The organism is Glutamicibacter creatinolyticus, from assembly GCF_006094275.1.
Taxonomy (GTDB): Bacteria; Actinomycetota; Actinomycetes; order Actinomycetales; family Micrococcaceae; genus Glutamicibacter; species Glutamicibacter creatinolyticus.
Genome location: NZ_CP034412.1, coordinates 56,962 through 113,497 on the forward strand (window position 1 = coordinate 56,962; position 56,536 = coordinate 113,497).

The 56,536-nt window shown below is 67.0% G+C and carries 49 protein-coding genes and 3 rRNA genes (2 of these 52 running past the window's edge); 32 read left to right on the top strand and 20 right to left on the bottom strand.

The features are described from left to right. A protein-coding gene (gene pgm, locus GcLGCM259_RS00265; protein ID WP_138925401.1) for a phosphoglucomutase (alpha-D-glucose-1,6-bisphosphate-dependent) crosses the window boundary here: on the bottom strand, positions 1-1,279 show its 5' portion. The gene continues 326 nt to the left of window position 1, outside the view; 1,279 of the gene's 1,605 nt are visible here — the first part of the coding sequence; its start codon is at positions 1,277-1,279; the stop codon falls past the left edge of the window. Between the two features lie 112 nt (positions 1,280-1,391). Here pgm and GcLGCM259_RS00270 point away from each other — a divergent pair, with 112 nt between their 5' ends. Continuing rightward, on the top strand, positions 1,392-1,715 hold the full coding sequence (locus tag GcLGCM259_RS00270) for a DUF4190 domain-containing protein (RefSeq protein ID WP_171021078.1): 324 nt from the start codon (positions 1,392-1,394) through the stop codon (positions 1,713-1,715). Between the two features lie 70 nt (positions 1,716-1,785). Here the strand turns inward: GcLGCM259_RS00270 and GcLGCM259_RS00275 are convergent, their stop codons facing one another. Then, a complete protein-coding gene (locus GcLGCM259_RS00275; RefSeq protein ID WP_138173145.1) occupies positions 1,786-3,243 on the bottom strand; it encodes a peptide MFS transporter in 1,458 nt (485 codons plus the stop codon). A gap of 79 nt (positions 3,244-3,322) precedes the next feature. Beyond that, positions 3,323-4,675 (bottom strand): amidase, encoded by a 1,353-nt coding sequence (locus GcLGCM259_RS00280; RefSeq protein WP_138173143.1) that lies wholly within the window; start codon positions 4,673-4,675, stop codon positions 3,323-3,325. Between the two features lie 67 nt (positions 4,676-4,742). Here GcLGCM259_RS00280 and GcLGCM259_RS00285 point away from each other — a divergent pair, with 67 nt between their 5' ends. Together GcLGCM259_RS00285 and pheA are read left to right on the top strand one after the other, a co-directional pair. After that, positions 4,743-5,069 carry a rhodanese-like domain-containing protein gene (locus GcLGCM259_RS00285; RefSeq protein WP_054821759.1) on the top strand — a complete coding sequence of 109 codons (327 nt, stop codon included), beginning with the start codon at positions 4,743-4,745 and terminating at the stop codon, positions 5,067-5,069. Continuing rightward, positions 5,066-5,989 (top strand): prephenate dehydratase, encoded by a 924-nt coding sequence (gene pheA, locus GcLGCM259_RS00290; RefSeq protein WP_138173141.1) that lies wholly within the window; start codon positions 5,066-5,068, stop codon positions 5,987-5,989. The genes GcLGCM259_RS00285 and pheA overlap by 4 nt, the downstream gene beginning before the upstream one ends. On the opposite strand, the gene GcLGCM259_RS00295 is transcribed toward pheA, so the two are convergent. Continuing rightward, positions 5,986-7,029: a diacylglycerol/lipid kinase family protein gene (locus GcLGCM259_RS00295; protein ID WP_138173139.1), complete on the bottom strand. Its 1,044-nt coding sequence runs from the start codon at positions 7,027-7,029 to the stop codon at positions 5,986-5,988. The genes pheA and GcLGCM259_RS00295 overlap by 4 nt on opposite strands. Positions 7,030-7,067: 38 nt before the next feature. On the opposite strand from GcLGCM259_RS00295, the gene serS reads away from it, so the two are divergent. After that, on the top strand, positions 7,068-8,345 hold the full coding sequence (serS, locus tag GcLGCM259_RS00300) for a serine--tRNA ligase (protein ID WP_138173137.1): 1,278 nt from the start codon (positions 7,068-7,070) through the stop codon (positions 8,343-8,345). A gap of 59 nt (positions 8,346-8,404) precedes the next feature. On the opposite strand, the gene GcLGCM259_RS00305 is transcribed toward serS, so the two are convergent. The 3 genes from GcLGCM259_RS00305 to GcLGCM259_RS00315 form a co-directional block, all read right to left on the bottom strand. Continuing rightward, on the bottom strand, positions 8,405-10,336 hold the full coding sequence (locus tag GcLGCM259_RS00305) for a heavy metal translocating P-type ATPase (RefSeq protein ID WP_138925402.1): 1,932 nt from the start codon (positions 10,334-10,336) through the stop codon (positions 8,405-8,407). A 14-nt stretch (positions 10,337-10,350) separates the two neighbouring features. Continuing rightward, positions 10,351-10,584, bottom strand: a complete 234-nt coding sequence (locus tag GcLGCM259_RS00310) for a heavy-metal-associated domain-containing protein (protein ID WP_054822077.1) — start codon at positions 10,582-10,584, stop codon at positions 10,351-10,353. Positions 10,585-10,701: 117 nt separating this feature from the next. Then, positions 10,702-11,463 carry a Crp/Fnr family transcriptional regulator gene (locus GcLGCM259_RS00315; RefSeq protein WP_138925403.1) on the bottom strand — a complete coding sequence of 254 codons (762 nt, stop codon included), beginning with the start codon at positions 11,461-11,463 and terminating at the stop codon, positions 10,702-10,704. 123 nt (positions 11,464-11,586) lie between these two features. On the opposite strand from GcLGCM259_RS00315, the gene GcLGCM259_RS00320 reads away from it, so the two are divergent. Further along, on the top strand, positions 11,587-12,417 hold the full coding sequence (locus GcLGCM259_RS00320; RefSeq protein ID WP_138173133.1) for an HAD family hydrolase: 831 nt from the start codon (positions 11,587-11,589) through the stop codon (positions 12,415-12,417). Here the strand turns inward: GcLGCM259_RS00320 and GcLGCM259_RS00325 are convergent. Further along, positions 12,414-13,856 carry an HNH endonuclease signature motif containing protein gene (locus GcLGCM259_RS00325; RefSeq protein ID WP_138925404.1) on the bottom strand — a complete coding sequence of 481 codons (1,443 nt, stop codon included), beginning with the start codon at positions 13,854-13,856 and terminating at the stop codon, positions 12,414-12,416. The two genes, GcLGCM259_RS00320 and GcLGCM259_RS00325, sit on opposite strands and share 4 nt — an antisense overlap. Before the next feature lie 91 nt (positions 13,857-13,947). Further along, positions 13,948-14,550 carry a hypothetical protein gene (locus GcLGCM259_RS00330; protein ID WP_138173129.1) on the bottom strand — a complete coding sequence of 201 codons (603 nt, stop codon included), beginning with the start codon at positions 14,548-14,550 and terminating at the stop codon, positions 13,948-13,950. Between the two features lie 112 nt (positions 14,551-14,662). Between GcLGCM259_RS00330 and GcLGCM259_RS00335 the strand changes: the two genes are divergently transcribed. Continuing rightward, a complete protein-coding gene (locus tag GcLGCM259_RS00335; RefSeq protein WP_138173127.1) occupies positions 14,663-15,976 on the top strand; it encodes a serine/threonine-protein kinase in 1,314 nt (437 codons plus the stop codon). Positions 15,977-15,983: 7 nt separating this feature from the next. Here the strand turns inward: GcLGCM259_RS00335 and GcLGCM259_RS00340 are convergent, their stop codons facing one another. Further along, positions 15,984-17,234 carry a hypothetical protein gene (locus tag GcLGCM259_RS00340; protein ID WP_138173125.1) on the bottom strand — a complete coding sequence of 417 codons (1,251 nt, stop codon included), beginning with the start codon at positions 17,232-17,234 and terminating at the stop codon, positions 15,984-15,986. Then, positions 17,231-19,225, bottom strand: coding sequence for a vWA domain-containing protein (locus GcLGCM259_RS00345; RefSeq protein ID WP_171021077.1), 1,995 nt, complete (start codon positions 19,223-19,225; stop codon positions 17,231-17,233). The genes GcLGCM259_RS00340 and GcLGCM259_RS00345 overlap by 4 nt, the downstream gene beginning before the upstream one ends. Before the next feature lie 86 nt (positions 19,226-19,311). Here GcLGCM259_RS00345 and GcLGCM259_RS00350 point away from each other — a divergent pair, with 86 nt between their 5' ends. Beyond that, positions 19,312-19,788 (top strand): DNA-binding protein, encoded by a 477-nt coding sequence (locus GcLGCM259_RS00350; protein WP_138173121.1) that lies wholly within the window; start codon positions 19,312-19,314, stop codon positions 19,786-19,788. On the opposite strand, the gene yczE is transcribed toward GcLGCM259_RS00350, so the two are convergent. Next, on the bottom strand, positions 19,751-20,398 hold the full coding sequence (yczE, locus tag GcLGCM259_RS00355) for a membrane protein YczE (protein WP_138173119.1): 648 nt from the start codon (positions 20,396-20,398) through the stop codon (positions 19,751-19,753). The genes GcLGCM259_RS00350 and yczE overlap by 38 nt on opposite strands. A 60-nt stretch (positions 20,399-20,458) precedes the next feature. Continuing rightward, positions 20,459-21,073, bottom strand: coding sequence for a pyroglutamyl-peptidase I (locus GcLGCM259_RS00360; protein WP_138173117.1), 615 nt, complete (start codon positions 21,071-21,073; stop codon positions 20,459-20,461). Between the two features lie 85 nt (positions 21,074-21,158). Between GcLGCM259_RS00360 and GcLGCM259_RS00365 the strand changes: the two genes are divergently transcribed. Both GcLGCM259_RS00365 and GcLGCM259_RS00370 read left to right on the top strand, forming a co-directional pair. Further along, positions 21,159-22,394: a DNA recombination protein RmuC gene (locus GcLGCM259_RS00365; protein ID WP_138925405.1), complete on the top strand. Its 1,236-nt coding sequence runs from the start codon at positions 21,159-21,161 to the stop codon at positions 22,392-22,394. A gap of 86 nt (positions 22,395-22,480) precedes the next feature. Beyond that, positions 22,481-22,822, top strand: coding sequence for a YciI family protein (locus GcLGCM259_RS00370; RefSeq protein ID WP_054821889.1), 342 nt, complete (start codon positions 22,481-22,483; stop codon positions 22,820-22,822). A 3-nt stretch (positions 22,823-22,825) separates the two neighbouring features. Here GcLGCM259_RS00370 and GcLGCM259_RS00375 read toward each other — a convergent pair whose 3' ends face one another. Further along, entirely contained in the window at positions 22,826-23,293 is a 468-nt protein-coding gene (locus tag GcLGCM259_RS00375; protein WP_138173113.1) for a hypothetical protein, read from the bottom strand. Positions 23,294-23,387: 94 nt separating this feature from the next. Continuing rightward, complete coding sequence (locus tag GcLGCM259_RS00380; RefSeq protein ID WP_054822082.1) at positions 23,388-23,867, bottom strand: inorganic diphosphatase; 480 nt, start codon at positions 23,865-23,867, stop codon at positions 23,388-23,390. 98 nt (positions 23,868-23,965) lie between these two features. Here GcLGCM259_RS00380 and GcLGCM259_RS00385 point away from each other — a divergent pair, with 98 nt between their 5' ends. The 13 genes from GcLGCM259_RS00385 (at position 23,966) to panC (ending at position 36,481) form a co-directional block, all read left to right on the top strand. Next, positions 23,966-25,327: a D-alanyl-D-alanine carboxypeptidase/D-alanyl-D-alanine-endopeptidase gene (locus GcLGCM259_RS00385; protein ID WP_138925406.1), complete on the top strand. Its 1,362-nt coding sequence runs from the start codon at positions 23,966-23,968 to the stop codon at positions 25,325-25,327. A gap of 27 nt (positions 25,328-25,354) precedes the next feature. Further along, complete coding sequence (locus tag GcLGCM259_RS00390; protein ID WP_138925407.1) at positions 25,355-26,278, top strand: zinc-dependent metalloprotease; 924 nt, start codon at positions 25,355-25,357, stop codon at positions 26,276-26,278. A 10-nt stretch (positions 26,279-26,288) separates the two neighbouring features. Then, positions 26,289-27,239, top strand: a complete 951-nt coding sequence (gene tilS, locus GcLGCM259_RS00395) for a tRNA lysidine(34) synthetase TilS (protein WP_246049665.1) — start codon at positions 26,289-26,291, stop codon at positions 27,237-27,239. A gap of 64 nt (positions 27,240-27,303) precedes the next feature. Then, positions 27,304-27,855, top strand: coding sequence for a hypoxanthine phosphoribosyltransferase (hpt, locus tag GcLGCM259_RS00400; RefSeq protein ID WP_054821563.1), 552 nt, complete (start codon positions 27,304-27,306; stop codon positions 27,853-27,855). Positions 27,856-27,965: 110 nt separating this feature from the next. Next, complete coding sequence (gene ftsH, locus GcLGCM259_RS00405; RefSeq protein WP_138173107.1) at positions 27,966-29,894, top strand: ATP-dependent zinc metalloprotease FtsH; 1,929 nt, start codon at positions 27,966-27,968, stop codon at positions 29,892-29,894. Positions 29,895-30,077: 183 nt separating this feature from the next. Next, entirely contained in the window at positions 30,078-30,689 is a 612-nt protein-coding gene (gene folE / locus GcLGCM259_RS00410; RefSeq protein WP_054821888.1) for a GTP cyclohydrolase I FolE, read from the top strand. 4 nt (positions 30,690-30,693) lie between these two features. Next, on the top strand, positions 30,694-31,596 hold the full coding sequence (gene folP / locus GcLGCM259_RS00415; protein ID WP_138925408.1) for a dihydropteroate synthase: 903 nt from the start codon (positions 30,694-30,696) through the stop codon (positions 31,594-31,596). Then, positions 31,583-32,422, top strand: coding sequence for a 2-amino-4-hydroxy-6-hydroxymethyldihydropteridine diphosphokinase (gene folK / locus GcLGCM259_RS00420; RefSeq protein ID WP_138925409.1), 840 nt, complete (start codon positions 31,583-31,585; stop codon positions 32,420-32,422). Before folP ends, folK begins: the two co-directional genes overlap by 14 nt. Next, entirely contained in the window at positions 32,419-32,895 is a 477-nt protein-coding gene (locus GcLGCM259_RS00425; protein ID WP_138925410.1) for a DUF3180 domain-containing protein, read from the top strand. The genes folK and GcLGCM259_RS00425 overlap by 4 nt, the downstream gene beginning before the upstream one ends. Continuing rightward, entirely contained in the window at positions 32,882-33,367 is a 486-nt protein-coding gene (locus tag GcLGCM259_RS00430; RefSeq protein WP_171021076.1) for a PH domain-containing protein, read from the top strand. The genes GcLGCM259_RS00425 and GcLGCM259_RS00430 overlap by 14 nt, the downstream gene beginning before the upstream one ends. Continuing rightward, a complete protein-coding gene (locus GcLGCM259_RS00435) occupies positions 33,364-34,725 on the top strand; it encodes a PH domain-containing protein (RefSeq protein ID WP_138173097.1) in 1,362 nt (453 codons plus the stop codon). The genes GcLGCM259_RS00430 and GcLGCM259_RS00435 overlap by 4 nt, the downstream gene beginning before the upstream one ends. A 3-nt stretch (positions 34,726-34,728) precedes the next feature. Then, positions 34,729-35,595: a Rossmann-like and DUF2520 domain-containing protein gene (locus tag GcLGCM259_RS00440; protein WP_138925411.1), complete on the top strand. Its 867-nt coding sequence runs from the start codon at positions 34,729-34,731 to the stop codon at positions 35,593-35,595. A gap of 4 nt (positions 35,596-35,599) precedes the next feature. Beyond that, on the top strand, positions 35,600-36,481 hold the full coding sequence (gene panC, locus GcLGCM259_RS00445; protein ID WP_138925412.1) for a pantoate--beta-alanine ligase: 882 nt from the start codon (positions 35,600-35,602) through the stop codon (positions 36,479-36,481). On the opposite strand, the gene GcLGCM259_RS00450 is transcribed toward panC, so the two are convergent. Next, complete coding sequence (locus GcLGCM259_RS00450) at positions 36,478-37,440, bottom strand: NAD(P)H-dependent flavin oxidoreductase (protein ID WP_138925413.1); 963 nt, start codon at positions 37,438-37,440, stop codon at positions 36,478-36,480. The genes panC and GcLGCM259_RS00450 overlap by 4 nt on opposite strands. A 588-nt stretch (positions 37,441-38,028) precedes the next feature. On the opposite strand from GcLGCM259_RS00450, the gene GcLGCM259_RS00455 reads away from it, so the two are divergent. From GcLGCM259_RS00455 to GcLGCM259_RS00490, 8 genes are all read left to right on the top strand, one after another. After that, positions 38,029-39,565 (top strand): 16S ribosomal RNA (locus GcLGCM259_RS00455). Positions 39,566-40,118: 553 nt separating this feature from the next. Beyond that, positions 40,119-43,259, top strand: a 23S ribosomal RNA gene (locus tag GcLGCM259_RS00460). A 193-nt stretch (positions 43,260-43,452) separates the two neighbouring features. Continuing rightward, positions 43,453-43,569: ribosomal RNA gene (rrf, locus tag GcLGCM259_RS00465) — 5S ribosomal RNA — on the top strand. Together the 16S, 23S and 5S rRNA genes form the textbook arrangement of a ribosomal RNA operon. A gap of 227 nt (positions 43,570-43,796) precedes the next feature. Beyond that, positions 43,797-45,761 carry a M13 family metallopeptidase gene (locus GcLGCM259_RS00470; RefSeq protein WP_138925414.1) on the top strand — a complete coding sequence of 655 codons (1,965 nt, stop codon included), beginning with the start codon at positions 43,797-43,799 and terminating at the stop codon, positions 45,759-45,761. A 117-nt stretch (positions 45,762-45,878) separates the two neighbouring features. Then, a complete protein-coding gene (lysS, locus tag GcLGCM259_RS00475) occupies positions 45,879-47,399 on the top strand; it encodes a lysine--tRNA ligase (protein WP_138174731.1) in 1,521 nt (506 codons plus the stop codon). A gap of 1 nt (position 47,400) precedes the next feature. Further along, the gene (locus GcLGCM259_RS00480; protein WP_138925415.1) at positions 47,401-47,589 is read left to right on the top strand and encodes a hypothetical protein; all 189 of its coding nucleotides are present in this window, start codon (positions 47,401-47,403) and stop codon (positions 47,587-47,589) included. Positions 47,590-47,705: 116 nt separating this feature from the next. Then, positions 47,706-48,026, top strand: coding sequence for a histone-like nucleoid-structuring protein Lsr2 (locus tag GcLGCM259_RS00485; protein ID WP_138174727.1), 321 nt, complete (start codon positions 47,706-47,708; stop codon positions 48,024-48,026). A gap of 183 nt (positions 48,027-48,209) precedes the next feature. Continuing rightward, positions 48,210-50,723: an ATP-dependent Clp protease ATP-binding subunit gene (locus GcLGCM259_RS00490; RefSeq protein WP_138174725.1), complete on the top strand. Its 2,514-nt coding sequence runs from the start codon at positions 48,210-48,212 to the stop codon at positions 50,721-50,723. A 98-nt stretch (positions 50,724-50,821) separates the two neighbouring features. Here GcLGCM259_RS00490 and GcLGCM259_RS00495 read toward each other — a convergent pair whose 3' ends face one another. Beyond that, positions 50,822-52,036, bottom strand: a complete 1,215-nt coding sequence (locus tag GcLGCM259_RS00495) for an MFS transporter (RefSeq protein ID WP_138925416.1) — start codon at positions 52,034-52,036, stop codon at positions 50,822-50,824. A 212-nt stretch (positions 52,037-52,248) separates the two neighbouring features. Between GcLGCM259_RS00495 and GcLGCM259_RS00500 the strand changes: the two genes are divergently transcribed. Continuing rightward, on the top strand, positions 52,249-52,755 hold the full coding sequence (locus GcLGCM259_RS00500) for an amino-acid N-acetyltransferase (protein ID WP_138925417.1): 507 nt from the start codon (positions 52,249-52,251) through the stop codon (positions 52,753-52,755). 19 nt (positions 52,756-52,774) lie between these two features. On the opposite strand, the gene GcLGCM259_RS00505 is transcribed toward GcLGCM259_RS00500, so the two are convergent. Beyond that, positions 52,775-53,683, bottom strand: coding sequence for an iron-sulfur binding domain-containing protein (locus tag GcLGCM259_RS00505; RefSeq protein ID WP_138925418.1), 909 nt, complete (start codon positions 53,681-53,683; stop codon positions 52,775-52,777). An 86-nt stretch (positions 53,684-53,769) separates the two neighbouring features. Here GcLGCM259_RS00505 and GcLGCM259_RS00510 point away from each other — a divergent pair, with 86 nt between their 5' ends. Next, positions 53,770-54,393 (top strand): hypothetical protein, encoded by a 624-nt coding sequence (locus tag GcLGCM259_RS00510; RefSeq protein WP_138925419.1) that lies wholly within the window; start codon positions 53,770-53,772, stop codon positions 54,391-54,393. Positions 54,394-54,396: 3 nt separating this feature from the next. Here the strand turns inward: GcLGCM259_RS00510 and disA are convergent, their stop codons facing one another. Both disA and radA read right to left on the bottom strand, forming a co-directional pair. Further along, a complete protein-coding gene (disA, locus tag GcLGCM259_RS00515) occupies positions 54,397-55,470 on the bottom strand; it encodes a DNA integrity scanning diadenylate cyclase DisA (protein ID WP_054821708.1) in 1,074 nt (357 codons plus the stop codon). Positions 55,471-55,503: 33 nt separating this feature from the next. After that, on the bottom strand, positions 55,504-56,536 hold the 3' portion of the coding sequence (gene radA, locus GcLGCM259_RS00520; protein WP_138925420.1) for a DNA repair protein RadA. 359 nt of this gene lie beyond the right edge of the window; 1,033 of the gene's 1,392 nt are visible here — the last part of the coding sequence; its start codon lies off the right edge, out of view — the gene reads right to left on this strand; it ends in the stop codon at positions 55,504-55,506.

Here is a 56,536-nt window from a genome sequence, read left to right on the forward strand (position 1 = left end):
GCACCAGCTCGGCGTGCAGCTGGCTGGGGGACTTGCCGGTGACCGCACGGATCTCGCTGGCCAGCAGCGCCAGCATGATCCCGTCCTTGTCGGTGCTGAACGGGCGCCCGTCCCGGGTCAGGAAGGAGGCCCCGGCCGATTCCTCCCCGCAGAACACCGCCCGGCCGGTGGCCAGCGGCTGCACGAAGTACTTGAAGCCCACCGGTACCTCCAGCAGCTGGCGGCCGTGGGCGGCGATGACCCGGTCGATGAGCACCGAGGAGACCAGGGTCTTGCCCACCTGCGCGTCCCCCGGCCACTGCGGGCGGTGGGTGAGCAGGTAGTCGATGGCCACGGCCAGGAAGTGGTTCGGGTTCATCAGCCCGGCGTCCGGGGTGACGATCCCGTGCCGGTCCGCGTCCGCGTCGTTGCCCGTGGCGATGTCGTAGCTGCGGCGGTTCGCCACCAGGGAGGCCATCGCATCCGGGGAGGAGCAGTCCATGCGGATCTTGCCGTCCTTGTCCAGGGTCATGAACCCGAACCGCGGGTCCACCCGCTCGTTGACCACCTCCAGGTTCAGCCCGTAGCGCCGCCCGATTTCCCCCCAGTAGTGGGCCGAGGCCCCGCCCAGCGGGTCGGCGCCAATGCTGATCCCGGACTCGGCGATCGCGGCGAAGTCGATCACCTCGGCCAGGTCGGTGACGTACAGTTCCCGGAAGTCGAACGCCTCGGCGTCCGGTTCGGCCCGGCGGATCTGCCCGGATTCAAGCAGCTCGTTCGCGCGCTGGGCGATCGAGCCGGTGATTTCGGATTCGGCCGGCCCGCCGTGCGGCGGGTTGTACTTGATCCCGCCGTCGGCCGGTGGGTTGTGCGACGGGGTGATGATCAGCCCGTCGGCCTGCTGGCCGCCGGCGGCGTTGTGCACCAGGATGGCGTGGCTCAGCGCCGGGGTGGGGGTCAGCCCGTCCTCGGCCAGCACGCGCACCGAGTTGCCGGCCAGCACCTGCAGCACGGTGCGGTACGCCGGTTCGGACAGGGCGTGGCTGTCCTTGCCCACGTACATGGGACCGGTGATCCCGGCCGAGACGCGGTAGTCCACCACCGCCTGGGTGATCGCGGCGATGTGCGCCTCGTTGAAGGAGCCGTTCAGCGAGCTGCCGCGGTGCCCGGAGGTGCCGAAGGAGACCCGCTGCCCGGCCTGCTGCGGATCGGGAACGCGGCTGAAGTAGGCGTCCAGGACCTCCTGCAGGTCGATCAGGTCTTCTTCGCGTGCCGGCTGTCCCGCGCGTTCGTGTGCCATGCCCATCCTTTGTCTGCCAGGTCAAGAGTCTGCTACTAGGCATCCTATCGGGGTTGGCCGTGCGCGCCGCGCCGGTTTCCCTGGTTCCCGGACGGTTTATAGGATGGAGGCGATGAGCTACCACCCGTACCCCCAGAACACCTATGTGCCCCCGCCGCAGCCCACCGGACTCTCGGTGGCCTCCCTGGTCCTGGGAATCCTGTCCCTGCTTGGATTCCTGGTCATCATCTTCATCCCCCTGGCCGGGGTGATCACCGGCCACCTGGGGTACCGGCGCGAGCCGGCCGGGCGCGGGATGGCCCTGGCCGGGCTGATCACCTCCTGGGTGGGGCTGGTGCTGGCGCTGCTGTGCTACGCGTTCATCATCTTCGTGTTCTTCTTCTCCGCCTCGTTCTACACCGACCTGAACCAGAGCGTGTACTCCGACTACGCCTAAGGGCGCGCAAACACGCCAATGGCCTGGCCCCCGCATGGGGACCAGGCCATCGTGTGTTTGCGGGGACCTGCTAGTGCACGGTGCCCATCAGCTTCTTCAGCGCCGGGGTGGCGGCGAACATCGCCAGGCCCAGCACCACCGCGGTGCCGCCCAGCCACAGGAAGTAGGCGACCTCATTGCCCTCGGTGTAGTACCCGGCCAGCACGCCGGACAGGGTGGTGCCCAGCGAGACCGAGAGGAAGAACAGGGCGATCATCTGGGTGCCGAACGCGGCCGGGGCCAGCTTGGTGGTCACCGCCTGGCCGATCGGGGAGAGCAGCAGCTCGGCGATGGTGCACAGCAGCAGGATCCCCACCAGGGCCAGCAGCGGGGTCTTGGCCAGCGAGTTCAGCGGGATGAAGCACAAGAAGGCGATGCCCACCACGACCAGCGACAGGCCGAACTTCACGCTGGTGCGCGGCTGGCGGGAACCGAGCTTCGTCCACATGGTGGCGAACACCCCGGCCAGCAGCACGATGAACACCGGGTTGATGGACTGCACCCAGCTGGCCGGCATTTCCCAGCCGAACAGGTGGCGGTCCAGGCGTTCGGCCGAGTACGCGGCGATGAAGGTGAACTGCTGCTGGAACAGCGCCCAGAACGCGGCGGAGGCGATGTAGAACGGGATGAACGCGTACACGTGCTTGCGTTCGGTCGCATCCACCCGGGGGCTGCGCAGGATCAGCACGAAGTAGATGATGCTGGCGGCGATCACCACGTAGGCGATGGTGGAGGCCAGGTTCTCGGGGGTGACGATCTTCAGCGTGAAGGCCAGCACGATGACCACCAGCACGGCGGCGAAGATCAGCAGGTAGCGCTTGCGCTCAGCGGTCGGCAGCGGGTTGGCGACCTGGCGCACCGACTCGGGCAGGTTCTTGCGTCCGAACCCGTAGATGACCAGGCCCAGGGCCATGCCCACCGCAGCGGCGCCGAAGCCCACGTGGAAGCCGAAGTGCTTGTGCAGCAGCCCGGTCAGCAGCGGGCCGACCAGCCCGCCGATGTTTACGCCCATGTAGAAGATCGAGAAGCCGGCATCGGCCTTCGGGTCCTCCTTGGAGTACAGCGAGCCGACCAGGGCGGTGGCGTTGGCCTTCAGCCCGCCCGAGCCCACGGCCACCATCACCAGGCCGATGGCCAGGCCCACCACGCCGGGCAGCAGCGCCAGGGCCAGGTGACCGCCCATGATCACGATCGCGGAGATGAACAGCACCCGTTCCGGGCCGAGCAGGCGGTCCGAGACCCAGGCCCCCAGGATGGTGCTCAGGTAGACCGCGCCACCGTAGGCGCCCACCAGCGACAGCGCCAGGCCCTGCTCCATGCCCAGGCCGCCCTCGGTGGCCGAGAAGTACATGTAGTAGGCCAGCAGTGCCTGCATGCCGTAGAAGGAGAAGCGTTCCCACATCTCGACGCTGAACAGGTTGGCCAGCGCGCCGGGGTGACCGAAGAAGGTCTTGCCCGTGCCGGTGGTGCTCGGTGAAACAGTAGACATGCGTAACATTTTTCGCCCTTCTTGACTTCGATGCCTACTTTTGCGATAGATCTCACACGGTTTGGTGGATCACAGCCTGTTATGCTTCGGCCAGCAGCTGGTGTGCCAAAATGAGCAGTTTTTCCTCGTTGGCGTGGGCTGAAATGAGCTGAATGCTCATTGGCATGCCATCGGCGGCGGTGGCCACCGGGACGGTGATCGCCGAGCACCCGGCGACGTTGACCATCGAGGTGTATGGGGTGTACTGGCACTGCAGCCGGTAGTCGGTGTCCGCGTCATGGCGGGTGTAGTAGCCGATCGGCGGGGGCGTGTGGGCCATCGCCGGGGTGGCGATCACGTCATAGGCCGACCACTGGGCGATGAAGTCCGCGGCGATCTGCTTAATCCGGGTCGCGGCGCCCAGCGAGACCTGCGCGCTGCGCTGGCGGGAGCGGCGCCGGTAGTCCCGGGCCAGGGTGCCCAGCAGTGATTCGTCGCCGATCGCCACGTCCTTCAGCCCGTTGGTCCACACCGTGGCGAACGTTTCGGGGTAGTCCGGGGCGTAGCGCAGGTCGGCGGGCATGACGTGGTGGCGGTGCTCCAGCAGCCGCAGCCCGCGCTCGAACGCGGCCCGCGCGTCACTGCTGAGCCGGATCTGGTAGACCGGCTCAAAGGGGGAGTGGGTGCTGTAGCCGATGCGCAGCCCGCGCAGCGCGTCCACCGGCCCGTCCTGCAGGGCCGGCAGGTAGCGGTCCTGGCCGAGCATCGCATCCAGCAGCAGGGCGGTGTCCTTCGCATCGCGCCCCAGCGGACCGCTCACGGTCAGCTTCGGGGCGCCGAAGCGGTCCAGGTAGCCCTCGGCGACATCGGCCGGAACCCGCCCGAGCGCCGGCTTCAGGCCCACCAGCCCGCAGGCCGCGGCCGGGATGCGCACCGACCCGCCCCCGTCGCTGCCAGGGGCCAGCGGCAGCAGCCCGGCGGCCACCGCCGCCGCCTGCCCGCCGGAGGATCCCCCGGAGGACAGCTGGGGGTTCAGCGGGTTGCGGGAGGGGGCGGCGATCAGGTTCTCCGAATAACTGCTCAGCCCGAACTCCGGGACCTGGGTCTTTCCGGTGATGACCACCCCCTCGGCGCGCAGCCGGGCCACCAGCGGGTGGTCGCGTGCCGCCACCAGGTGCGGCACCGCCCTGGACCCGTAGGTGGTGGGCATCCCGGCGACCTCGTTCAGGTCCTTGAACGCGATCGGCATCCCGTGCAGCCGCCCGATGGGCCCACGCATGAACTGGCGGTCCGCGGCCGCCGCGGCCTGCAGCGCCCGCTGCTCCACGTGCACGAACGCGCCCAGGGAGGCGAAGCGTTCAATGCGCCGCAGGTAGTGTTCGGTCACTTCCCGGCTGGAGACCTCCCCGGCGGCCAGCTGGTTGCGCAACTTCAGGGCGGATGACGTCAACATGTCTGCTTTCGATGCTCGAACTCATTAGTCTTATAAGCAAACACCCTATGCGAGAGGAACGCTAACCATGAGTGACTTCGAGACCGTCTCGGTGACCGAGGTGCCCGACGGGGCGCTGATCCTGGATGTGCGCGAGGACTTCGAATGGGTTGAGGGCCACGCCAAGGGCGCCACCCACATCCCGCTGGGCCAGCTTCCCGAACGCTTCGAGGAACTGGATCCGGATGTGGACACCTATGTCATCTGCCGCACCGGGGGCCGCTCCGCCCAGGCCTCGGCCTGGCTGACCGGGATGGGCTACTCGGTGTACAACATTGCCGGGGGCTCGGACGCGTGGATCGAGGCGCAGCTGCCGATGGAATCCGAAAACGGGCAGGAGCCGGCCGTTCGATGAGATATGCCTACCTGGGCCCGTCGGGAACCTTCACCGAGGCCGCCCTGCTGCAGGTTCCCGGCGCGGACGAGGCCGAGCGGGTCCCGGCCGCCAACGTGAACGAGGCGCTGGCGATGGTGCTGGAGGGCTCGGTGGACGGGGCGATGGTGCCGATCGAGAACTCCGTGGAGGGCGGGGTCTCGGCCACCCTGGACGCGATCGCCCGGGCCGACCACCTGCAGATCGTGCGCGAGGTGCTGGTGCCGATCACGTTCGTGCTGGCGGTGCGTGAGGACATCGACGCGCTGGAGCAGATCACCCAGATTTCCACGCATTCGGTCGCCTGGGCGCAGTGCCGCGGCTGGGTACAGGCCAATATTCCCGGAGCGGAATTTATCCAGGGCTCCTCCACCGCGGCCGCCGCCGTGGGGCTGCAGGACCCCGAACAGCACCACCAGGCGGCGATCTGCTCGCCGCTGGTGGCCCACGACCGCAACCTGAAGGTGCTGGTCGAGGGCGTGGAGGACAACCTGGGGGCGGTCACCCGCTTCTTCCTGGTCACCCGTCCCGGACCGCTGCCGGCGCCCACCGGGGTGGACAAGACCACCCTGATTGTCCCGCTGCCCGAGGACAAGCCCGGCGCGCTGATGGCGCTGCTGGAGCAGTTCGCCGCGCGCGGGGTGAACCTCTCACGCATCGAGTCCCGGCCCACCGGCACGGGGCTGGGCAGCTACTTCTTCTCCGTGGACATCGACGGGCACCTGGCCGAGGAGCGGGTCGCAGCGGCGCTGACCGGGCTGCACCGATTGTGCCCGGATCTGAAGTTCCTGGGCTCCTACAACGCCGCGGAGGGGATCACCCCGAGCATCGACTCACACAACTCCAACGAGGCCTTCATCCGGGCCCGGGAATGGGTGGGCCAGCTGCTGCACCGCCTCTAGGCGGTGCGGATGCGCAGCGCCGACGGGTTGATCCAGGCCTGCAGGGTATTGACCATGCCGGTCGGGTCCCCGTCGATCTGCGTGTTCATCGGCTCCGTGCAGCGCAGCGAGACCTTCTTGGTCTTGTAGAAGGAAATCACCGGGATCTCGTTCTTCGCCCGGAACGCGGTCTTCAAAAAGATCCACACCCACCCGGCCGCCGAGCGCGGGGAGAGCACCACCGCGTCCAGGATCCCGTCATCGAGCTTCGCCTCGGGCACGAAGTCCAGGCCCTGCAGCTTGCCGCAGTTGGCGAACAGCACCGAACGCACCCGGCGGGTCTGCCAGGGGCCGTCCCCGAGCTGGAAGGAGACGCGCTTGCGCTGCCCGGGCAGCTGGCGCAGCCCGGCCTCCGAGTAGGCCAGCCAGCCGACCCGGCGCTTGAGCTGCTCGTCGGTGTCGTCAAAGAGGTCCGCGTCGGTGCCCACCCCGGCGATCACCAGGAACGCGTGGTCCGCCTCCGTGCCGTTCAGGTGCTGCAGGCGCAAATGCCCCACGTCGATGCGCCGCACCCGGCCGCGCACCGCCAGCAGCGCGGTGGTGTGCACATCGTCGATCGGGATCTCCAGGTTGCGGGCCAGCAGGTTGCCGGTGCCCAGCGGCAGGATGCCCAGGGTTGCCTCCGCGCCCTCGATCACCTCGGCCACCGCGCGCACCGTGCCGTCCCCGCCGGCGGCCAGGATGGTGTCGCACCCGGCCTGCAGCGCCTGGCGCGCGCCGCCCTGCCCGGCGTCGTCCACCGTGGTCTCAAACACCAGCGGCTCGGGCAGCCCGGCCTCGGCACACACCCGACGCACCGCGTGGCAGGCGGTTTCGGCTTGTGACTTGGAGGGATTGACCACGATGGCGACCTGGCCGGCCGCGACCTGCTCCACCTCATCCGGTTCCCGGCTCAGCGGGCTGCTGGGTTCGATGAGCTTGCGCACCGACCGCCAGCTCAGCAGCGCGGCCACGCCGGCGCCGCCGGCCAATGAAGCGATGATCACGCGGTTTCTATGCATAGTGACTTCATCGTACTCATGGTTGCTACGCTTATCTTGTGATCGACCTGAAAATGCTCACCGATAATCCGGACCTGTACCGCGCCTCGCAGCGTGCCCGCGGCGCCGACGAGACGCTCGTTGACCAGCTGCTGGACGCCGATGTGGCCCGCCGTGAAACCATTGCCGCCTTCGAGACGCTGCGCTCGGAGCAGAACGTGTTCTCCAAGAAGGTCGGCAAGGCCAAGGGCGAGGAGCGCGCCGCCCTGCTGGCCGAGGTCAAGGACCTGGCCGCGAAGGTCAAGCAGGCCCAGGCCACCGCCGACGCCGCCGCCGCGAAGGCCAGCGCCCTGCAGCGCTCCATCCCGAACCTGATCGTCGAGGGCATCCCCTCCGGCGGCGAGGACGACTTCACGGTGCTCAAGACCGTGGGCACGGCCCGCGACTTTGCCGCCGAGGGCTTCGAGCCGCTGGACCACCTGCAGATCGCCGAGAAGCTGGACGCGATCGACATGGAGCGCGGGGCGAAGGTCTCCGGTTCGCGCTTCTACTTCCTGAAGGGGATCGGCGCGCGCCTGGAGATGGCGATGATGAACATGGCCCTGGACCAGGCGGTCTCCTACGGGTTCATCCCGATGGTCACCCCGACCCTGGTGCGCCCGGAAATCATGCAGGGCACCGGCTTCGACGTCGAACACGATGACGAGATCTACCGCCTGGAACGCGATGACCTGTACCTGGTGGGCACCAGCGAGGTGGCGCTGGCCGGCTACCACGCGAACGAGATCATGGACCTGTCCGACGGGCCGCTGCGCTACGCCGGCTGGTCCTCCTGCTACCGCCGCGAGGCCGGGGCCGCGGGCAAGGACACCCGCGGGATCATCCGCGTGCACCAGTTCAACAAGCTGGAAATGTTCGTCTACACCACGATCGAGCAGGCCGAGGCGGAGCACGCCCGGCTGCTGGCGTGGGAAGAGGAAATGCTGGCGAAGATGGAGCTGCCCTACCGGGTGATCGACACCGCCGCCGGGGACCTGGGCATGAGCGCGGCCCGCAAGTTCGACTGCGAGGCGTGGGTGCCCACCCAGGGGACCTTCCGCGAGCTGACCTCCACCTCGAACTGCACCACCTTCCAGGCCCGCCGCCTGAACATCCGTGAACGCCAGGTGGTGGACGGCAAGGCGGGCAAGACCCGGGCCGTGGCCACCCTCAACGGCACCCTGGCCACCACCCGCTGGATTGTGGCGATCCTGGAGAACCACCAGAACCCGGACGGCACCGTGAACGTGCCCAAGGCGCTGCAGCCCTACCTGGGCGGGCTGGAAGTGCTGTCCTAGCACGCCCGCGAACGCCACGGCCGCCGGTAGGGTACCGGCGGCCGTGGCGTTTTTTCGCCTCATGCCTCGACTTGGACGCCCAGCGCGGCCGGGCGCTGGACCCCGGCGTCCCGGCGGGCCGGGCTGCGGCGCAGCAGGCGCATCGCGTTGCCGATGACCACCAGCACCGAGGCCTCGTGCACCAGCATGCCCAGCGCCATGGTCACCCCGCCGGCGAACACGCCGGCCAGCAGCAGCACCACGGTGGCCACCGCGATGATGATGTTCTGGCGCATCACCCGCACCGTGCGCCGGGCCGCACCGATCGCCTGGGGCAGGCGCAGCAGGTTGTCTCCCATCAGCGCCACATCGGCGGTTTCCACGGCCACCGCCGAACCGGCCGCGCCCATGGCCACCCCGATGTCCGCAGCAGCCAGGGCCGGGGCGTCGTTCACCCCGTCGCCGACCATCGCGACCGTGTGCCCGCCGCGCTGCAGTTCACGCACCATCTCCAGCTTGTCCTCGGGCAGCAGCGACGCCCTGACCTCGGTGATGCCGGTGCGGGCGGCGATCGCGTGCGCCACCGGGGCGCTGTCCCCGGTGAGCATGACGATGCGCTTGACCCCCACCGCGCGCAGCTCGCGCACCATCTGCGCGGCGTCGGCGCGCACCGTGTCCGCGACCGCGACCACCCCCAGCACCTGACCGTCCAGCGCCACCAGCATCGGGGTCTTGCCGGCGGCGGCCAGTTCCCCGGCCGCCGCGGCCGCCCGCGCCCCGGGCACCAGCCCGTGATCGGCCAGCAGGGCGGGGTTGCCGATCAGGATCCGCTGGCCGGCGGAGCGGGCCAGGATCCCCTTGCCCAGCACCGGTTCGACCTGCTCGGGCAGCGGCACCACCAGGCCCCGCTGCGCGGCGGCCGTAAGGATCGGCTGGGCCAGCGGGTGCCCGGAGCCGGCCTCGCCGCGGGCGGCGACCTCCAACAGCTGCGCGGCGTCCACGCCCCGGCCGACCGGCACCAGGTCGGTCAGCTGGGGGCGGCCTTCGGTCAGGGTGCCGGTCTTGTCCACGGCCACCGTGTCAATCCGTGCCGCCTGCTCCAGATACTCCCCGCCCTTGATCAGGATCCCGTCCTTCGCGGCCCGGCCAATGCCGGCCACCACCGCCACCGGGATGGAGATCACCAGGGCGCCGGGGCAGCCGATGACCAGCAGGGTCAGGGCCAGCACCACATCGGAGGTGAGCAGCCCGGCCACCAGCGCCAGCAGGATGATCGCCGGGGTGTACCAGGTGGCGAACCGGTCGAAGAAGCTTTGCGTGCGGGCCCGGGCGTCCTGCGCCTCCTCGACCCGGTGGATGATGCGCGCCAGGGTGGTGTCCGCGCCGATGCCCTCGGCCACCACCTGCAGGAAGCCGCTGGTGGCGATGGTGCCGGCGAAGACCTGGTCCCCGGCGGCCTTGTCCACCGGCAGGGACTCCCCGGTGATCGAACTTTCATCCACCCCGGCGCTGCCGTGCTGCACCCGGCCGTCGACCGGGACCTTCGCCCCGTCCTTGACCAGCACCAGCTCGCCGACCAGCACCTGCCCGGCCGGCACGCGGTGCTGCTGCCCCTCCCGCAGCACCACCGCCTCGTCCGGGGCCACGGCCACCAGCGCCGAGAGCGCCGAACGGGTCCGGTCCAGCGTGGCGGCCTCCAGGGCGTGCCCGACGGCGAACAGGAACGTCACCGCGGCCGCCTCCCAGTAGTTGCCGATCACCACGGCACCGGCCGCGGCCACCGTGACCAGCAGGTCGATGCCCACATGCCGGCCCCACAGTGACCGTCCGGCGGCCAGGGCGATCCGGTACCCGGCCAGCACCGCGGCGGCGACCATGAACACGTCGCCGGCCGGCTGCTGGCCCAAGCCGGCGGAGAGCAGGAGGGAAACCAGGATCAGCGCCCCGGAAACGGCGGGGATGAACCAGCGTCCGGCGGTCAGCCGCCGCAGCGTTTGCCACACCTTGTGCATGATCACCACGCCCTCTAGAACGCCGCCGGGACGGCCTTGTAGCCGGCCTTGGCGATGGCGGAGACCAGGTCCTGCACGCTGGCGCGCTGCGGGTCGTGCTGCACCTGGACGCGGGAGGAGGCGAAGTGCACCTTCACCTCGGTGACCCCATCCAGCTTCTTGACCTGCTTTTCAATCTTTCCCACACAGGACGGGCAGGAGAATCCCTCGGCGCGCAGCGTGGTCCAAATGCTGGTCGTGGTGCTCATGATGGCTTTCCTTTCGCAGGTTGCGTCCTTCCCGGTATCCCGGGAAGTACCTTCACCCTACGAACGGGCCCCAACCCCCACCATGATCTGCGTCAGTTAACCGCACATACGCTCTGGCTAGTAGTTTTCGGCGATCTCCGTGAGCCTGGCGCGGTCGGTCAGCGCCGTCCAGCGCCGCCCGGTCTCGATGATGCCGGCCTTGCGCAGAGAGCTCATCGCCCGGGAAACCGATTCGGGGCTCGCCCCGGTGATCCCGGCCAAATCGGCGCGGGAGAGTGGGAACTGGATCAGCTCACCCTGCCGGCTGGGGGTGCCGAACTTGTCCGCCAGGCGCAGCAGGGTCGCGGCGACCCGGCTGGCCACCGGGGCGGCGTAGTGTTCGGCCAGCGTGGAGCGGGTGGTGCGCAGCTGCCCGGCCAGGGCGTTGAGCACCTGCAGCGCCACCGGGGGGAACTGCCCCAGGATGTTTTCGAACGTGGCGTTGTCCATCCGCAGCGCGCAGGTGGTGCTCAGCGCCTGCACGGTTTCCGGGTAGCGGTCATGGCCCAGGGCCGGCACCCCGCCGAACAGGTCGCCGGGGCCCAGCAGGTCCACCACCACTTGCTGGCCCTCGGCGGTGTCGTGAAACGCCTTGGCCCGCCCGGACGCCATTACGTACAGGTCGCTGGCCGGCTGTCCGGTCGCATACAGGTGCTCACCCTCCGCCCAGGCCAGGGACTGCATTTGGCCGTCAATGACCCGCAGCTGCTGCTCGGAGAGGCCGCGGAAATACGGGACCTGGCCCAGCACCCGCAGCCGCACCGGTTCCGGGCAGCTGTGCGGCTGGCCGCACCCCTGGGCCAGTGGCGTGTGGCGCCGGGTGGCCGATGGTTCGCGCATTGTTGCTGCCCTCCTGCAAAATGGGCGCTCTTATGCTCAGGTTTACCACGAAGTCGCCGCACGTTCATCGCACATGTGCGCCGCATCATCGCCAATTGTGGGACAAGATGGTTCACTGGGGTTATGACAGTCATGACCAAGACCGGCAACGAAGACCGGTTGACCAACGATAAGTTAATGGTGTGCCTAGACGTTGACGGCACCATCGTGAACCATCAGGACCAGATGAGCCAGCAGGTGCGCAGCGCCGCGCGCGAAGTGGTGGGCGCCGGACATGAAGTGGTGATTTCCACCGGCCGCTCCCTGGGCGCAGCCCTGCCCGTGGTGCAGGAACTGGGCATCGAGCACGGCTATGTGGTGGCCTGCAACGGCGGGGTGCTGGCCAAGGTGACCGGAGAAGAGGTGGAGGTCATCCACCGCGAGATTTTTGACCCCTCCCTGGTGTTGGCCACCCTGTGGCGCACCCTGCCCAACGCGAAGTACGCGTTGGAGAACGAGCGCGGCGAGTTCCTTTCCAGCGAGCAGTTCAGCGACGTCAGCTTCGGCGCCCCGGCCAGGGTCGTCGACTTTGAGGAGCTGGTGAACAGCAAGGCGGTGCGTGTGGTGGTGTTCTCCACCGACTCCAGCGCCGAGGAGTTCGGCCGTGCCGTGCACGGGCTGGGACTGTCGGGGGTCACCTACTCGGTGGGCTGGACCGCCTGGCTGGACATCGCCGCCGAAGGCACCACCAAGGCCAGTGGCCTGGAACGGCTGCGCGGGATCCTGCGCTTTGCCCCGGAGCAGACCATCGCGGTCGGGGACGGGCGCAACGACATTGAGATGCTGCAGTGGGCCGGGCTGGGGGTGGCCATGGGCCAGGCCCCAGATGAGGTCAAGGCGGTCGCCGACTCGGTGACCGATTCGGTGTGGGACGACGGTCTGGTGCCGGTGCTGCGCGGAGTCCTGGCGCGCTAGGCTGCGGCGTCGGTGGCGGCAGGCAGCCAGCAGGCCTGGGCGATCAGCGAGGGTGAAGGATTGCGGTAGACCGTGGTTGGCGGTGGGGCCAGTGATTGGTAGACCGCCCCGTCGGGGGTGGTGATCCGGATGGTGTGCGGGTCCTCCCGCACCACCCTTTCATGCCATCCCGGGGTTTCCTTGGCCTGGTTGCACCAACGGCACCGGTAGTTCGTGTTGTGCACGTTGGTCAGGCCCCCGGCCCGCCACGGGGTGATGTGGTCAAATTCGGCGGCGTCGTTATCGCAGTACGGGGTGCGGCAGCGCACGTCCCGGATCTGCAGGAAGTCCTTGAGGTTCTCCGGGACGGCGCGGGCCTTGGAATCCATCGCGATCAGCTCCCCGGTGCCGGGGGCCGTGAACAGGCGCTGGAGCTCCGGGAAGACCCCGATCCGGTCGCTGAGCTCCTCGGTGTCCTCATTCCACTTCGCATCGTAGAGCCGGGTGTCCATCTCCGTGACCAGGCTGCGCGCATACTGGGCCGGCACGAAGCCGTAACCGCACAGGTAGGCCGGCTCCCGATCCCCAAGCAGCAGCGTGCGGTCGGTCATGATCAGCTTGACGTCCACGAACACCGGAAGCTTCGCGGCGTTGCCGGTGATGGACTGGCGGGTGAGCAGATCGGTCATCAACTGGGCCATGCTGCGCTTGTCCCCGGCCGCGCGTTCCCGCCTGGCCCGCCGCTTCAGGCTGGTCTCCAGGCCCACACCCTCCTCCAGGGGCAGCTTGGCGCGCAGCCACACGCAGTCCTTGCCGCGGGTGAAGATCACGTGGCGTTCCTCCGCGGCCTTGCCGATCCGGTCGGCCTTCTCGATGCTCTCATGGCGCATAGTGAAGCGTTCGACCGCGTCGCGGCACCGCTTGGTGCCCAGGTCCTGGAACATCTCCGGTTCGCGGGCAAAAAGCTCATCGAATTCCCGACGACGGCGGGCGTTCACGTCCGTCAACGGGCCGGTGATCGCCAGGATCTGGCGTTCGGAAAGATGCCCGCGCTCAAAACTGGCGCACAGGTTGGGAAGGTCCTCCACCAGCATCCGGCAGGCCTGAAGATAGGAGCGGGCCCCCTGCTGGGACTGGCGCCGGGCCATGGCCACCGAGGCCGCGGCACCGCGCTCAAACTGGTCGATGTTGATGCAGCGGTCCTCCGCATCCAAGATCGTGTCCTTTTCCAGGCGGTAGGCCAGCTTGGCCTGCATGGCGCAGTAGCTGGCCTTGGCGCTTTCCAGCTGACGCAGCGCCTCCGCGCAGTCCCCGCGTTCCCCGGCGCGCAGCAGGATGTCCACGCGGCGGGTGAGCTGCTCGATCAGCTCGGCCACCTCATCGTGCAGGCAGCCCTCAGGCATCTGCTGCCTGATCTTCCGCTCCGCCTTGCGGCGGTGGCTGTGTTCTTGCTGGTCCATACTTCCAGCGTAGGTGTGACCCCCGACACTTTGGGTCCGGCTGCGGGGCAGCGCGCAAGATGGTTCGAAAATCTTTTCGGGCGCCGGCGTGCTAGCCCGCGTCGGCCAGCTGCAGCAGCCGGGCCACCCCGGCCCGGGCGTCGTGCTCGTCGTTGAACCCCGAGCGCACGATCGCCGCGGAGACCGCCTGCGGGGTGATGTCCAGGGCCTGGGCGATCGCCCGCTGCTGCCCGCGGACCCCCGGGGTCATCAGATCCACCACCGCCCATTCGGCCTCGGTGCGGGTGCGGATGGACTGGCCCAGCAACCGCAACAGCCCCTCGATGCCCGTGTCCAGCTCCGCCGCCGGCCCCGAGACGCAGATCGGAACCCGCTCCCCGCGGTGCCCGGCCGCCTGCAGCGCACCCAGCGCCCGGCGCAGCGCCCGCCCGTCGATCTGCTCGGCATCCTCGGGCACCGGAGTGTGCAGCGGGCCGATGCCCAGCCCGATGTTGCAGAAGTTCAGCCGCGCCACCCGCAGCACCGCGTCCACGGCCGCCGCCGCATCCGCCGGCATCCCCAGCAGCAGCTGCCCGGACAGCGCGGTAAACGGTGCGTGGGTGTGCACCTGGCCCAACTGGTGCCACAACGCCTCTCCGGCCGCGGCCACGTCAGTGACCGAACGGGGCCGGGGGCTGAGCGCAACGACAAACATGGCTTAAGTATTGCGTGCCAGGCCCGCTTTGTCCTGATGTTGCGCGAATCCGGCCCGGCGCGCGGGCGGCGGTGACCTAGGCTGGTACCGCAGGGAAACTGAAGGAGAGCGCATGGCAGAGGTCATAGCCGGGCGGTTTGAGCTGATCGAGCACATTGCCCAGGGCGGCTCGGGTTCGGTGTGGCTGGCCCGGGACCTGCAGTGCCGGCGGCGCTGCGCCGCGAAGGTGATGCGCCAAAGCTACAGCGGGGAGCTGCTGCGCTTCGTGCGCGAACAGGGCGTGAAGTTCGACCACCCCCATCTGCTCACCCCCTACGGGTGGGCGGCCGTGGATGACCGGGTGGTCATCGCCTCCCAGCTGATGCGCGGCGGAAACCTGCACACCGCCCTGCAGGACTACGGGGCGATGAGCCCCGAGCTGACGGCAGAGGTGCTGGCCCAGCTGCTGGAGGCGCTGGGCCACGTGCACGCCGCCGGGTGGATCCACCGGGACGTGAAGCCGGCCAATGTGTTGCTGGAGCTGACCGGGACCGGGGTGCCGCGGGTGCGGCTGACCGATTTCGGGATTGCCGCCCACATGGACCAGCCGCGGCTGACCCAGCTGGGGATCACCGTGGGCACCGACGGCTTCCTGGCCCCGGGGCAGCGGGCCGGCGCCGACCCGGAACCCGCCCAGGACCTGTACGCGCTGGGGGTGCTGGGGGTGCAGCTGCTTGACCCGGCCCTGCACGGCCCGGCGCTGCGTGAGCGTTGCGAGGCGCTCTCCGGCCAGCCACCCGCCGGGCCGCTGGAGCGGGTGCTGGTTGGGCTGCTCAGCCCCCAGCCGGATGATCGGCAGCGGGCGGCCGCCCGGGCCCCGGAACTGCTGGCCGGGCTGCGCAACCGGGAAGGCTACCGGGTGGCCTCCGGGGAGGTGTTCGAGGTGTTCGACCACTTCCCGCCCAACGAGGCGCCGGACCCGGCAGGGCCAGACGCCGCGGTGCCGCCGCAGCCCGAACCGGCGATCGCACGGGAAGCGGAAGCGGCCCAGCGCCGCGGCGCACCGCGCAAGGCGCTGCCCTGGGCGCTGCTGGCGCTCGCGGTGCTGCTCGGGGCGCTCTCGCTGTGGCTCATCGGGGCGGACCAGGGGGCGGGACAGGACGCGGGGCAGGGCAGCACGGACCCGGCACCGCAGCAGCAGACACCCGGCCCCGAGCCCGGCACGGCGTCCGCAGCGCCCAGCACCCCGGCCAGCGCGCCCAGCACTCCGGCCAGCAAGCCGTCGGCCAGCGACCCGGGGGTGGAGATCAGCTCCAATGTGCAGGCTGGGGAGCAGTGCACCGTTCTGGAGGCCGGGCTGAAGGTGCGCGGGCTGGATGATGAGCAGCTGCGCTGCGAAGAAGGGGACACCGGGTACCGATGGCACCCGATGTCCCCGTCCCCCTAGGGGCGCGCTAGGCGCGTTTGCGGCGCAGCAGCCACAGCCCGGCAAAGCCGGCCAGCGCCACCGCCGCCCCGCCCAGGAATGCGCCGAGCTGGGCGCCGCTGGGCAGCCAGGAGGAGGAACCGGCCCCTGCGGCCAGGGCCTGGCCCTGCTCGCCGATTTCCGGCTCCCAGGCGCCGGTGTTCTTCGCCTCCCCGCTGACCTCAACGGCCAGCGAATAGTTCAGCGGATTCAGTCCACGCGGGTCATTAGCGGTGCCGGCCACCGCGATGTAGTAGTCGCCGGGCACCCGCAGGCCGAACCTTCCCCCGTAGCCGTCCACCAGGTCGCGGGAGACCTCGCTGAGCGTGCTGCGGGTGACCGAGGCGCCCACATCCTCCCGGGAGAGCTTGTCCCAGCTCGTGCCGGCCACGTCCGGAGCCAGCAGGGGGGAATAGGTGCCGGTGGCCAGCCCGGAGGCGCTGGCGTTCTCGGAGGGCTGCACGCTCAACCGGTAGCTCAGCCGCTGACCCTCCGAAAGGTGCACCTTGTAGTACTTGACCTCGTAGGGCAGCACCGAATCGGCGGAGATCGTGCCGGCGGAAAGCCCGGTGGCGGTGGCGAAACCGCTGCCGCCGGACACCGGGCTCGGCTCCCCGCTCAGGCTCACCGAGACCGGGGGCTGCTGTTCGGGCATCACCCCGGACAGCGAGGTCGGATCCACCGCCGGTTCGACGCTGACCCGCAGCTCCACCGGCACCTCGTCCTGCGCCTGCCACTGCCCGGTGCGCTGCAGCTTCAGGTACACCGTGTCATCCTCGTTGGAGAAGCAGGTGGAGTAGGTGTCCTTCGCCGTGGTCTGCAGGTGCAGGACCGGCAGCGGGGTGGAATTGCTGCGGGAGATCGAAGCGTTCGAGTTGCCGGCGCAGGCGCGCCCCTGCGAATCAAGCAGCTCGGCGCGCAAGCGCATCGATTCGCGGCTGGTGGGTTCGCCCATCATGTCCACGATCGGCTGGCCGCTGACCGTCAGGCGCTCGCCGTCCTGGATGTCGGGCAGCTTGTAGTAGCGGGCCTGCTCCTCACCGGTGACCGGCAGGCGGTCCTGGTGGGCGCCCGCCTCCAGCCGGGGCGCCGAATCCATGGAATCCGAGCCGGTGATATCGGCGCCCACCGGCTGGTGCGCCAGGATCTTGCTCTCCGGGCTCTGCTCGGCCACCGCGGCGGTGGCGCCCTGGGCCACCAGGGCCAGGCCCAGCGCCGTGCTCAGTACAAGCTTCCTCATGGCCGTCCCTTCGGCTCGTTGTTCTGGATCTGGGTGGTCGCCGGTTCCACGACCGCCGTGGCGCGGTGGCGCTGCAGGAAGCTGCCGGCAGCCAGCACGGCCGCGGTGATCAGCAGCCCGGCGGTGAACCAGGGCCACAGCGGGCCGCTGGAGGGGCCTGCCTGCCCGGTGGCCTGCGGCTGCTGGCTGGGCTCCGGCTGATCCTGCTGCTGTTCGGCGGGGGCCGGTTCGGCTGAAGCCTGCCCGGCATCCTGGTCGGTGTCCGGTTCGCCGGCCGGTTCGCCCTCGAAGATCGGCGCGGCGCCCGGGAAGGGCTGCTCGGTGCCGGTGACCTCCACGGCCAGCTCGTATTCGAAGGGCACCGCATTGGACTTCTGCTGCCAGGTGTCGGAATACACCACCACGTAGTAGTCCCCGCCCAGGTAGGCGTCCTTGCCGATCGAACCGGAACGGTTGGACTGGTCGACCGCGGTGCGCATGTTCAAGGTCGCCGTGGAGTTCGTCTTGGAGCGGTACAGGGAATTTTCCCCCACCATCTGCACCTGCTCGCGCACCGCCGAGTACACCGCCACGCCCACCTTGTTGGTGCCCGCTTCGGTGTTGTTCCCGCTGGTGGCGCGCAGGTTCAGCTTCTGCCCGTTGCCCACGTGCACCTTGTAGTAGCGTCCCTCGCTGGTCAGTGCGGAGTCGGCATAGATCTTCCCGGACTCGATGGGCAGCGCGTCGTTGAAGCTGGAGCCGCCCAGCACCGGGTCCGCCTGCCCGGTCACGGTGACGGAGCTGGGTTCATCGGCCTGGCGCGCCTCGGCGCCCAGCAGCGTGGCGTCCACGGCCGGTTCCAGCACGTAGAGCAGCTCCACGTCCATGGGGGCGTCCTTTTGCAGTTCCCCGTCGCGGGTCACCCTGGCGAACAGTTCGCCGGTGCCGTCGGCGAAGCAGCCGGTGGAGGCGTCCTGGCGGTACTCGGGGCTGTTGACGTAGCCGCTCATCGGGCGGCCGAGCTCACTGGTGTTGGAGTTGGCGCTCTGCGCGGAGGTGCACTCGCGCCCCTGCCCGTTGACCAGCTGCACCCGCACCCGGCCGGAGGCCACGGTGGCGTGGTCGTAGGTCTGGTCCGGGATCATGGTGGCGGAGAAGTGGGCGCGCTCGCCGGGCTTGAGCGGACCGATCTTGTAGTACTTGGTGGTGCCGTCCTTGCTGACCCAGCTCTCGGTTTCCCCGCGCTCCAGGGTGTCCAGGTACTGGCCGGGAACCATGGTGGGGGCCTCATGCATCTGGGTGGCTCCCTGAATCGGGGCGCCGGCCGGGGTGTAGCCGGCGAAGGCGCGCAGGGTGCGCACCGTCAGCTCCTGCTGCAGCGAGTCGGCGTCCTGGGCGGTGACGTAGCTGCCGCCGGTGGTCTTGGCGATGCATTCCAGTTCGGCCCGGGCCTTGGAGTTCACCTTGAAGCCGATGGTGTGCACGGTCAGGTCGATGCCCTGCCCGGCCAGGTCCTTCGCCGCGTCACAGGCCGGGGGCTCGAAGCAGTTCTCCTCGCCGTCGGAGACCAGGATGATCGACTTGGGGCCCTTGACCTGCTGCAGCTCCTTGGCCGCGTGCAGCAGCGAGGCCCCGATCGGCGTTTCGCCCACGGCCTTCAGCCCGTCCAGCTTGCCGGCCAGCTCCTTCTTGTCCACCGGACCCGGTTTCTGCACGGTGGTGATGTCATCGCACTTCTTCGGGGTCTTGGAGCCGTAGACGACCAGGCCCATCGACGCGTCCTGGGGTGCGTTGTTGATCAGGTGCTTGGTGGCCTTCTTCGCGGCGTCGATGCGGGTGGTGCCCTTCCCGTCCGCGTCCTTGGCCAGCATGGAGCTGGAGTAGTCCATGACCACCATGACCGGCTGCAGTTCGGCGGCCGGGGGCTCATCGGCCTGCGCGGCGGCCAGGGGTGCCGCGCAGAGCAGCCCGGTGGCCAGCAGCGCCACGAGGCGGGTCAGATAGCGGGGCATCTCTCGATCCTTCCGTTGCGAGTGTTTGCAAAAGCAAATATAGCTCATGCGTTTGCAAATGCAAACGTCCGTGGGAAACTATTTCCATGGACAACACCATCGAACAGCAACGGGCCATCTATGGCACGTCCCTGGCCGAACGTTTCGGCGCGGTGATGAAGGATTACGGGTTGTCCCAGCGTTCCCTGGCCGCCGTGCTGGGCATCAGCGCGCCGATGCTCTCCCAACTGATCGGCGCCCGGCGCATCAAGATCGGCAACCCGGCGGTCTACGGGCGGCTGCTGATGCTCGAGGCGCGGGTGGGCGAGCCGGACCGGCAGGCGGTGCTGCGCGAGGTGCAGGCCGCCGACGCGGTTACCGCCACCCACTCCGAGACCCCGCGCACCGGCGCCGGGCGCGCCGGGGCCCTGGACTACCTGCGCGGCAGCGACCCGCAGCTGCTGCGCCGGCTGGCGCAGGTCGCCGGGCAGGGCGGGGACCAGGCGCTGGCGCAGTTGTTCACCGAAGCGGCCGACCGGCCCGGAACTACGCCCCCGCCGGCTGCGGCGCGGGCAGGCGAATGATCGTGTAGCGGAAGAAGAACTGGGTGGCCGGGCCAATCAGCAGCGCATAGACCACGGTGCCCAGCCCCACCGGGCCGCCCAGCGCCCAGCCCACTCCCAGCACGCCCAGCTCGATCAGCGTGCGGATCAGCCGGATCGACCAGCCGGTGCGCAGGTGCAGCCCGGTCATCAGCCCGTCGCGGGGTCCGGGCCCGAAGTGGCAGCCGATGTACAGCGCACCGCCCAGCCCGTTGATGAGGATTGCGGCCAGCAGCACGCCCAGCTGCCAGCCCAGCCCCTGCACCGGCGGGATCAGCCACAGGAACAGGTCCAGGCCCACCCCGATCAGCACCACATTGGCCAGCGTCCCCAGCCCGGGCCACTGGCGCAGCGGAATCCAGGCCAGCAGGACCAGGGCGCCGACGATGATCACGATCGTGCCCAGCGACAGCGGCAGGTGTTCGGCCAGGCCCAGGTGCAGCACATCCCACGGATCCACCCCCAGTCCGGCGCGGATCATCAGCGCCATCGCCAGCGCAAAGAGCAGCAGGCCGGTGATCAGATTGAACAGGCGCACCGGCAGGCGCCCGGCCCGCAGTTGCTGGACGGGGGTGAGGTTGGTCAGGCTCATGATCCATCCAGCCTAGGACCAGGACGTGAACCGGGGCCAAAAGCCGCGGGACGCGGCCGGTCACAATGTGCCCAGCGCCACTTCCAGCGCCCGGGCCAGCTCGTTTAGATCCCGCGGCCCGGCCGCGTGGTTGTTCCCGGTCCCCGCATCGGTCTCCGCCCCCACCGTGGCCGTCTGCCCGGCCGGGCGCAGCGCCGGAACGTGGATGAACAGGGCCGGCAGCGGCATCCGGTAGGCCAGGTAGGCCACGTGGTTGCACACGAAGCGCCCGGCGTCCTGGGAGACGCGGGCGCCGAACCCTGCCGCGTTCAGGGCCGCGGTGAGCGGTTCGGGGTCCAGGGTGCTGGCCACCCGCGGCGGCCCGGCGGTGATCGGGCGGCTGCGGGGCTGGGCGCCGTCATTGTCCGGGATCCTGGCGTCATCCTCATTCACGCCCCAGCGTTCGGGGGTGATCCGGCTGCGGCCCCCGGCCTCGCCCAGGCAGATCAGCGCCTGCGGGCGGTGCTCGGCGACCAGGTGCTGCAGGGCCGGGCCGGAACGCGCGAAGGAGACCGGCAGCAGCGCCGTTGCCAGGGTGTGCTGCCCGACCCGGGAGGGCAGCAGGGCCAGCACCTGGCCGCTGGCATTGAAGTGATCGGAACCGAAGGGCTCAAAACCGGTGACCAGAAGACGCATGCCTCCCATTATCGCGCCAACTGTCCGGCACGGGTGCTAGAACTGGGAACACGAAGCGCTTCCCAACCCGAAAAGGACGAATCCCATGACCGTGGCCCTCGTGATCCTGGTGGTCATCAACATCCTGTTGAGCGTGCTGCTCGGCCTGCTGGTGGTGCGGCGCACCGGGGCGGCGGGACAGGACCCGGCCGCCATCACGCAGGCGGTGCGCGCCACCCACGGGGAACTGCGCCAGGACCTGGGCAGCCAGCGCGCCGAGCTGCGCCAGGCGCTGGGTGAGGTCCGCCAGGACAACGAGGTGCGCCTGGAACGGGTGCGCGCCACCCTCGACGAGCGGCTGACAACGCTGACCGAGTCGAACTCCGCGCGCCACCTGCAGCTGCAGAGCCTGCTGCGCGAGGAAATGGACAAGCTGCGCGCCGGCAACGAGGCGAAGCTGGAGAAGATGCGCGAGACGGTGGATGAGAAGCTGCAGGGCACCTTGGAAAAGCGCCTGGGCGAATCCTTCGAACTGGTCAGCAAGCGCCTGGAGATGGTGCAGCAGGGCCTGGGGGAGATGCAGTCCCTGGCCGCCGACGTGGGCGGGCTCAAGCGCGTGCTGACCAACGTGAAAAGCCGCGGCTCCTGGGGCGAGGTGCAGCTCTCCCGGCAGCTGGAGGACATCCTGACCGCCGAGCAGTACGAGCAGAACGTGGTGATCCGCCCCGGCAGCCGCGAAAGCGTGGAGTTCGCCGTCGTGCTGCCCGGCCGGGAACAGGGGGTGGTGTACCTGCCGATCGACTCGAAGCTGCCGCAGGAGGACTATGAGCGGCTGCTTGACGCCCAGGAATCGGGAATCAAGCAGGACATCGAGCAGGCCAGCCGGGCCCTGGACCGGGCGATCATTGAGCAGGCGAAGCTGATCTCCGGGAAGTACATCGCCCCGCCGCACAGCACCGATTTCGCCATCATGTACCTGCCCACCGAGGGATTGTTCGCCGAGGTGGTGCGCCGCCCGGGGCTGGCCAGCCGGCTGCAGACCGAGCACCGCGTGCTGATTACCGGACCCACCACGCTGATGAGCCTGCTGAACTCGCTGCAGATGGGCTTCCGCACCCTGGCCATCGAACAGCGCAGCAGCGAGGTCTGGCAGGTGCTGGCCGCCGCGAAGGAGGAATTCCGCAAGTACGGGGACGTGTGGGACAAGCTGGGCAAGCAGCTGGCCACCGCGCAGAACACCGTGCGGGAGGCCGGCACCCGCACCCGGGCGGTGGAGCGCAAGCTGCGGGATGTGGAAAGCATCGAGGTCACCCAGGGCGAGGTGCTGGACTCCATCCTCTAGCCGGGCAGCTGGGCGGCGCCTGCGAAACGCTGCGCCGGTCCCGGTGCTTGGCTAGCATGGCCAAAACCCGAGCGAAGGAGTTGACCATGAGCAAATACCTCATCTCATTTCCCAGCGGAGCGATGGACTTCCCGCCCGAGGACCTGCACGAGGTGGCGCGCGCCTCCCACGAGGTGGTCCGGCAGGCCAAGGAGGCCGGGGTGTGGGTGTTCGGCGGCGGCATTGATGAGAGCATCCCGCCGGTGATGGTGCACGCCGACGGGACCGTGAGCAAGCAAACCTACCCGCAGACCAGCCAGCTGGAAGGCGGGTACTCGGTGCTGGAGCTGCCCAGCTACAAGCAGGCGCTGGAATGGGCGGCGAAGTTCGCCGCCGGCTGCCGCTGCGCCCAGGAGGTGCGGGTCTTTCAGGACGACCCGGAAAGCTGAACCTCAGCCGCGCAGCGCCTGGGCCAGCTGCCGGGCGAGCTGCGGCCGGTCCAGCACGAACTGGTAGCGCCGCCCGCCGGCCGAGAAGCTCACGGCCGTGCGCCCGCCCATGTTCAGGCGGATCAGCCCGCCGGTGCGCAGCACCGGCCAGTTCAGCAGCCCCGGGTTCAGCCCGGAATCCGGCTCGACACGGACCTGGCTGATCTGCTCCCGCGGCAGCCTGCGCCGCCACAACGGGGCGGCCAGGGTGAGGGTGTGGGCATCCAGCCGCGCCGAGATCCGGGCCGCGAACGCCCACCAGATCCCGGCCAGGGCGAAGAACCCGGCCCCCAGCAGCGCCGGCAGGCCCGCCGTGGCGGTGCCCGCCGCCAGGCCGGCCGCCACGAGCAGGAGCAGGACGCCCCCGCCCCGGCGCAGCCAGCGCGGGGGACGCTGCCTACACAACAGCACCGTGGGGTGCGCCGATGTCATCTTGTTCCTTCCCCGGGCCGCGGCGGCCCCGATCCGCCCTCGGGTACGGCGAAGGGCGGCAACCCCGCGGTCACCGCCCCCTGCACCGTTTGGCCTAGCCCTTGAAGCGGGCGATGGAGCGCTCCAGCTCCGCCTCGGCGGCCTCGCGGCCCTCCCAGCCCTCGGCCTTGACCCACTTGCCCGGCTCCAGGTCCTTGTAGCGGGTGAAGAAGTGCTCGATCTCCTTGATCAGCCACTGGTCGATGTCCTCAAGCTCCTTGATGTGCTCAAAGCGCTTGTCGGTCGGAACGCACAGCAGCTTCGCGTCGCCGCCGCCGTCATCGGTCATGTTGAACACGCCGATCGGGCGGGCCTCGACCACCACGCCGGGCAGCAGGTCCACACCGGGGATGAAGACCATGGCATCCAGCGGATCGCCGTCCTCGCCCAGGGTGTCATCGAAGTAGCCGTAATGGGTCGGGTACTGCATCGAGGTGAACAGCACGCGGTCCAGGCGCAGGCGGTGGGTTTCGTGGTCGATCTCGTACTTGACGCGCGATCCGGTCGGGATCTCGATAGTGACGTCGTGGCCCATTAAAAGCACGCTCCTAAACTAGTCTTAGGGATATCCGATTCCAAGCGTATATGGCAACGACGCAGAGTTGATAAACCGGGGAAGGGAAAAATTCGCGCATGAAGGCGTCCACCCGACGGCTGGTGACCCTCATCGCCGCAGCAGCCGCGGCCCTGGCGATGATCGTGGCGATGTTCAGCGCCCCGCGCCTGTTCACCGGCGCCCCGCAGGCCTTCCACACCCCCGCCAGCGCCACCCTGGAGCCGGCGCCCGCGGCGCAGGTCACCGACCCGGGCGGGCAAGCCCCGATCACGGATGCCGGGATCCTGACCGCCAAGCTCGACGCGATCCTGGCCGACGCCCCGGACGGCACCGGCTTCAGCGCCCAGGTCCTGGATTTGCCCACCGGCCAGGTGCTCTACGAGAAGAACGGCGCCGGGCCCGGCACCCCCGCCTCCAGCCTGAAGATCGCCACCGCCATCGCCGCCCTGGACACCCTGGGCGCCGGGCACCGGCTGCAGACCAGCACCCTGCTGGACGGGGACACCCTGGTGCTGCGCGGCGGCGGGGACGTGCTGCTGGGGGACGGAGCCTCGGACCCGGCGGCGACGGTGGGGCACGCCGGGATCAAGACCCTGGCCGAGCAGACGGCCAGGGAACTGAAGCAGCGCGGGGTGCAGCAGGTCAAGCTGTGGCTGGACGATTCGCTGTTCGCCGGCGCCCAGGGCAATGCGGCCTGGGACAAGTCGCTGTACACCTCGAACAACATTGCCGACCTCTACCCGCTGGCGCACTATGCCGGGCGGGCCTCCGCCGTGAAGGGCGCGGCCCATGAGCGGGATGCGGCCCAAGCGGTGCGCCGGGTTTTCGCCCGCGAACTGTCCGCGCACCTGCAGGTCACCGACGGCGGGCGCGGCGCCTATCCGGGCGGCGAGGTGCTGGCCAGCGTCGACTCGGCCCCGCTGGGGGCGCAGATCAAGCACATGCTGCTGGTTTCGGACAACTACCTGACCGAGACCATGGGCCGGCTGGTGGCCGTGGAGCTGGGGCTTGAGCCCGGACAGGCGAACCAGGCGGTGCAGCAGGTCGCGGAACGGCTTGGCGCGCAGGGGATGGAGCTAGCCGACGCCAGCGGCCTGGCCGCCAGCAACAAGGTGCCCCCGGCCGCGCTGACCGGCCTGCTGCACGCCGCCAGCCACAGCCCGGACGCGGGGCTGCGCGAGCTGGCGTACTGGCTGCCGGTGGCGGGGTACAGTGGCACCCTGGCCGATCGGCTGGGCACGGCGGACACCCGCGGGCTGATCCGCGCCAAGACCGGATCGCTGTCCGGGGTGGCCACCCTCACCGGGGTGACGCTCACCAGCGATGGCCGCCCGGTGGCCTTCAGCATCTTCGCCCACCACCCCGGCGGCGGACTGGCCCCGCACAAGCCGACCCTGGATGCGGCGGTGCGGGCGCTGCACGCCTGCGGCTGCCGCTAGCAGACCGTCAACCAAAGGAGAAACACCATGAACCAGTGGATTGACTGGGAGGTGGCCCTGTCCACCGCCAAGGCGCTGACCCCCGCCGGGCCGGCCCTGGACCAGGCGCAGGCCGCGCGGATCGTGGCCGAGCTGCGCCAGGCGGCGGAACTGGGTCTGCGCAAGGCCGAGGCGATCTCGGGGCTGGGCTCCACCAAGCCGGCCCAGGTGCTGGTGGTGGACCGCGCCGGATGGGCCAAGGCCGTGAGCCAGAACTTCGCCGCGATGATGCCCGAACTGCCCAGCACCCCGCCCAGCGTGCCGGTGATCGCCGGGGCCGAGCTGGGGGCGGTGCTCTCCATCCTCTCCACCCGGGTGCTGGGCCAGTTTGACCCCTACAGCGGTTCGCGGCTGCTGCTCAACGCCCCCACCATCACCCAGATCCGCGGGGAGATGAACCTGAACGCGGCGGACTTCTACCTGTGGGTCGCCACCCACGAGCAGACCCACCGGCTGCAGTTCGAGGTGGCCACCTGGGTGCCGGAGGTGATGCGTGAAACGCTGGCCGCGATCTTCACCGGCAGCGGCGGCAAGACCCGCTCCATGGCCGAGATCGGCCAGCGGGTGAAGTCGCTGCGCAGCGAGGTGGGGGAGCTGACCACCATCATGTCGGTGCTTGAGGGCCACGCGATGGCGGTGATGAACGACGTTCACGACATCCCCAGCATCAAGACCATCCGCCAGCGCTTCGCCGCCCGCGGCCAGAACCGCGGGGTGATCGCCACCTGGGTGGGCAAGCTTTTGGGCATGGATGCCAAGGCCCGGCAGTACGAGCGCGGGGAGAAGTTCGTGCGACACATCGTCGGGCAGATCGGCTATGACGGGTTCAACCGGATCTTCGAATCCCGCCAGGCCTTCCCCACGGCCAGCGAGCTGGACCACCCGCAGCAGTGGCTGGCGAGGATGGCGTGAGGCCGGCGCGATGAGCAGTGCCCTGTCCCAGGCCCGGATCGCCATTCAGCGCCAGGTTGGCGGGCAGTTCGTGCTGCTGGGGGTCTCCGGGGGATCGGACTCGCTGGGGATGGCGGTGGCCGCGGCCGAACTGGTGCGCGCCGGCAAGCTGCGCGCCGGGGCGGTGATCGTGGACCACCAGCTGGCCGCGGGCAGCGACGCGGTGGCCCGGCAGGCGGCCGAAACCTGCCGGAGCCTGGGCCTGGACCCGGTGCTGGTGCGCCAGGTGAGCACCGCCGCGGATGAGGCCAGCGCCCGTCATGCCCGCTACCAGCAGTTCGAGCACGCTCTGGGCGCCACCGGTGCCCAGGCCCTGCTGCTCGCCCACACCCTGGATGACCAGGCCGAACAGGTGCTGCTGGGGCTGCTGCGCGGTTCCGGGACGCGCTCGCTGGCCGGAATCCGCGCGGTGCGCGGCCCCTATCGGCGCCCGCTGCTGGGCCTGCGCCGCGAACAGCTGGAGCAGATCTGCCGGCAGGCGTCGGTGAACTGGTGGCAGGACCCGAGCAACACGGATGTGCGCTACCGGCGCAACCAGATCCGCCACCGGGTGCTGCCGGTGCTGGTCCGGGAGCTGGGCGCCCACCTGCCCCAGGCGCTGGCGGGCACCGCCGAACTGGCCGCCCAGGACGCGGACGCGCTGGATGAGTGGGCGGCGCAGAGCTACCGGCAGCTGGCCGACGGGCACCGCCTGCCGCTGCGCGGGCTGCGTGAACTGCCCCCGGCCATTTCCTCGCGGGTGCTGCGCCTGGCCGTGCGCGCGGCCGGGGGAACGAACCCGAGCCGGGAACGCACCGCGGCGCTGCAGCAGCTGGCCGGACTGGGCACGGCGCCGAGCCGTTCGGCCGGCCCGGTGCAGCTGGAGGGAGAGATCTACGCCTACCGGCGCGGTCCGGTGATCGTTTTCACCAGACCCGGCTAAACACTGGGGGCCGGAGTGTGGCAATCTAGTGGGGTACCACCCCTCTACATTCAGGAGAACCTTCGTGGATTCGAACGAGATCAAGGCCGATCTGGCCCACGTGCTGTACACCAAGGAAGAGATCCAGGCCCGGATCAACGAACTGGCCGCGCAGATCGACAAGGACTACGAAGGCCGCGACATCCTCGTGGTGGGTGTGCTCAAGGGCGCGGTGATGGTCATGGCCGACCTCTCGCGCGCACTGAAGTCGCACGTGACCATGGACTGGATGGCGGTCTCCTCCTACGGTTCGGGCACCCAGTCCTCCGGGGTGGTACGCATCCTCAAGGACCTGGACACCGACCTGATGGGCAAGCACGTGCTGATCGTGGAGGACATCATCGACTCCGGGCTGACCCTGTCGTGGCTGAAGTCCAACCTGGAATCCCGCGGCCCGGCCAGCGTGGAAATCTGCACCCTGCTGCAGAAGCCGGAGGCGGCCAAGGTGAAGATCGACGTGAAGTACGTGGGCATGGACATCCCCAACGAGTTCGTGGTCGGCTACGGGCTGGACTACGCGGAGAAGTACCGCAACCTGGACTGCATCGGCACCCTGGCGCCCCACATCTACCAGTAGGGAACTTTTCGTGCGCCGCGTGCGTTGATCAGTATCGATAGACATGGCGTAGCCCGGACGTCGGATGAAGTGCGTGAGGGGGATGCGGGGGAACGGGAACCTCCGGATCGATGAAAACCAAGAAACTTTTTAACAGCTGGATCATTTGGGTGCTCGTCGGGGTCACCGCCGTGCTGTTGTTCCTGCCGATGCTTTTCGGGCAGAACAGCGCGCGCGTGGACACCTCGGTGGGCCTGAACCAGCTGCGTTCGGGCAACGCCGCCGAGGCGAAGATCTTCGACGGGGACCAGCGGGTGGACCTGCTGCTGAAGGACCCGCTGAACGTGGACGGGGTCGACAAGGGCAAGAACGTCTCCTTCTACTATTCGGTGGCCCGCAGCGAGCAGGTTATCGACGCCATGAACGGCGCGAAGCTGAACAAGTTCACCGACCAGCCGGTGCAGAACAACTGGTTCGTCTCCATGCTGGGCGTGATCATCCCCTTCCTGCTGATCGCCGGCCTGTTCTGGTTCATCCTGGCCCGCTCCCAGGGCGGGGGCTCGAAGGTCATGCAGTTCGGCAAGTCCAAGGCGAAGCTGATCACCAAGGACATGCCGCAGGTGACGTTCAAGGACGTGGCCGGGGCCGATGAGGCCGTGGAGGAGCTGCACGAGATCAAGGAGTTCCTGCGCGAGCCGGGCAAGTTCCAGGCCGTGGGCGCGAAGATCCCCAAGGGCGTGCTGCTCTACGGTCCCCCGGGCACCGGCAAGACCCTGCTGGCCAAGGCCGTCGCCGGTGAGGCGCAGGTCCCGTTCTACTCGATCTCCGGTTCGGACTTTGTGGAAATGTTCGTCGGCGTGGGCGCCTCGCGCGTGCGCGACCTGTTTGAGCAGGCGAAGAACAATTCCCCGGCGATCATCTTCGTCGATGAGATCGACGCGGTGGGCCGCCACCGCGGCGCCGGCATCGGCGGGGGCAACGACGAACGCGAGCAGACCCTGAACCAGCTGCTGGTGGAGATGGACGGCTTCGACGCCACCACCAACGTCATCCTGATCGCCGCGACCAACCGTCCCGACGTGCTGGATCCGGCGCTGCTGCGCCCGGGCCGCTTTGACCGGCAGATCCCGGTCGAGGCCCCGGACCTGAAGGGCCGCGAGCAGATCCTGAAGGTGCACGTGAAGGGCAAGCCCGTGGACGAGTCCGTGGACCTGACCGCGGTGGCCAAGAAGACCCCCGGGTACACCGGCGCGGACTTGGCCAACGTGCTGAACGAGGCGGCGCTGCTGACCGCGCGCTCCAACGCGAACCTGATCGATGACCGCGCCCTGGATGAGGCGATCGACCGGGTGATGGCCGGCCCGCAGAAGCGCACCCGGCTGATGGACGAGCACGAGCGCAAGGTCACCGCCTACCACGAGGGCGGGCACGCGCTGGTGGCCGCGGCCATGAACCAGACCGCCCCGGTCACCAAGATCACCATCCTGCCGCGTGGCCGCGCCCTGGGCTACACCATGGTGGTGCCCGAGTCGGACAAGTACTCGGTGACCCGCAACGAACTGCTGGACCAGATGGCCTACGCCATGGGCGGGCGCGTGGCCGAGGAAATCGTCTTCCACGACCCGTCCACCGGGGCCAGCAACGACATCGAGAAGGCCACCGCCACCGCGCGCAAGATGGTCACCGAATACGGGATGAGCGAGAAGGTCGGCGCGGTGCGCCTGTCCTCCTCCTCCGGGGACGCGATGTACGGCCAGGCCGGCAGCCGCGAATACTCCGATGAGATGGCCTCGCTGGTCGACGACGAGGTGCGCAAGCTCATCGAGGCGGCGCACGACGACGCGTACTGGGCGCTGACCCACAACCGTCCGGTGCTCGACCGGCTGGCGCTGGCGCTGTTGGAGCACGAGACGCTGAACCAGAAGGAGATCGAGGAGATCTTCTCCGACCTGGTCAAGATCGACAAGCGCGAGGTGTGGCTGTCCAACGCGCAGCGCCCCGTGCACGAGGCCGGGCCGATTCTTAGCCCCAAGGAGCGGGCCGCGCAGGCCAGCGACTAGGCAGGCACCCCGCGGGCGGCCGGAGGCGAAACGCCCCGGCCGCCCGCGGCGTATCGCCCACCGCCCACGGGTGCCGGCGGTGCCCGTGTTACCTTTCGATGCGCGGGCCGGCACCCCAAACCGGATAGGATCTAGAACGTGAGTAGTTCCAAGACCATAGACAGTTCGAAGAGCCAGGACAGCGTGCCCGGTCCCGAGGGAGCCCAGTCCTCCAACGGCGTGCCGGCCAAAGAAGTGGACCAGCCGCGCATTGCGGCGGCGGTGCGCGAGATCCTGCTGGCCATCGGCGAGGACCCGGACCGTGACGGGCTGGTGGACACCCCCAAGCGGGTCGCCAAGGCGTACGCCGAATTCTTCGCCGGGCTCAGCCAGGACCCGGCCGAACACCTGGACACCACCTTTGACATCGAGCACGATGAACTGGTGCTGGTCAAGGACATCCCGTTCTACTCCACCTGCGAGCACCACCTGGTCCCGTTCCACGGTTCGGCGCACATCGGCTACATTCCGGGCAAGGCCGGAAAGGTCACCGGGCTGAGCAAGCTGGCCCGGCTGGTGGAGGTCTTCGCCCGCCGCCCCCAGGTCCAGGAGCGGCTGACCACCCAGATCGTCGACGCCCTGGTTGAGCACCTGCACCCGCAGGGCGCGATCGTGGTCGTGGAATGCGAGCACATGTGCATGTCCATGCGCGGGGTGCAGAAGCCCGGCGCGAAGACCGTCACCAGCGCGGTGCGCGGCCAGCTGCGCGAAACCGCGACCCGCGCCGAAGCCATGAGCCTGATCTTAGGAAAGTAGTGATATGTCTCTAGGAGCGATTCCGGGCACCGGCCCGGCCACCAGCCCGCTGACCGTGATCCGCAAGATCAAGCGCAAGACCTTCGCCGATCTGCCCACCGACCGCACCCTGGTCATGGGGATCCTGAACATCACCGAGGACTCCTTCTCCGACGGCGGGAAGTACCTGGACTCCGGGGCCGCCATCGACCAGGGCCTGAAGCTGCTGTACTCCGGCGCGGACATCATTGACGTGGGCGGGGAGTCCACCCGTCCCGGCGCCGCCGAGGTGGATCCGCAGCTGGAACGCGAACGCATCATCCCGGTCATCCAGGCCCTGGCCAAGGGCGGGGCGGTGGTGTCGGTGGACACCATGCACGTGGACACCGCCCGTGCCGCCATCGACGCCGGCGCGCACCTGATCAACGACGTCTCCGGGCTCACCTACGAGCCGGGCATGCCCGAACTGATCGCCGAAACCGGGGTCCCCTACGTGCTGATGCACCGCCGTGGCACCGCGCAGAGCATGGTCACCGAGGCGAACTACCAGGACGTGGTCACCGAGGTGGTTGGCGAACTGCGCCAGCTGCGCGACGAGTTCGTGGCCAAGGGCGTGCGGCCCGAACAGATCATCCTGGACCCGGGGCTGGGCTTCGCCAAGGACGCCGAACACAACTGGGCGCTGCTGGCCGCGCTGGGCGAGCTGGAGGCGCTGGGGCACAAGGTGCTGATTGGCACCAGCCGCAAACGCTTCCTGGGTGAACTGCTGCGCGAGGGCGGCAAGCCGCGCGACGTGCAGAACCGCGATGCCGCCACCGCCGCAACCACCACGCTGGCCGCCGCCAACGGGGTCTGGGCGGTGCGCGTGCACGACGTGCAGTCCAGCCGCGACGCCATCGAAGTAGTGAAGGCGCATGGATCGCATTAGCGTCACCGGCATCACCGCCACCGGCCACCACGGGGTCTTCGAGCACGAGAAGCGCGAAGGCCAGCCGTTTACGGTGGACGTGGTGCTGCACACCGACACCACCCGCGCGGCGCTGAGCGACAACGTGAGAGACACCGTGCACTACGGGGAGGTCAGCGAGCTGGTCGTCGACCAGATCCAGGCCGGGCCCTGGGACCTGATCGAGAAGCTGGCCGAACAGATCGCCCAGGCGATCCTCACCGGCTACCCCAGCGTGGCGCGGGTTGACGTCACCGTGCACAAGCCCCAGGCCCCGATCCCGGTGCCCTTTGATGATGTCACCGTGGCGATCAGCCGCGTGCAGAGGGAGCACCGCGCGGTGCTGGCGCTGGGCTCGAACCTGGGCGAGAGCCGGCAGACGCTTCAGGCGGCAGTGCGCGAACTGCAGGACCACCCGCAGGTGCGGGTCGAAGCCGTGTCCCCGCTGGCGCTGACCAAGCCGGTGGGCGGGCCCGGGGGCCAGCCGGACTACCTGAACCAGGTCATCGCCGTGCGCACCACCCTGGACCCGCACCAGCTGCTGGATCTGTGCCAGCAGGTGGAGCGGGAGCACCACCGCACCCGCACCGTGCGTTGGGAGGCGCGGACCCTGGACGTGGATGTGATCACCTATGACCAGCTGGTGCTGCAGGACGAGCGGCTGACCCTGCCGCACCCGCGCGCGCACCTGCGCGGCTTCGTGCTGGCGCCGTGGAGCTGGATGGACCCCGACGCGGTGCTCGGCGGCCAGCTGGTCTCCCGCCTGGCCGCGCAGGCCGAAGACACCCCCGGCATCATCCGGCTATGAGCACGCTGCGTTTCCTGCCCCTGGCCCTGTGCGCCGTCGCCGGCGCGGTGATCGGCTACGCGCTGATGCTGGTGATGAGCGGGCGCGGGATGATGGCCCCGGTGCTGGACTATTCGGCGCTGTTTTCCATGGCCGCGGTCTCGGTGATCACCCTGATCCTGGGGATCCGGGTGAAGCTGTTCACCGCCGGGCGCACCCGGCATCGGGTGGAGCCGATCGCCGCGGCCCGCATCCTGGTGCTCGCCCAGGCCGGGGCGTACGCCGGGGCGGTGATCGCCGGGTGGCACCTGAGCCTGATGGCGGCGCTGCTGGGCGCCAGCGGCCCGAGTCCCACCGCCACCCGGGCGATCGTGCTGGCCGGGGCCGGGGTGCTGATGGTGGTCATCGGGTTCATCGTTCAGCACCTGTGCAAGCTGCCCCCGGAGGACAACGATGAGGATGCCGATGGAGCCCAAGGATATGCCACCGACTGACTTCACCGCGGTGGACCCCGCCTACTTCAAGGTCCGGCTGCTGACCTGGCTGGCGAACACCGCCCTGTACCTGATCATTGCGCTGGTGCCGCTGGGGCTGGCGCTGTTCGGGGTGCAGGTGCCCCGGTGGCTGGTGGTGCTCCCGCCGCTGCTCGTGCTGGGGATCGCGCTGTGGGCGCTGGCGCTGATCCGGCGCCGGGTGCGCGCCCTGGGCTACAGTGAACGCGCCGAGGACCTGGTGGTGCGTTCCGGGGTGCTGTTCCGCAAACGCGTGGTGATCCCCTACGGGCGCCTGCAGTACGTGGAGATGAGCTCCGGGCCGCTGGAGCGGCGCTACGGGCTGTGCCGGCTGACGGTGAACACCGCCGCCGGGGCCGCGACCGCGGTGATCCCCGGGATCCCGGCCCGGGAGGGCCAGCAGCTGCGCGAACGGCTGGTGGCGGCCGGTGAAGAGAAGATGATCGGGCTATGAGCGGGCCGTGGCAGCGGGTGCACCCGGCCAGTCCGTTCGTGCACGGCTGGCTGGCGATCGTCGGGCTCATCTACGTCTACTACACGAACACCGACGAACTGTCCTGGTCCGAACGCTTTGAGGGCCCCCGGTTGGGCTGGACCGCGGCGATCGGTTCCGCGGCGCTGCTGGTGATCCTGGTTTTCTACGCCCTGTCCTGGTATTTCACCCGCTACCGGCTGAGTGAAACGCACGTGTACGTGAACTCCGGGATGCTCTTTCGCAGCCAGAAGCAGGCGCGCATCGAACGGGTGCAGGCCATCGACATCGCCCAGCCGCTGGTGGCCCGGCTGCTGGGCCTGGCCGAACTGCGCTTTGACGTGGCCGACGGCTCCGATTCGGTGATGCGCCTGGCGTTCTTGAAGAAGGCCGACGCGCACCGGCTGCGCGGGGTCATCCTGGACCGCGCCCACGCCGCCCGCCACGGCTCCGCCCCGCCGGCGCCCGGCCCGCAGACCGGCACGGCCGATCACCCGGCCCCGGCGGCGGACACCGGGCAGCTGATCGTCTCCCGGGTCCCGGCCGGGCGGCTGCTTGGCTCCCTGCTGCTGCGCATCCCCACCATCGTGGGCCTGCTCTTCGCCCTGTTCTTCGCCGTGATGGTGCTGCTGGGCAACGCCGGTGCGTTGGCCGGGGTGATCCCGGCGCTGCTGGGCTTTGGCGGCTGGCTGTACAAGGAGCTGAACAACTCCTGGAACTTCACCGCCTCCAACACCGACACCGGGCTGCGGATCAGCCGCGGGCTGGCCGACACCCGCCAGCAGTCGATCCCCGCCGGGCGGGTGCAGGCGGTCAAGATCAGCGCCCCGGCCCTGTGGCGGCCGCTGGGCTGGTACCGGATCGAGGTCAACGCGCTGGGCCTGGGGGAGGGCGCGGAGAGTGAAACCCTGGTGATGCCGGTGGGCGACTTCGACTCGGTGTGCCAGGTGATGTGGATCCTGCTGCCGGACCTGGGCGTGAACGAACAGCGCGCCGTGCTGCACACGGCGCTGTCCACCGGCGCGCACCACGGCTTCACCACCTCCCCGGCCAGCGCCCGGCTGATCTCCCCCGGGGCGTGGCGGCACCAGGGGTACCTGCACACCGACACGGTGCTGATCACCCGCTACGGCTGGCTGGCCCGAGTGGCCAGCTTCATCCCGCACCGGCGGATCCAGGGGGTCACCTGGCACCAGGGGCCGCTGGAGCGGCGCCGCGGGCTGGCCGGGGTGCGGGTGCACTCGGCCGGGGGCAGCATCATGGGTTATGCCCACCAGATAGACAGCCGCCAGGCACTCGAACTGTTCGAGGCCCAGGCGCACCGAGCGGCCGAAAGGTAGACAGTGCACGCTCCACGACTAGGAATTGGAATCATCTCCGCCGGCCGGGTCGGCAGCGTGCTCGGCGCGGCGCTGGCCGCGGCCGGGCACCACATCACCGGGGTGCACGCCGTGTCCGAGGCCTCCCGGGAACGGGCCGGCGCCCTGCTGCCCGACGCCCAGGTGCTGCCCCCGGATGAGATCCTGCGGCGCAGCGAACTGGTGCTGTTCGCGGTGCCCGACGACGTGCTGGGGGAACTGGTGGCCGGGCTGGCCGCCGCCGGGCACTTCGTGGCCGGGCAGCTGGTGGCCCACACCGCCGGACGCTACGGCACGCGCATCCTGGAACCGGTGCGTGCCGCCGGCGCGTTCCCGCTGGCCATCCACCCGGCCATGACGTTCACCGGGATGAGCCTGGACCTGGAGCGGCTGACCGACTGCGCGTTCGCGGTCACCGCCGACGAGCCGATGTTGCCGGTCGCCCAGGCGCTGGTGGTGGAGATGCGCGGTGAGCCGGTCACCATCGCCGAGGCCGACCGCACCAGCTACCATGCGGCCCTGGCCCACGGGGCCAACCACCTGAACACCATCACCGCCCAGTCCATGGACCTGCTGCGGCGCATCGGGGTGCAGGAGCCGGGCAACACGCTGCGTGCCCTGATGAGCGCCAGCCTGGACAATGCGCTGCGTTCCGGGGCCGGTCTGCTCACCGGCCCGGTGGCGCGCGGGGATGTGGGCACCGTGCAGGCCCACGTTGAATCCCTGGCCGATGATCCGCAGGAAACCGCGGACAGCTACCGCACCCTGTCCCGCGCCACCGCCATCCGCGCCCGCGCCCAGGGCCTGATCTCCGAGGCGACGCTGCGCGAACTGCTGGGCATCCTAGAATAGTGCTGTGAAAAGCCCCGCCGCGAAAAGCCCCCAGGTCCTGACCACCCGCGCCGAACTGCGCGCCGCCATCCGCGCCGCCGCCCCCGCCTCACTGGGTTTCGTGCCGACGATGGGCGCCCTGCACTCGGGACACGAACAGCTGTTCCGGCAGGCGCGGGAGGAAAACGAGCTGGTGGTGATCTCCATTTTCGTCAACGAACTGCAGTTCAACGACCAGCAGGACTACCAGCGCTACCCGCGCGACCTGCAGGCCGATGTGCAGGTGGCCGCCCGGGCCGGGGTGGACCTGGTCTTCGCGCCCGCACCACAGGAGGTCTACCATGCCGGGACCCCGCTGATCCGGCTGGACAGCGGCGCCTTGGGACGCATGTATGAGGGGGCCTCACGCCCCGGGCACTTCGACGGCATGCTGGCGGTGGTCGCCAAGCTGCTGCACTATGCCGATCCCGGGCAGGGGCACTACCGTGCCTACTTCGGACAGAAGGACGCCCAGCAGCTGGTGCTGGTGCGCCGCATGGTCGCCGACCTGGACTACCCGGTGCAGATCCGCGCGGTGCCGATCGTGCGCACCGCCCAAGGGCTGGCCCTGTCCAGCCGCAACGCGCTGCTCAGCCAGCGGCAGGCCAGCGCCGCCCTGGTCATCCATCGGGCCATCGAACTGATCGCCGGGCGGGCCGCCCGCCACGAACCGCTGTATCTGGAGGACGCGGTCGGGCTGTTCCAGATGGAACCGGAAGTTGAGCTGGACTACTTTGTGGTGGTGGACCCGGACACCCTGCAGGAGCTGGCCTTCAACTGCCAGGACACCCCGTTCACCGGGCAGGGGCTGATCCTGGTGGCCGCCACCGTCGGCGGGGTGCGGCTGATCGACAACCAGCCGATCTAGGCAAAGCGCCGTGCCGCGTCCGCCAGCAGCTCACGGAACCCGCACAACTCCTCCATGATCTGCGCCGCGGGCTGCACCCGGATGCTGAACGCGGCCGCCTGGCCGGCGTAGACCGGGGCGATCTGCGGATCCGCGTCCGCCCGGGCCTGCTTCATCCGCTCCCGCAGGGCGCCATCGGCGTGCTCTTCCAGCCCGGACAGATCCCCGGCCCAGCGACGGGAGAACTCATTGGCCAGCGCCCGCCCACCGAACTCGGGCGCCCACGGCAGCTGCTGGGCGATGTCAAACGCCCGGGTGTAGACGGTGTCATCCAGGCCCGCGGCATTAACCGCATCCTTGAAGCGGGCATGGCCGCTGGCTTCGGCCGCGGTGATGAAGCGCGTGCCAACCCACACCGCCTGCGCGCCACCGGCCAATGCGGCCGCCACACCGCGCGCGGTGCCGATCCCGCCCGCGGCCACCACCGGCTTGTCGGTTGCATTAACCGCCAGCTGCAACAGTGCCAAGGTCCCGGCCTCGTTCCGCCCGTGGCCGCCACCCTCGCCGCCGCGGCAAATGATGATGTCAATGTCGGCGTCCTGGGCCCGCTGCAGGTCCTGCGCGTTGCCGATCTGCATGGCGGTGAGCACCCCGGACTCGCGGGCCAGCGCGGCTGGGCGGCCCACCTCGCCGAAGCTGATGCACACCAGGGAAGGGCGCTCATTCAGGAAGGCCTGCAGCGGACCCATGTCCTGCTCCAGGGCCCAGCCCATGAATCCCGCTCCCCATGGTGTGGGCAGTTCCCGGACATGGGAGAGCTGTTCCTCGATCCACTGCGGGCTCGGTGCCGCCGGAACACCGATCATGCCCACACCTCCGGCCGTGGACACCGCTGCGGCCAACTGACCGCCGGCCGCTCCGGCCATTGAGGCATTGAAAATCGGGTGACGGTAGCCAAGACGTTTCTGCAGATCGCTCATGACTCCCACACTAGGGCAGAGCACCGGCCGGTCCGAAGAGTGGGGCAGGCAGATACGCCAACGAAGACGATGAAACAGCCCGGGCGATCATCATCCGGGTTTCCGTGCCCAGCCCGGACACCAGGCACCGTGAAACGCCCCCATGACGGCCCCACGGGAGTATGACGCAGAACACCGCTTTTCGATTTGCGTGTGTGGTGGAACCTGCGTATAGTTTTTATCTGTTGCCAGCGGGAAACACACACCGGAAACGGGATGTTTACCTGGCAGCGAGAATCCCTTCCTTTGCAGGTCACCGGATGTTCGGGTCATTTTGACTCGGGCCGGGGATGTGGTAAGGTTGGAAAGTTGCTCCGGAGCGAAGCGGCCAGCCAGATGATGGTGGTTCGTGGTGTCGGAAGCGCTTGTTGTTTGAGAACTCAATAGTGTGCCAAGTTTGTTGATACCAAATTATTTTTGTTTGGTGAATACGAAACATTTATTTGCTTGATCGCCCGCACCCCCGTGTGTGGTGGTTGAGTGTTTTTTATTCGCCGGGATTGCATCATTGGCCACCGTGTGGTGGTTGGTGGTGTGCTTTTCTTGTTTTTTATGGAGAGTTTGATCCTGGCTCAGGATGAACGCTGGCGGCGTGCTTAACACATGCAAGTCGAACGATGATGCTGGTGCTTGCACTGGTGGATTAGTGGCGAACGGGTGAGTAACACGTGAGTAACCTGCCCCTGACTTCGGGATAAGCCCGGGAAACTGGGTCTAATACCGGATATGACTTCCTGCTGCATGGCAGGGGGTGGAAAGATTTATCGGTTGGGGATGGACTCGCGGCCTATCAGCTTGTTGGTGAGGTAATGGCTCACCAAGGCGACGACGGGTAGCCGGCCTGAGAGGGTGACCGGCCACACTGGGACTGAGACACGGCCCAGACTCCTACGGGAGGCAGCAGTGGGGAATATTGCACAATGGGCGAAAGCCTGATGCAGCGACGCCGCGTGAGGGATGACGGCCTTCGGGTTGTAAACCTCTTTCAGTAGGGAAGAAGCCCCTTTTGGGGGTGACGGTACTTGCAGAAGAAGCGCCGGCTAACTACGTGCCAGCAGCCGCGGTAATACGTAGGGCGCAAGCGTTATCCGGAATTATTGGGCGTAAAGAGCTCGTAGGCGGTTTGTCGCGTCTGCCGTGAAAGTCCGAGGCTCAACCTCGGATCTGCGGTGGGTACGGGCAGACTAGAGTGATGTAGGGGAGACTGGAATTCCTGGTGTAGCGGTGAAATGCGCAGATATCAGGAGGAACACCGATGGCGAAGGCAGGTCTCTGGGCATTTACTGACGCTGAGGAGCGAAAGCATGGGGAGCGAACAGGATTAGATACCCTGGTAGTCCATGCCGTAAACGTTGGGCACTAGGTGTGGGGGACATTCCACGTTTTCCGCGCCGTAGCTAACGCATTAAGTGCCCCGCCTGGGGAGTACGGCCGCAAGGCTAAAACTCAAAGGAATTGACGGGGGCCCGCACAAGCGGCGGAGCATGCGGATTAATTCGATGCAACGCGAAGAACCTTACCAAGGCTTGACATGTTCCAGACCGGGCCAGAGATGGTCTTTCCCCTTTTGGGGCTGGTTCACAGGTGGTGCATGGTTGTCGTCAGCTCGTGTCGTGAGATGTTGGGTTAAGTCCCGCAACGAGCGCAACCCTCGTTCCATGTTGCCAGCGGGTTATGCCGGGGACTCATGGGAGACTGCCGGGGTCAACTCGGAGGAAGGTGGGGATGACGTCAAATCATCATGCCCCTTATGTCTTGGGCTTCACGCATGCTACAATGGCCGGTACAATGGGTTGCGATACTGTGAGGTGGAGCTAATCCCTAAAAGCCGGTCTCAGTTCGGATTGGGGTCTGCAACTCGACCCCATGAAGTCGGAGTCGCTAGTAATCGCAGATCAGCAACGCTGCGGTGAATACGTTCCCGGGCCTTGTACACACCGCCCGTCAAGTCACGAAAGTTGGTAACACCCGAAGCCGATGGCCTAACCACCTTGTGTGGGGGGAGTCGTCGAAGGTGGGACTGGCGATTGGGACTAAGTCGTAACAAGGTAGCCGTACCGGAAGGTGCGGCTGGATCACCTCCTTTCTAAGGAGCTAACCATTATTGGTTGCCCGTTGCCGCCACGAGTGTTGGTGGGCGGGTTGCTCATGGGTGGAATATCAATGAACTATCGGTCGTGGTCCGTGCACTGTTTGGTGTGGGGGTTGTGGTCGGGTTTGGTGCTGTGGGTGGTGCTGCTGGTGAGTACGCCGTGGGTTTCCGTTGTGGGGGCTTGTGGTTGGAAGGCTGGTGGTGGTGCTTGTGGTGCCGGGTTGTGGCGCACTGTTGGGTTTTGAGGCAACAAGCATGCTGTGCCTGCCGTTGGGTGGGTGTGGTGTTCTTGGTGTTTCGGTTGAAAGACCATGTTTGTTTTCCTGTGTCCTTGGCACGCGCGCCCCGTTGGTGGGTGTGTGGTGTGGGGGTGTGGGGTTGTTGTTTGGGAACTGTATAGTGAACGCGAGCATCTTGAAATGACAGGTGCCTGCCGCATTTTGTGTGTGTGGGTGTTTGTTGTTTTGTGATTTTGTTGATTGTTTTGTTGCTCATGTATTTGAGGTTTTCTGTGCTGTCGTTTGTCTGTGATGGATGGATGATTGTGTTGAAAGTTTTTAAGGGCGCACGGTGGATGCCTTGGCATCAGGAGCCGATGAAGGACGTGGGAATCTGCGATAAGCCTGGTGGAGTCGATAACCGGACGTTGAGGCCAGGATTTCCGAATGGGGAAACCCGGCACCATGTTATGTGGTGTGACCCGTGGCTGAATGTATAGGCCATGTGGGGGGAACGCGGGGAAGTGAAACATCTCAGTACCCGCAGGAAAAGAAAACAATAGTGATTCCGTTAGTAGTGGCGAGCGAACGCGGATGGGGCTAAACCGGTAGGTGTGTGATAGCGGATAGGCGTTGCATCTTCGGGGTTGTGGGGTCCATATGTGCCAGTTCTATTCGGCTGGCGGGATGAGGTGCAGGCGTATAGGTGAATCGGTTGGAATGCCGGACCAGAGAGGGTGATAGTCCCGTAGTTATCATGCGTGCTGCCGTCCTAGTGTGGGTGCCCGAGTAGCACGGGGCTCGAGGAATCCCGTGTGAATCTGCCAGGACCACCTGGTAAGCCTGAATACTACCTGATGACCGATAGTGAATCAGTACCGTGAGGGAATGGTGAAAAGTACCCCGGGAGGGGAGTGAAATAGTACCTGAAACCGTGTGCTTACAAACCGTTAGAGCAGGGCTTTGTGTTCTGTGATGGCGTGCCTTTTGAAGAATGAGCCTGCGAGTTAGTGCTGTGTCGCGAGGTTAACCCGTGTGGGGTAGTCGTAGCGAAAGCGAGTCTGAATAGGGCGTTTGAGTGGCACGGTCTAGACCCGAAGCGAAGTGATCTACCCATGGCCAGGTTGAAGCGCGTGTAAGAGCGTGTGGAGGACCGAACCCACTTCAGTTGAAAATGGAGGGGATGAGCTGTGGGTAGGGGTGAAAGGCCAATCAAACTTCGTGATAGCTGGTTCTCCCCGAAATGCATTTAGGTGCAGCGTTGCGTGTTTCTTACTGGAGGTAGAGCTACTGGATAGGCGATGGGCCCTACAAGGTTACTGACCTTAGCCAAACTCCGAATGCCGGTAAGTTAGAGCGCAGCAGTGAGACTGTGGGGGATAAGCTTCATAGTCGAGAGGGAAACAGCCCAGAACGCCAACTAAGGCCCCTAAGCGTGTGCTAAGTGGAAAAGGATGTGGAGTTGCTGTGACAACCAGGAGGTTGGCTTAGAAGCAGCCACCCTTGAAAGAGTGCGTAATAGCTCACTGGTCAAGTGATTCCGCGCCGATAATGTAGCGGGGCTCAAGCACACCGCCGAAGTTGCGTCATTCAAACATGTCATTGGCTTTTGTGGTCCAGTGGTTTGGATGGGTAGGGGAGCGTCGTGTGGCCGGTGAAGTCGCGGTGGAAACCAGCGGTGGAGGCTACGCGAGTGAGAATGCAGGCATGAGTAGCGAATGACGGGTGAGAAACCCGTCCGCCGAATGATCAAGGGTTCCAGGGTCAAGTTAATCTGCCCTGGGTTAGTCGGGACCTAAGGCGAGGCCGACAGGCGTAGTCGATGGACAACGGGTTGATATTCCCGTACCGGCGAAGGACCGCCCATACTGAGCATCTGATGCTAACCACCTGCCGCCATGACGTGCTGCCTCCTTTGGGGGGTGGTTGTTGTGGTTGGTGGCTGGGAACCGAGGGTGTGAGGTCAGCGTGTTAACAGGTGTGACGCAGGAAGGTAGCCGAGCCAGGCAATGGAATTGACCTGGTCCAAGGGTGTAGGGTGTTTCGTTGGCAAATCCGCGGAACGTGTGCCTGAGACCTGATAGGCGCCCACTTTGGTGGGTGATTCGGTGATCCTATGCTGCCTAGAAAAGCATCGGCGTGAGGTCCCAGTCCGCCCGTACCCTAAACCGACACAGGTGATCTGGTAGAGAATACCGAGGCGATCGAGAGAATCATGGTTAAGGAACTCGGCAAAATGCCCCCGTAACTTCGGAAGAAGGGGGGCCTGCCTCGTGAGGGAAACTTGCTTTCCTGAGCGGGTGTGGGCCGCAGAGACCAGGGGGAAGCGACTGTTTACTAAAAACACAGGTCCGTGCGAAGTCGCAAGACGATGTATACGGACTGACTCCTGCCCGGTGCTGGAAGGTTAAGAGGACCTGTTAGACCCCTTTGGGGTCGAAGCGGAGAATTTAAGCCCCAGTAAACGGCGGTGGTAACTATAACCATCCTAAGGTAGCGAAATTCCTTGTCGGGTAAGTTCCGACCTGCACGAATGGAGTAACGACTTCCCCGCTGTCTCAACCATGAACTCGGCGAAATTGCAGTACGAGTAAAGATGCTCGTTACGCGCAGCAGGACGGAAAGACCCCGAGACCTTTACTATAGTTTGGTATTGGTGTTCGGTGCAGCTTGTGTAGGATAGGTGGGAGACTGTGAAGCCTGGACGCTAGTTCGGGTGGAGTCATCGTTGAAATACCACTCTGGCTGTACCGGTCACCTAACTTCGGACCATGATCTGGTTCAGGGACAGTGCCTGATGGGTAGTTTAACTGGGGCGGTTGCCTCCTAAAGAGTAACGGAGGCGCCCAAAGGTTCCCTCAGCCTGGTTGGCAATCAGGTGTTGAGTGTAAGTGCACAAGGGAGCTTGACTGTGAGAGTGACAGCTCGAGCAGGGACGAAAGTCGGGACTAGTGATCCGGCGGCACCGTGTGGAAGGGCCGTCGCTCAACGGATAAAAGGTACCTCGGGGATAACAGGCTGATCTTGCCCAAGAGTCCATATCGACGGCATGGTTTGGCACCTCGATGTCGGCTCGTCGCATCCTGGGGCTGGAGTAGGTCCCAAGGGTTGGGCTGTTCGCCCATTAAAGCGGTACGCGAGCTGGGTTTAGAACGTCGTGAGACAGTTCGGTCCCTATCCGCTGCGCGCGTTGGAAATTTGAGAAGGGCTGTCCTTAGTACGAGAGGACCGGGACGGACGAACCTCTGGTGTGTCAGTTGTACTGCCAAGTGCATCGCTGATTAGCTACGTTTGGAAGGGATAACCGCTGAAAGCATCTAAGCGGGAAGCCTGCTTCGAGATGAGATTTCCATGCACTTTTTGTGTGAGAGGCCCCCAGCTAGACCACTGGGTTGATAGGCAGGATGTGGAAGCAAGGACTAAAGACTTGTGTAGCTGACCTGTACTAATAGGCCGATGACTTATCAACACACAACAAAACCACCCCCCCCTTTTGTGTGGGGTGTTCGGCAAAGAGTGTTGCTCGCGTTCACTATACGGTTACGAAACAACAACCACACCACCCCAGGCCCCCCTCCTTGTTGGTGGGGTGTGGGGGTTGGCAGGTGTTGTTCATGGATGGTTTTGCAGCCGGCACCAGGTGTGTGGTTGTTTCACTGCTGTTACGGCGGTCATAGCGTGGGGGAAACGCCCGGTCCCATACCGAACCCGGAAGCTAAGGCCCACTGCGCCGATGGTACTGCACTCGTGAGGGTGTGGGAGAGTAGGACACCGCCGGACTTAATTTGATGAAGGGTTTGAGGCTCTACTGCACTCGTGAGGGTGTGGGAGAGTAGGACACCGCCGGACTTAATTTGATGAAGGGTTTGAGGCTCCAACCAGTGATGGTTGGAGCCTCACCTGTTTAAGCCGTTGGCGCACGGGGCAACATCTTTTGCCCCCAGCGGCGCTCAGCTGACTACAGTACAGAGGTAGAAACAGTCAGGTTTGGACAGGGGAGCATTTAGTTGAGCGCGAAGGCATTGAAATACCGCGACGAATCCATTCGGCCACAGGACGACCTATACCGCAACGCGAATGGCAAGTGGTTTGCCTCGGCGAGCATCCCCAGCGACCAGGGGCTGTACGGCTCGTTCATGGAACTGCGTGACGAGGCGGAAGCTGCGGTCCATGCGATCATCGAAGACGCCGTCGCCGCCGTGAACTCCGGCACCGAGCAGGCTCCGGATAAAGTACGCATTGCCCACCTGTATGGCAGCTTCATGAATGAGGAAGCCATCGAGGCCAAGGGGCTCGATCCGGTTCGCGGCTATCTGGAAGATATCCAACGGGTTTCCACTGCCGAAGAGCTCATTGAGCTATCCGGAGGCTTCTACCGCAAGGGCATCAGCAGCTTCCTGCAGGCCGGCGCCATGAATGACGCTGGTAATCCCGAGCGCAATCTGCTGACCTTCCTGCAAGGTGGACTGGGCCTACCGGATGAGTCTTACTACCGTGAAGAGCAGTTCGCCTCGACCGTCAGCGACTACCAGGAGCACCTGGCACGCCTGTTGGATCTCGGTGAAGTGGCGGATCCGTCGAAGGCCGCCGAAGACGTCGTGGCGTTGGAGAAAGTCATTGCCTCCCACCATTGGGATCGCGTCAAGGTCCGCGATGCCCAAGCCCGGTACAACCTGATGAGCGATGAAGAACTGCTCCAGACTTTCCCAGGGATGCGCTACTGGCTCCAAGGCGCGGGAATTGAACCGAAGTACTATGCCGAGGTTGTGCTGTGGCAGCCCAGCTTCTTCGAAGCGCTGGGCCAGACGCTGAAGGCAGAACCCCTCGAGCGTTGGAAGGCCTGGCTCACCGTCCAGGTGCTGCGCTCCTTCGCACCCTACCTTTCCAGCCCCTTCGTCAATGAAAACTTCGCGTTCTACGCCGCGAAGCTGGGCGGGGTGGAAACCCTGAAGGAGCGCTGGAAACGTGGGGTCAGCTTCACCGAAAGCGCCGTCGGTGAGGACCTGGGCCAACTCTACGTGGCCAAGCACTTCCCGCCGGAGGCGAAGGACGCCATGGACCACCTGGTGGAGCGGCTGATCGAGGCCTACCGGGACTCGATCACCACCCTGCCGTGGATGGGGGAGCAGACCATCGAGAAGGCGCTCGAAAAGTTGTCCATGTTCCGTCCCAAGATCGGCTACCCCAACGAGTGGATCGACTACTCGAGCATCACCACCGATCCGCAGGACGTGATCGCGAACCTGGCGGCCGCCAACGAGTTCGAGTTCAAGCGTGAACTGCAGAAGATTGATGACGGGGTGGATCGAGAGCTGTGGTTTATGTATCCGCAGACCGTGAACGCCTACTACCATCCGCTGTTGAACGAAATCGCCTTCCCCGCCGCGATCCTTCGCCTGCCTTTCTTTGACGTCGATCGCGACCTCGCCTCGAACTTCGGGGCGATCGGCGCGGTCATTGGCCACGAGATCGGACACGGCTTTGATGATCAGGGTTCGCAGTACGACGGCAGCGGGCAGCTGAAGAACTGGTGGACAGCGGAAGACCGGGAAGCTTTTGAAAAGCTGACCACGAAACTGGTTGACCAATACGATGCCCTCAGCCCAAGCGAAGCCCCGGACCATCAGGTCAACGGCAAGCTCACCCTGGGGGAGAACATCGGCGACCTGGGTGGCTTGGGCATCGCGTACAAGGCCTACAAGCTTGAGCTGGCCGCCCGCGGCATCGAGCAGGACCAGGTGATTGACGGGGTCAGCGGGGACCAGCGGTTCTTCTACGCCTGGGCCGAATGCTGGCGCACGCTGATTCGCCCGGAAACCGCAGTTGTTCGAGTGACCACCGACCCGCATGCGCCGGGCGAATTCCGCTGCAACCAAGTGCCAAAGAACCTGGATGCTTTCCACGAGGCGTTCGGCACCCAGCCCGGTGACGGGATGTGGCTGGATCCGGCCGAACGCGTCGAGATCTGGTAGCCGGAAGAAAGGCGGGCGCGACGTGCGCCCGCCTTTTGGCTGTTGTGGCCAACCTCAGGTGAGAGTCCAGTCATGAAGCGGCCACAACGAGAATTTTCACACGTAGAATGATGTACTGTGACTTCCCAAGATAATTCCCCTGCAGCAGACAGCCAGAACACCAACGACCAGCGGCAGGTGCGCCTGAGCAAGCGCGCCGAGCTGCTGTCCCGTGGTGAAGAGGCCTACCCCGTAGGCGTGCCGCGCACCCACAGCCTGGCCGAGGTTCGCGAACAGTTCCCTGATCTCGAGCCGGACCAGGCCACAGGAGTGAATGTGGGGGTCGCCGGTCGCATCGTCTTCATGCGCAACACCGGCAAGCTGTGCTTCGCCACCCTGCAGGAGGGCGGACCGGAGGGCGCCGGAACGCGGCTGCAGGTGATGATCTCGCTGGCGAAGGTCGGCGAGGAGCGTCTGGCCGACTGGAAGGCCCTGGTGGACCTGGGTGACCATGTCTTCGTCAAGGGAGAAGTGATCTCCTCACGCCGGGGCGAACTGTCGATCATGGCCGATGAGTTCCAGATGGCCTCCAAGGCCCTGCGTCCCCTGCCGGTGCTGCACGCCGACCTGAACGAGGAGACGCGCGTCCGTCAGCGCTACGCCGATCTGATCGTGCGCAACGAGGCCCGGGAAATGATCTACAAGCGGGCAGCCATCATCCGTGCCGTGCGCCGCACCCTGGAGGAGCGCGACTACGTCGAGATCGAGACCCCGATGCTCCAGTTGGTGCACGGCGGAGCCTCGGCCCGGCCGTTCCATACCCACCTGAACGCCTTCGACCAGGAAATGACCCTGCGCATCGCCCTGGAACTCTACCTGAAGCGCACCGTGGTCGGCGGAGTGGATCGAGTCTTCGAACTCGGCCGCATCTTCCGCAATGAGGGCGTGGACTCCACGCACTCCCCGGAGTTCACCATGCTCGAATGCTATGAGGCCTACGCCGACCAGTTCGTGATGGCCGAGCGGATTAAGGAGATCATCCTCAACGCCGCGGACGCCATCGGCGCCGGACGCGTGCTGGAAACCCCGAAGGGAACCATCAACCTGGACGGCGAATGGCGCTGGCTCGGCGTCTACCCAGGTCTGTCCGAGGCCGTCGGCATGGAGATTACCCCGGAAACCCCGGCCGAGACGCTGCGCGAGATCGCCGACAAGCACGAGGTGAAGATCGACCCGGCCTGGGATGCCCAGAAGCTGGTCATCGAGCTCTTCGGCGAGATCGTCGAACCGAACCTGATGGACCCGACCTTCGTCTACGACTACCCGCCGCTGGCCCAGCCGCTGGCGCGGCCGCACCGTTCCAAGCCCGGTGTCATCGAGGCTTGGGACCTGATCATCGGGGGCATGGAACGCGGTACCGCGTTCTCCGAGCTGATCGACCCGGTCATCCAGCGTGAGCGGCTGACCGAGCAGTCGTTGATGGCCGCCGGTGGAGACCCGGAGGCCATGCAGCTGGACGAGGACTTCCTGCGGGCCCTGGAGTACGGAGCCCCGCCCATGGGTGGCATCGGCCTGGGCATCGATCGCCTGGTCATGCTGTTCACCGACGTGGGAATCCGTGAAACCATACTGTTCCCATTGCTAAAGCCGGAGGCATAATATGCCCTATGTTGAAGCCATTCTTCCAACAATCGTTGTCGCCCTGATTTTCTGGTACGTTATCAAGGCTGTTATGAATGCCGACCGTTCGGAGCGTCAAGCTCAGGCGGAAGTTGATCAGAATAATGATTTTGGAACTACAGGTGTAGATCTGAAATCAGGAGATAATAAAGCTCACCCTGATAATTAGGTGTTAATCGTAAGATTAATGCGTAAATCATCGCCGTTATTGTCTATGATGGATACAGGTTAAGGTCTGAAGATTATTTCAGCGACCAAAGATGTACCAACCCGGAGGCTAATAACATGGCACGCCAAGTACAAATTGCATTGATCGACGATATCGATGGGGGAGAAGCCACGGAATCATTTTCCTTCAGCTTCGGCGGGCAGCATTACGAAATTGACCTGAATGATGAAAATGCGGAGAAATTCCGTGCCGCCATGGAGCCTTACATCCAGGCAGGGCGTTCCTCCAAGCAGAACTCCACCAGCGAGGCGCCGGCCATCCGCGCCTGGGCCAAGGAGAACAACATGAAGGTCAACGCCCGCGGACGACTGAATGCGGATGTGGTGGAGGCCTACTACGCGGCGCAGCGCAAGGGTGGACGCAGCCGCTCGCGCTAAGGCTTCGAACACCCCAAGCCACCACGCAAAATGACCGGGATGATTTCATCCCGGTCATTGTCGTTGGCGCACCTTCTCGGGCGCCGGGGCAACCTCACGCGGTTATCCCTGTGGCGAACAAGGCAGATTCCCGGCCTCATGGTGCGTAGCATCGAACTATTGGTAAGCAAGGAGTGTGCCGCAATGTTTGAGAGATTTACCGACCGTGCCCGTCGCGTTGTCGTGCTCGCCCAAGAAGAGGCGCGCATGCTCAACCACAACTACATCGGCACCGAGCACCTGCTGCTCGGGCTCATCCACGAAGGTGACGGAGTTGCAGCCAAAGCGCTCGAGTCCCTGAACATCTCCCTGGGCGCCGTGCGTGAACAGGTGCAGGAGATTATTGGCAAGGGGCAGCAGGCCCCATCTGGACATATCCCGTTCACTCCGCGCGCCAAGAAGGTTTTGGAGCTCTCGCTGCGCGAAGCGCTGCAGCTGGGCCACAACTACATTGGCACCGAGCACATCCTGCTGGGCCTGATTCGTGAAGGCGAGGGCGTGGCCGCACAGGTGCTGGTCAAGCTCGGTGCAGACCTGGGACGCGTGCGCCAGCAGGTCATCCAGCTGCTGTCTGGTTACCAGGGCGGGAAGGACACCGCCGCGGCGGGCGTCAGCTCCGGCGGCCAGAGCGAGGGCGCCCCGGCTGGCTCGGCCGTACTGGACCAGTTCGGCCGCAACCTGACGGCCGCAGCCCGCGAGGGCAAGCTCGACCCGGTGATCGGTCGCGAGCATGAGATGGAACGCGTCATGCAGGTCCTTTCCCGGCGCACCAAGAACAACCCGGTGCTGATCGGTGAGCCGGGCGTCGGCAAGACCGCGGTCGTCGAGGGCCTGGCCCAGGCGATCGTGCGCGGCGACGTGCCCGAGACCATCAAGGACAAGCAGCTGTACACCCTGGACCTGGGATCCCTGGTGGCCGGCTCCCGTTACCGCGGTGACTTCGAAGAGCGCCTGAAGAAGGTGCTGAAGGAAATCCGCACCCGCGGGGACATCATCCTGTTCATCGATGAGATCCACACCCTGGTCGGTGCCGGTGCCGCCGAGGGCGCCATCGACGCCGCCAGCATCCTCAAGCCGATGCTGGCCCGCGGTGAGCTGCAGACTATCGGCGCCACGACCCTGGATGAGTACCGCAAGAACATTGAGAAGGACGCCGCGCTGGAGCGCCGCTTCCAGCCGATCCAGGTCAAGGAACCGACGGTGGAGCTGACCACGCAGATCCTGCGTGGGCTGCGTGACCGCTATGAGGCGCACCACCGCGTCTCGATCACCGACGGCGCCCTGCAGGCCGCCTCCCAGCTGGCCCACCGCTACATCTCGGACCGCTTCCTGCCGGACAAGGCCGTTGACCTGATCGACGAGGCCGGGGCGCGACTGCGCATCCAGCGCATGACCGCTCCTCCGGCGCTGAAGGAAATGGACGAGGAAATCGCCACCGTGCGCCTGGAGAAGGAGGCGGCGATTGACGCCCAGGACTTCGAGGGCGCCGCGTCGCTGCGCGACAAGGAATCCAAGCTCATCGAGGCCCGCAACGAGAAGGAAAAGTCCTGGCGCAATGGCGACATGGACGAAATCTCGGAGGTCACCGAGGAGCTGATCGCCGAGGTGCTGGCCAACTCGACCGGCATCCCTGTCGTGAAGCTGACCGAGGAAGAGTCCACCCGCCTGCTGAACATGGAAGACGAGCTGCACAAGCGGGTCATCGGCCAGGATTCGGCGATCAAGGCGATCTCCCAGGCGATCCGCCGCACCCGTGCCGGGCTGAAGGACCCGAACCGCCCCGGCGGCTCGTTCATCTTCGCCGGCCCCACCGGTGTGGGCAAGACCGAGCTGGCCAAGGCGTTGGCGGAGTTCCTCTTCGGCGAGGAAGATGCGCTGATCACCCTGGACATGTCCGAGTACTCGGAGAAGCACACCGTCTCCCGGCTCTTCGGCGCCCCTCCAGGCTACGTGGGCTACGAGGAAGGCGGCCAGCTGACCGAGAAGGTGCGTCGCCGTCCCTTCTCCGTGGTGCTGTTCGACGAAGTGGAAAAGGCCCACGCGGACCTGTTCAACTCACTGCTGCAGATCCTGGAAGACGGTCGCCTGACCGACTCCCAGGGCCGGGTGGTGGACTTCAAGAACACCATTATCATCATGACCACGAACCTGGGCACCCGGGACATCTCCAAGGGCGTGATGACCGGCTTCCAGTCCTCGACCGACACCCGCACCGGCTACGAGCGGATGCAGGCCAAGGTCCAGGAGGAGCTGCGCCAGCACTTCCGTCCCGAGTTCCTGAACCGTGTCGATGACATCGTGGTGTTCCCGCAGCTGAGCCAGGAAGAGATCGAGCAGATCGTGGACCTGTTCGTGCAGCGCCTGGCCAAGCGCCTGGAGGAACGCAACATGACCATCGAGCTGACCCCGGCGGCCCGCACCGTGCTGGCGGCCCGCGGCTACGACCCGGCCATGGGTGCCCGTCCGCTGCGCCGCACGATTCAGCGGGAGATCGAGGACCAGCTTTCCGAGCGGATCCTGTTCGGCCAGATCCTGGCCGGCCAGCACATCCACGTGGATGTCGAAGGGGAGCCCGGCGCCGAGAAGTTCACCTTCCGCGCCGAAGGCGGCAACGGCCAGCTGGAAGGCGAGCCGGCCCCGGCGGCCATCGAGGGCTGACCCCCGGGTCAGCACCCCGACCAGAACCGAAGGGCGGTTCGACGGACATACCCGTCGAGCCGCCCTTTGGCGTCGGGCGCCACGGTCGCGCTGAGTGCTCAGCCGCGCCTGCGGGCCCGCAGCACCAGGAAGACCCCCAACACCGTACAACAAAGGTAGATCCCGGCCACCATCAGCCAGCCCAGGGTGAAACCCCCGGCCGAGGAGATCACCATCCCCATCACCAGGGGGCCAATGGTGAACCCGCCAAACTGCCCGGCGGAGACGATCCCGCTGGCGCTTCCCATCAGGGAGGCCGGAACCGCGCGCAGCAGGGCCGCCATCAGCACCACCGAAACGCCCAGGGCGGACGCGCCGTGCAAGGCCACGGCCAGCCACAGCAGGGTGGGGCAGTGCCAGGATTCCGCCAGCAGGAATGTGCCGGCGCCGGCCAGCGCCAGCACCGCCAGAAGCAGCAGCAGCCGCGGCGCGGAGATCCCACGCGACATCATCCGGCCCCAGCCCACCCGGGCAGTGACCCCGATGGCCCCGGCGGCCGCCGCCGTCAGCCCACCAAGCACCAGGGAGAAATCCAGTTCCCGGACCGCAAACAACGGCAGGTACACGTTCGTGGCCTGTACACCCATCCCGTTGATGAAGCCGAACACCGTCAACGCCAGGATCATTGAGCGTGTCGAGCCGCCCGCCGTCGTGGGAACCGGTGCCGCTTCGGCGGCCCGGGGCGGGGCGTCCTGCGCCAACAGCGGCACCGCGGCCAGCATCCGCACCGCCGCCAGGCCCAGCACGCCAGCGGCGACCGCGCCAACCAGGCTGGCCCCATGCCAGCCAATCCAGGCGGCCAGCAGCGGGAAGCCGACGCTGCCCACCAACTGGCTGACCTGCACCCCGGACTGCTTCACCCCGGTCCAGGCGATGCGCTGGGCACTGGGCACGCGCTGGGCCAGCACCCGGTTGGTGACCCCGTTGGGGAACGACTGCGCCAACCCGGACAGCGCCGCAGCGGCCAGCAGCAGCAGGTAGCCGCCGGGCAGGGCCGCCAGCCCCATCGATACCGCGGCGGCGCCGAAGATCAGCAGCATCAGGGTGCGGTCCGGCTGCCGGTCGCTGAACTTGCTGAACACGGCATTGCCGACCGCGGCGAAGCCAAAGCAGACGGTGGCCAGCAGTCCGAACTGCGCCTCGGAGATGCCCAGCTCCCGAATGATCAGGTCACTGGTGGCACTGAGCCCGTAGTTCAGCAGTGGGGCGATGCCCACCGCGCTGAGCAGCACCGCCAACAACCCCAGTCCGGGACGTCGCGCGCCGGTGTGCATGTGGCCCCATCCTCCTTTGCGCCCGCCATCGGGTTGAACCCCACCAGTCTGGCACAGCGCTGCCTCGCCCAGCGGCTTGCGGCAGGATTCTTACAACAGGCCGCCTTCCGCCCGGCCGCCGCACCCAGCGGGCAGGAAGGTGGGCAAACAGATCCGAAATACAGGGGTAAACTTCGCCAGCTGCCCACGGTGCGGGGCATAGGATCAATAAGGTGAGTTCTTTTACCGTCCGTCCCGCCCGCACCACCGACGTCCACGCCATCCGCAATCTAGTCCGGCCCCTGGCCGAGCAGCGCATCCTGCTGGACAAGGAGGCGGTGACCTACTACGAATCCATCCAGGAGTTCGTGGTCGCGGAGGACGCGGCAGGGCAGGTCATCGGCTGCGGGGGGCTGCACGTGATCTGGGAGGACATCGCCGAAGTGCGCACCCTGGCCTCCGCCGAATCCTGGCGCGGGCAGGGAGTGGGCACCGGGCTGATCAACGAGTTGCTGCGTCGGGCCCGCGATCTGGGGGTGCACCGGATTTTTTGCCTGACCTTCGAGGTCGAGTTCTTTGAGCGGCATGGCTTCAGCGTCATGGCCGACCAGAGCGCCGTTGACCCGGCGGTGTATGCCGAACTTCTGCACTCGCGCGATGAGGGCGTGGCCGAGTTCCTGGACTTGGCAAGGGTTAAACCCAACACCCTGGGCAACACCCGCATGATTCTGCAGTTCTGATGCCCCCGGACTGTCCGGCCTAGCTGGGCAGCACGATTCCTTCATCGCCGCTGGCCGCCAGGCCGTCGGCCAGCAGCCCGGACAGCGCCCGCTGGCGCTGCTGGAGCGGCGCATCAAGCTTCTGCAGCGGCGTGAACACCGGGTCTTGCTGCATCGCCAGATCGGCCAGGAACACGGCGGGATCCACGGCCTGCTCGCCGGCCCGCAGCACCGCCATGATTGCCCCGCGCACTTGCCGGTCGGTCCCGTGCCAGGCCTGCCCCTTGGGCGTGTAGTGCGGGGCAGGCTGCCCGGCGGCCACCCAGGCACAATGGGCGAACACCGGGCACTGGGAGCATTTGGGGCTGCGCGCGGTGCACACCAGTGCCCCCAGCTCCATGACGGAGATGTTCCAGGTGACGGCTGCTTCATGGTCCTCGGGCTGAACCTGGCGGGCGCGGGCGAACTCGCTGGCCCGCGGGCTGGGTTCGGGCAGCGCCGCGCCGCCGAAGAGCCGGGCCTGCACCCGGCGGATGTTGGTGTCCACCACGACGGTGGGTTTATCGAAGGCGAAACAGGCGATGGCGGCGGCGGTGTAGTCGCCCACTCCCGGCAGGGCACGCAACTGCTCCTCGGTGCGCGGGACCATCCCGTTGTGCTCGGTGGTGATCTCCACCGCTGCGGCATGCAGGCGCATTGCCCGCCGCGGGTAGCCCAGCCGCCCCCACGCCCGAATCGCTTCGGAGACCGGTTCGGCGGCCAGGTCCTGGGGGCGCGGCCAGCGTTGCATCCACTGCTCCCACACCGGCAGCACCCGCACCACCGGGGTCTGCTGGAGCATGAACTCACTGACCATGACCGCCCACCCGGAGGCCCCGGGCTCCCGCCAGGGCAGGGTGCGCGCATTGGCGTGGTACCAGTGGTTGATCAGCTCGTGGATTTCGTGCACCCCACCACTGTATGGCCTGGCACCCCCGGTCAGGGAATCACCGCGAAATCACCGGGAAGCGCACCGCAATGAACTAGCCTTGAGCTATGAGTAAAGCACCGCAGGGCAGGCTGCCGACCAGCGTCTACCGGCGCCGGCGGATCACCGTGGCAGTCATCGCACTGCTGCTGGTGGGTCTGCTTGTCTGGGGTGTGGTTGCGGTGGTCTCGGCCCTGGGCGGCGAGGAGAAGCCCCCGGCCGCAAACGAGCAGCCGCAGCAGCCGGAGCCGGGCCAGCAGCCCGAAAGTGAGCCCGAGAATGAGACTGCCTCCCAGTCGCCGGAGGGCATGTGCGCGGAATCGGATATTGAGCTCAGCGCCGCCACCGACGCCGCGTCCTACACCGCGGACCAGGACCCGGTGCTGATCCTGCAGGTGAAGAACGCCTCGGAATCCGAGTGCAAGATCAATGTGGGCACCAGTCAACAGGAGTTCCGGGTGATGAGCGGCTCGGACCGCATCTTCTCCACGGCCGACTGCGCCCAGAACGGGGAGGACGTCATCTTGGACTTCAAGCCCGGACAACAGGAGAACGCGCGCTTCACCTGGCAGAAGGAACGGTCGGCCCCCGGGTGCAAGGCCGTAAACGTGCAGCCGCGGCCCGGCACCTACCGGTTTACCGCGCTGCTGGGGGAGCTGGAGTCCGAACCGAAGTCCTTTGAACTGAAGTAGCCGCTACAGGTAGCGGTCCAGCAGGGAGGACTCGGCCATCCTGGCCAGCCCTTCGCGGATGGAGCGGGCCCGCTGTTCCCCAATGCCCTCGACTTGAATCAGTTCGGCCGTGGACGCGGCCATCAGCAGCTGCAGGTCACCAAACTTCTCCACCAGGCGCTCGCCGACGGCGCGCGGCAGGCTGCGGATCAGCGAGAGCATCCGGTAGCCGCGCGGGGTCAGCGCGTCATCCAGGCTCAGCGGCGCCTGCGGGATCAGCACCCGCAGCAGTGCATCCAGTTCAATCAGCAGCGCGTCGGGCACCTGCTCCAGGCGGGCCAGCGCCTCGGAGAGGTGCTGCGCCCCGCCGGCCAGGTCCGGGTAGTCCCGCAGCACCATCTGGTTGTCGGTCTTCACCCCCGCCAGCAGCTCGGCATGCTGGGCGGCCAGCAGCCGCCCGTCCGCACCCAGCTCCAGGACCTGGCGGGAGATGTCCTGGCTGGTGCGGCGCACCATCTCGGTGCGCTGCAGCACCGCCAGCACGTCACGCACGGTGGCCGCGTCCTCGATCTCCGCGGCGGTCAGGGCGCTGGTGACCTGGTCCAGGCGGTGCCGGTAGCGCTCCAGGGTGGCGATGGCCTGGTTGCCGCGCACCAGCAGGCGTTCACTGGTTTCCAGCACATGGCGTTCGGAACCGGCGTACAGGGTGATGGTCTGCATGGAGGAGGACACTGCCACCACCGGGAAGCCGGTCTGCAGGGCCACGCGTTCGGCGGTGCGGTGCCGGGTGCCGGATTCGGCGGTGGGCAGCGCCGCATCGGGCATCAGCTGCACCCCGGCCTGCAGGATCCGTCCCCCGGACTCGTCGCAGATGATCGCCCCGTCCATTTTCGCCAGCTCGCGCAGCCGGGTGGGGGAGAAGTCAATGTCAATGTGGAAGCCGCCCGAACAGATCGATTCGACCACCTGGTCGTAGCCCAACACGATCAGTGCCCCGGTGCGCCCGCGCTGGATCCGCTCAATCCCCATGGCCAGTTCGGTGCCCGGCGCGATCCGCGCCAGGGTGCCAAGCAGTTCGCCGGAGGGTTCTCGTTGCACCTGGTGATTCCTTTCGGGCGGGACGGATCAATCCTATCCTGCCTGCTTCTGGCGTTGGTTGAATGCCAGATCCAGCGCCTCGGCGATCGATTCGACCTGGAACACCCTGATCCCGGCCGGGATGTTCTTCAACGGCTGCGGGGTGGCCGGAACCATGGCGAAGGAGAAGCCCAGCCGGGCCGCCTCGGTCACCCGCCGGGAAATCTCCGGGACCTGACGCACCTCCCCGGCCAGTCCGACCTCCCCGAACGCCACGAAGTCCTGCGGCAGCGCGAAGTCATGCATCGAGGAGGCCACCGCCAGGGTGCAGGCCAGGTCGGTGGCCGGTTCGGAGAGCTTCACCCCGCCCACGGTGGCGATGTAGGAGTCCATCCCGGACAGGTCCATGCGCGCCCTGGCCTGCAGCACCGCCAACACCATCTGGGCCCGGGCCGCGTCCAGGCCGCTGGTGGCCCGGCGTGGGGCCGGGCCGGCGGAACGCGAGAGCAGCGACTGCACCTCCGCCACCAGGGGTCGGCGCCCCTCCAGGGTGACGGTGATGCAGGTGCCGGGCACCGGGTGCTTGGTGCGGGTGACAAACAGCCGCGAGGGATCCGACAGGGACTCGATCCCGTCCTCGGTCAGGTCAAAGCAGCCGACCTCATCGGTCGGCCCGTAGCGGTTCTTCAGGGCGCGCAGCAGCCGCAGCCGCGAATGCTTCTCCCCGTCAAACTGGCAGACCACATCCACCAGGTGCTCCAGCAGCCGCGGCCCGGCGACCGAGCCGTCCTTGGTCACGTGCCCCACCATGATGGTGGTCATGGCCCGGGTCTTCGCGGCGTTGATGATGCTGGCCGCGACCTCGCGCACCTGGGACACCCCGCCCGAGGCCCCGTCCACATCCGCGCTGGAGAAGGTCTGCACCGAGTCCAGGATCAGCAGCTGCGGGTCAATCTCCGCAATCTGTCCCAACGCCAGGGCCAGGTCGGTTTCCGCGGCCAGGTAGAGCGAATCGGCGACCGCGTCGATGCGTTCGGCCCGGGACTTCACCTGTGGGGCGGATTCCTCCCCGGTCAGGTAGAGCACC

What these genes read in the sequence shown, in the direction of transcription:
- GcLGCM259_RS00270 (WP_171021078.1), top strand. Translation starts at nt 1,392, where the DNA reads ATGAGCTACCACCCGTACCCCCAGAACACCTATGTGCCCCCGCCGCAG.
- GcLGCM259_RS00275 (WP_138173145.1), bottom strand. Translation starts at nt 3,243, where the DNA reads ATGTCTACTGTTTCACCGAGCACCACCGGCACGGGCAAGACCTTCTTC.
- GcLGCM259_RS00280 (WP_138173143.1), bottom strand. Translation starts at nt 4,675, where the DNA reads ATGTTGACGTCATCCGCCCTGAAGTTGCGCAACCAGCTGGCCGCCGGG.
- GcLGCM259_RS00285 (WP_054821759.1), top strand. Translation starts at nt 4,743, where the DNA reads ATGAGTGACTTCGAGACCGTCTCGGTGACCGAGGTGCCCGACGGGGCG.
- pheA (WP_138173141.1), top strand. Translation starts at nt 5,066, where the DNA reads ATGAGATATGCCTACCTGGGCCCGTCGGGAACCTTCACCGAGGCCGCC.
- GcLGCM259_RS00295 (WP_138173139.1), bottom strand. Translation starts at nt 7,029, where the DNA reads ATGCATAGAAACCGCGTGATCATCGCTTCATTGGCCGGCGGCGCCGGC.
- GcLGCM259_RS00305 (WP_138925402.1), bottom strand. Translation starts at nt 10,336, where the DNA reads ATGCACAAGGTGTGGCAAACGCTGCGGCGGCTGACCGCCGGACGCTGG.
- GcLGCM259_RS00310 (WP_054822077.1), bottom strand. Translation starts at nt 10,584, where the DNA reads ATGAGCACCACGACCAGCATTTGGACCACGCTGCGCGCCGAGGGATTC.
- GcLGCM259_RS00315 (WP_138925403.1), bottom strand. Translation starts at nt 11,463, where the DNA reads ATGCGCGAACCATCGGCCACCCGGCGCCACACGCCACTGGCCCAGGGG.
- GcLGCM259_RS00320 (WP_138173133.1), top strand. Translation starts at nt 11,587, where the DNA reads ATGACAGTCATGACCAAGACCGGCAACGAAGACCGGTTGACCAACGAT.
- GcLGCM259_RS00325 (WP_138925404.1), bottom strand. Translation starts at nt 13,856, where the DNA reads ATGGACCAGCAAGAACACAGCCACCGCCGCAAGGCGGAGCGGAAGATC.
- GcLGCM259_RS00330 (WP_138173129.1), bottom strand. Translation starts at nt 14,550, where the DNA reads ATGTTTGTCGTTGCGCTCAGCCCCCGGCCCCGTTCGGTCACTGACGTG.
- GcLGCM259_RS00335 (WP_138173127.1), top strand. Translation starts at nt 14,663, where the DNA reads ATGGCAGAGGTCATAGCCGGGCGGTTTGAGCTGATCGAGCACATTGCC.
- GcLGCM259_RS00340 (WP_138173125.1), bottom strand. Translation starts at nt 17,234, where the DNA reads ATGAGGAAGCTTGTACTGAGCACGGCGCTGGGCCTGGCCCTGGTGGCC.
- GcLGCM259_RS00345 (WP_171021077.1), bottom strand. Translation starts at nt 19,225, where the DNA reads ATGCCCCGCTATCTGACCCGCCTCGTGGCGCTGCTGGCCACCGGGCTG.
- GcLGCM259_RS00350 (WP_138173121.1), top strand. Translation starts at nt 19,312, where the DNA reads ATGGACAACACCATCGAACAGCAACGGGCCATCTATGGCACGTCCCTG.
- yczE (WP_138173119.1), bottom strand. Translation starts at nt 20,398, where the DNA reads ATGAGCCTGACCAACCTCACCCCCGTCCAGCAACTGCGGGCCGGGCGC.
- GcLGCM259_RS00360 (WP_138173117.1), bottom strand. Translation starts at nt 21,073, where the DNA reads ATGCGTCTTCTGGTCACCGGTTTTGAGCCCTTCGGTTCCGATCACTTC.
- GcLGCM259_RS00365 (WP_138925405.1), top strand. Translation starts at nt 21,159, where the DNA reads ATGACCGTGGCCCTCGTGATCCTGGTGGTCATCAACATCCTGTTGAGC.
- GcLGCM259_RS00370 (WP_054821889.1), top strand. Translation starts at nt 22,481, where the DNA reads ATGAGCAAATACCTCATCTCATTTCCCAGCGGAGCGATGGACTTCCCG.
- GcLGCM259_RS00375 (WP_138173113.1), bottom strand. Translation starts at nt 23,293, where the DNA reads ATGACATCGGCGCACCCCACGGTGCTGTTGTGTAGGCAGCGTCCCCCG.
- GcLGCM259_RS00380 (WP_054822082.1), bottom strand. Translation starts at nt 23,867, where the DNA reads ATGGGCCACGACGTCACTATCGAGATCCCGACCGGATCGCGCGTCAAG.
- GcLGCM259_RS00385 (WP_138925406.1), top strand. Translation starts at nt 23,966, where the DNA reads ATGAAGGCGTCCACCCGACGGCTGGTGACCCTCATCGCCGCAGCAGCC.
- GcLGCM259_RS00390 (WP_138925407.1), top strand. Translation starts at nt 25,355, where the DNA reads ATGAACCAGTGGATTGACTGGGAGGTGGCCCTGTCCACCGCCAAGGCG.
- tilS (WP_246049665.1), top strand. Translation starts at nt 26,289, where the DNA reads ATGAGCAGTGCCCTGTCCCAGGCCCGGATCGCCATTCAGCGCCAGGTT.
- ftsH (WP_138173107.1), top strand. Translation starts at nt 27,966, where the DNA reads ATGAAAACCAAGAAACTTTTTAACAGCTGGATCATTTGGGTGCTCGTC.
- folP (WP_138925408.1), top strand. Translation starts at nt 30,694, where the DNA reads ATGTCTCTAGGAGCGATTCCGGGCACCGGCCCGGCCACCAGCCCGCTG.
- folK (WP_138925409.1), top strand. Translation starts at nt 31,583, where the DNA reads ATGGATCGCATTAGCGTCACCGGCATCACCGCCACCGGCCACCACGGG.
- GcLGCM259_RS00425 (WP_138925410.1), top strand. Translation starts at nt 32,419, where the DNA reads ATGAGCACGCTGCGTTTCCTGCCCCTGGCCCTGTGCGCCGTCGCCGGC.
- GcLGCM259_RS00430 (WP_171021076.1), top strand. Translation starts at nt 32,882, where the DNA reads ATGCCACCGACTGACTTCACCGCGGTGGACCCCGCCTACTTCAAGGTC.
- GcLGCM259_RS00435 (WP_138173097.1), top strand. Translation starts at nt 33,364, where the DNA reads ATGAGCGGGCCGTGGCAGCGGGTGCACCCGGCCAGTCCGTTCGTGCAC.
- GcLGCM259_RS00450 (WP_138925413.1), bottom strand. Translation starts at nt 37,440, where the DNA reads ATGAGCGATCTGCAGAAACGTCTTGGCTACCGTCACCCGATTTTCAAT.
- GcLGCM259_RS00480 (WP_138925415.1), top strand. Translation starts at nt 47,401, where the DNA reads ATGCCCTATGTTGAAGCCATTCTTCCAACAATCGTTGTCGCCCTGATT.
- GcLGCM259_RS00485 (WP_138174727.1), top strand. Translation starts at nt 47,706, where the DNA reads ATGGCACGCCAAGTACAAATTGCATTGATCGACGATATCGATGGGGGA.
- GcLGCM259_RS00490 (WP_138174725.1), top strand. Translation starts at nt 48,210, where the DNA reads ATGTTTGAGAGATTTACCGACCGTGCCCGTCGCGTTGTCGTGCTCGCC.
- GcLGCM259_RS00495 (WP_138925416.1), bottom strand. Translation starts at nt 52,036, where the DNA reads ATGCACACCGGCGCGCGACGTCCCGGACTGGGGTTGTTGGCGGTGCTG.
- GcLGCM259_RS00510 (WP_138925419.1), top strand. Translation starts at nt 53,770, where the DNA reads ATGAGTAAAGCACCGCAGGGCAGGCTGCCGACCAGCGTCTACCGGCGC.